Here is a 57,671-nt window from a genome sequence, read left to right as displayed (position 1 = left end):
TCCCTCCGGCAACGGCGCGGCGCATATCTTCATCGCTAACACCTGTGCCGCCGTGCAGCACCAGCGGGGTTTTGGTCACTTCGCTGATATCCGCCAGGCGTTGATGCTGAATTTTCGCTTTACCGGTATATAGGCCGTGTACCGTCCCGACGGACACCGCCAGCATATCGACGCCGGTTTCATCCACAAAGCGTTTGGCATCTTCCGTGGTGGTAAAGCAGATATCTTCCATGGCGACCGCTTTGCCATCTTCTGAGCCGCCAATCGCGCCTAATTCTGCTTCTACAGAGATATTACGTGGGCGGGCGATATCAATCACCTTGCGGGTATTAGCAATATTATCTGCCATATCCAGATGAGAACCGTCATACATTACCGAGCTAAATCCAGCGTCGATGGCCGTTTTAATCGATTCAATATCTGAGCAGTGATCCAGATGCAAACAAGTCGGTATTTGCTCGCTTTCGGATAAAGAACGAATGGAATCCACTAATAAACGATAACCTAAATATTCCGCAGTCCCGGTAGAAATTTGAATCATTAATGGGCTATTGGTTGCTTTGGCAGCTTTAAAATAAGCAGGCAGCATTTCAAGGCAATGCAAATTAAAGGAACCTACCGCTTTAAATTTACGCTCTTTGGCTACCTGTAATAAATCCGGGAAGTTATACAGACTCATGTGCTTTTTCCTCTTGAGGTTTGGTTGATTTGCCATTTACGAACCAGGCGATAAGAGCGACGAACAGGATGAATAAGCCGACAAAAGTCCAGTTATTCTGGAATACATGTCCCAAAATCAGGCCGCTACTGATCACATCAGAATCACTGAAAGTCACACCGGTAAAGCCGTAGCTTTCAAGCATTGGCACCAGGATGGCAGGAAGGAAGGTAATAAACAGGCCGTGGACTACACCGCCGATGATTGCACCGCGTCTGCCACCCATCGCGTTACCGAAAATTCCTGCGGTGCCGCCAGCAAAGAAGTTGGTCAACAAGCCTGGCAGAATCATCGCCAGGCCAAACATTGGGAAGACAATCATGCCGATGATGGAGCCGACAGTTGTGGCAAGGAAACCAACGATTACGGCATTGGGGGCGTAAGGGAACAGCACCGGGCAGTCCAGGGCTGGTTTGGCATCCGGTACGATGCGCATCGCGATACCACGGAACGCAGGCACCAGTTCGTTAAGCAGTAGACGCACACCGCTATAGAGCACGAATACCCCAGCAACAAACTGAATCGCCTGCATAAAAGCAAACATCAGGTAATTCACGCCGTTGGAGTATTGGCCGATGTATTCCGGACCAGCCGCCAGAGCAGGAATCAAATACATCGGGATCATGACGACGGCCATCGACAAATAAGTGTCTTGCAGGAATTTAAAGTTATCCGGCAAAACCAGGTCTTCAGTGGATTTCGACCCTTTGCCAACGACCTTCGCCACCGCAGCCTGCACCAGGTAACCGATAGTACAGAAGTGGCCCAGAGCTACATCGTCAGTACCGGTAATACGGCGCACCACGGGTTGGGCGAGGGCTGGCATCAGCACCGCCATAACTCCACCGAAGATCCCGCCAGTAAGAATCAACGGTAGGCCAGTCAGCCCTGCTTTATAGCCGATAACTGCACCAATCGTTGCCATCCAAAGCAGTGCTTGCCCGGTGAGAAATATGTACTTAAACGGCGTGATACGGGCAATGATGATGTTGACGATAAATATCACCATTAGCGTAAGAGCCACTTCGGAACCCAGCTCACGGTTTGCAAGCCCCGCAATAGCTGCCACATCTGTGATGTAGCCTTTCATGCCAAATCCATGGGTGAAGATATCGTTCAGGAAAGTCAGCGTATCAACAATAATGTTGATACCTGCCATCATGATTAAAAAACCAAGCAGCGTTTTAAATGTACCCTCCGCGACCTTACCCTTTGATTTTTTTTGTAGTAAAAGACCGAGCATGGCAATAAAGGCAATCAATATTGATGCCTGCCCTAGCAGGTCTTTAACAATAAAGTTAATGATGCTATTCATGGTCGAATACCTTCACATTGCGATCTTTTAAAAAGGCGACAATCTTTTGTTCGATTTCGTCTTTATCCGTAAGGCGGTGCAGCACAATGACGCGTTTAATTTCTTCTTCACTTGCATCGGCTGTTAAAATATCGGCGAACGTTTTTTGCGTTAAAATAATGTCAGATTTAAAGGCTCCCGCTTCTGAAACAGTTGTGTGATCAATTTCTGCCGGAATCTGAAGTTTTTTAAGTACCGCAGTTGCAGCCATTTCTATGGCGAAACTGGAACCTAAACCGCAGCCACATACACAAAGAATTTTAAGCATTGAAAGTCTCCTCAAATAATATTGAGCTGCTTCGCTAATTTATAATGATGCCCTTCGGTGTCGACGAGGCGTTTTTGCATACTGATTAAATCTATAGGGATCGGTTTGTTACTCGAATTAATAATAATGGCTTTATTTCTCATACCGGACTGGATACAACGAACGACTTCGCCTGCCATAATAGTGCCCTGATAGATTTCCTCGCAGGTAGGGTCACCGTTACGTAGGCTATAACCAATAATTGACTTACGAATGCGTACACCAATTTTCGGTTCAAGCTGTTTAATCATGGTGTCAATTGCCCCCTGAAAGCCGGGGGAGTATTCTTTGGTATAACCTTCAGAGCACAGAATCACGACGCTGTTTTGTGTCTCAAGTCGTGCCCTAATCTTATGTGCCAGTTCGCTCAGCGACTGTTGGCACTCAGGGATTAGTGCAAAATCAGCGTTGCTTTTAATCGCCGATTGCAGTGTCAATTCACCGCAGTAACCACCCAGCAGTTCAACCATAAAAACACGCCCTGGCAAAGCGCGGCCTGTATTACGCAACTTGGCGACTTCTTTAATGACTTGCTCACATGCTGTTGAAAAACCGATGGTGTAATCACTGCCGTAAACATCATTATCGATGGTCATGCCGACACCAAAACAATTCACACCATATTCACTGAGGTTATTCAGAAATTGTAATGATCCATCGCCACCAGCCATAATAAGTACATCGATATGCAGGTTTTTTAACTGTTTTGCGATAGTTTCATATTCACAGCCCATTAATTTACGGTTAGTTCGACCTGAAGACATAATCGGAATGGATGCTACGGAAAAATCCACTAAATCCCGGATGGAAATATCCTGGTGTTTATTCTGCAATAGACCTGGAATACCACCGTTAAACAAAACGATTTCTGCTTGAGCCAGTCGGGAAACCTGAAAAACGAAGTTATTTATCCCCGTGACATCACCGCCGCTAATTACCATGCCGATTCTCATGACATTTGCCTCGTTTATTTTCCTTGCAGCTATTTTTCCCTTTAAACAAGCCTTGGATTTGCAGGTGACATCACAAAATTGCTATTAATTTATTAGGGAGAGTGGTTGACAGATGTTTTTTTGAGGTGATTTTTGTGATTTAAATCACAAGTTTTTGGTGTGGAAGTGATGAGCAAGAGATAAGAAAAGTCTCTATATTTCAATGGATTAATCTTACTGATTGGAAAATGGAATTCTCCCATATTATTGGTGTTGTAAATGAATAATATTAGCTTTCAAAAATGTGACTACTCACGCATTTTTCTGCGGGGGAAAGGGGGGCGGAATTAATTAAGAGGCGTGAAAGAAAGATGAGGAACTACTTACCACACAGTTAGGCGGGTAAATATGAATCTCTTATCCGCCTTTTGTATATAAGAGAGGATAACTACCGAGCAAACGCCAACTTATCTTCTGCGGTAATTTCTCGTATCACACGGCAAGGAACCCCTGCGGCAACCACGTTTGGCGGAATTGATTTTGTCACAACGCTACCTGCGCCAATGACGCTATTACGGCCAATCACCACGCCTGGGTTGATGATGACACCGGTTCCCAACCAAACGTTGTCTTCAATAGTGACTGGCAGAGAAAATTGCTGCCCTGTGATGCGGATTTCTGGGTCTATCGGATGCCCGGCGGTGGATATCGTCACATTTGGCGCGACCATTACGTTATCGCCGATTGTCACAGTGGCATCGTCCACCAGGATGAAATTGAAATTAGCATAGAAGTTTTTGCCGATATGAGTATGACTGCCATAAGCCACGCGCAGGGGCGGCTCAATCCAACCATTCTCACCTATATTACCGAATAGCTTCTTGAGCAGCTCCGCACGACGAGCTTCTTCAGCCGGTCGCGTCAGGTTGAAGTCGTACACCAGTTCTTTCCCAGCGCGACGCTCCTCTGGCAGCCCTTCGCCGTGGTCCGTGTATAGTTCACCAACTTCCATTCTTCTTCGTACTGACATGTCCGTCATTCTCCATTTACCTGAACTGCAGCAATTTATAGCACCAATAAGCACAGTGCAGCATGAAAGCAGAGAGGGGGAGGATTTGAAAATTGAGTTTTCCAGGAGTGTGACGCGCAGGCGATTGTTGGAATTTGAGACCGAGAGGATTTTAAGTTGTGGAGAGAGAGAAGAACAAAAAATAGCAGCAGACCGCAGCCATTCCATAAATAATGACCAGCATCAGGATGATTTCAAACCGAAAGCGTTTTAGCAGCAGCTCAGGTTTGATAAAAAAACACCCGGCAAGCCGGGTGTTTTTAATAATGAGGGTTTTCATTGCAACTTATGCAGCTGGTTTAACCGCTGGTTTTGCTGCTGGCGCTACTGGTGCAGCTGCTTTTTTGTGGTGCTTTTTGGCAGCCTGAGCTTTCTGTGGCGCTACTGGAGTTGCGGTTGTAGCGGCTTTTTTGTGGTGCTTTTTAGCAGCCTGAGCTTTCTGTGGTGCTGCTGGGGTTGCGGTTGTAGTCGCTTTTTTATGGTGCTTTTTAGCAGCTTGCGCTTTTTGAGCTACAGGCGCTGCTTTATGGTGTTTCTTGTGGTGCACAGTAGTGGTGTGTTTTGCTGGAGCAGGTGCCGCAGTGGTGTCAGCAGCGAAAGCAACAGAGGACATACCCATTACAGCAACAGCAATCAGAGTTAATACTTTTTTCATTTTGATAGTCTCGTAGTTGTTTATGTGTGGGTTGTTGGCCCGTTGAAATCACTTTAGGCCAACAAACAAATACGTTCAGTGAGTGATTGGTGTCGGTACGTAACGGAATGTACAACTTGCGCGATGCATCGCAGTGGTAGCGTATAAAAGGTCGTTTGAACGGATTTGCTAAAACCATGTTGTGGTAGATAGCAGCAAAATCTGGTTTAGCGTTTACTCATATTACTTAACAATTTAGTCATCATTGATAATGTTAATATGCCTTGCAACTCTCATTTTCAGGCAGGGTTTTATATTTTATATTTAAAACCGTGAAGTTGAATGGTAAATCACATATATAAATTGTAATTATTAATATCGTTATGAAATTTTAACGGGAAAGTTATTTTTATATATCAATCCGGAATTTGGTTTTGCTTCCGGTTTTCAACATGATCTGTGACTGATTTCACCACCTTGTAACAAACGTATAAATATAATCCTCCCACATTGCAGGAGGGCATATGTTTAAAGAAGAAAGACGTAGCGATATTCTTAATTTATTAATTAAGGAAGGTAGCGTCAACGTTAGTAAACTTTCTCTTTATTATCAGGTTAGTCAAGAAACCATCCGTTCCGATCTGGACTATTTACAACATGCAGGAATGCTTCAGCGCTGTTATGGCGGTGGGATTTTAAATCGGCAAGCATTAAGTAAACTCATTGCCGAAAACAAAATCATTATACCGGATATTACTGAACTTCCAGTTGATAAAGAGACCAGAGTAAAAAAGGAAGATTCTATAATGTCAGGTAAAGTATGTATTTTGGGTTCTTTTAATATTGATGTCTCCGCAACGGTGCCCTGGCTCCCACAAAGTGGTGAATCCGTGCTTGCCAGCCAGTTTGGTTTTTATCCCGGAGGAAAAGGGGCAAACCAGGCACAGGCAGCCAGCAATGCAGGCGCGGATGTGCACTTTATTTTTAAAGTTGGCAAAGACCAGTTTAGTGCCTTTGCTCTTAATCACATTAAAAAATCGGGTATAAAATCTTATAGTGCTTATCAGACGGACGATGCACCAACAGGTAGTGCATTGATTTATGTATCCGCAGAAGATGGTGATAACTGTATTGCTATTTATTCTGGCGCCAATATGAAAATTACGGTGGAAGAAATCCAGGAACAGCGTAATTTTATTGCCGCAGCCGATGTTGTTTTAATGCAGCTTGAGAATAATTTATCAGCAATTAAAGAGTTTATTAAAATTGCGCAGCAAGAAGAAAAATCCATCATTCTGAATCCTGCACCCTATACCAAACAGGTTAATGAAATCATTGGTTCGATTGATATATTAACGCCTAATGAAACGGAAGCCTCCTTTTTGTCTGGAATTAATATCAGTAATATTTCAGATGCAAAGCAAGCAGGAAATATCATCCTGAAATCAGGTGTTAAAAAAGTCATTATTACTTTAGGAGCGCAAGGCTCACTACTTTGTGAAAAAGAGAGAACACTCTTTGTTCCAGCCTGGCATGCGGTGGTTAAAGATGCTGCCGGAGCAGGTGACGCGTTTAATGGTGCTTTGGCAACCGCACTGGCACGAAAATATGATCTTGTGTCCGCGATACAGTACGCCTCTGCTTTCGCTTCTCTTGCCGTGGAGCAAGAAGGTGCATCAAGTATGCCAACGCATCAGAATGTTATCCATCGCATGACGACACAAACTAACGATGTTGCAATCATAAAATAATGAGGTGAAGTGATGAGAATTTTATTTATTGGTGAGTCCTGGCACATCCACATGATCCACTCTAAAGGTTACGATAGTTTCACTTCAAGTAAATATGAAGAAGGTGCTAACCATCTGTTATCTTGCCTGCGTAGTTCCGGAGTTGAAATTGACTACATGCCAGCGCATGTGGTGCAAATTAATTTCCCAAAAACTGTTCAAGAATTATCTGTTTACGATGCAATCGTCATCAGTGATATCGGCAGTAATACTTTTCTGTTGCAGAATAAGACATTCTACAATATGGAAATCATCCCAAATGCTCTTGAGCTTATCAAAGAATATGTCGCGCAGGGTGGTGGTTTATTAATGATTGGTGGCTATCTTTCTTTCACAGGGATAGAAGCAAAAGCGAATTATAAAAATACTGTTCTGGCAGAAGTGCTCCCGGTCGAAATGCTGGATTGCGACGATCGTGTGGAATTACCACAAGGATGCCAACCAGTGACGACGGATAACAAACACAATATCACAGCACAACTTACGCAATGGCCGCCGTTGCTGGGTTATAACAAACTGATCTCGAAACCAGAAAGCACCGCGTTGGTTGAAATTAATGGCGACCCATTACTGGTACTCGGTAATTATAAAAATGGCCGGGTAGCCTGTTTTGCAAGTGACTGTGCCCCTCACTGGGGAAGTCCACAATTTATGCAGTGGGAACATTACACCTCATTTTGGTGCAATATATTAAATAGTATTAAAAAATAATAAATATAGTCTGCAGGCAACAGTTTTTTTGTTGCCTGCATTAATGACGATTACCCTATGGTTCATATAATGAAAAAACAAGATTGTATTTATGGTGAGTTTTTTTATGAAAATATGCTCACCAGTTATCGGGTATATGGTGATCCAGAATCACCGCTGACACCCTTAATAATTATACATGGCGGCCCATCCGGTGGCTTCGATTATCTATTAAATTACCATCAACTTTCTAAAGATGGGCGTATGGTGATTTTTTATGACCAACTAGGTTGTGGGCGATCAACGCACTTCCCTTATGCCGGGAAAGATTTCTGGACCATTCCTCGGTATATAAAACAGTTGCAACAAGTAATTTCCCATCTGGGCATTGAAAATAAATATTCTATTCTCGGGCATTCGTGGGGCGGAATGTTGGCTGCGGAGTGGGCATGTCAATGCCCATCGGGGCTTGTGGGAACAGTATTTGCCAGTGCACCAGCGAAAATTCAGACCTGGAGGGATGAGTCAGAAAGATTGTTCCGCACTATATTCAGTGTGAGTGATGAATTCTTTGTCAAAGAAATTATGCTGGCAAGGGCCTATCAAAACCCTCCGGAGCAACTTCAGCAATACTATGCCAGCCATGTTTATATGCTGGAGGATGAAAAAGAGCATATTCAACGTTCGAATGCACAATTTAACGCGGACCCTACGGCTTATCATGCCATGTGGGGGGCAAATGAAATTGCTGCCACCGGTTCACTTAGCGAATGGGATATTACTGATAGGTTAAAGAATATTAGTTTCCCCTGCCTGGTGCTGCATGGTGAATTTGATCAGGCCACATTATTAGTCGTCCAACCTTTTATCGATGAAATATCAAATAGCCATATTGTTACTGTTCCAGGAAGTAGTCATAACCCACATGAAGAAAACACCACTCCTTGCCTCGTAGCAGTCGACAATTTCCTCCGAGGCCTTGATTCATAAATATTGAGGTTATCAACATGTCCAAAATTAAGAAGTTATCACTATCTGATTTAGTGCTTTATGGATTGGTATTTATGGTTCCCATTGCACCGGTATCGCTTTATGGTGTGGTGTATAATTTATCCCATGGCATGGTTGCCCTGGTTTATATTATCGGTGCCATTGCGATGTTTTTCACCGCCTACAGTTATTCGACTCTTTCTAAAGAGATATCATCTTCAGGATCGGCTTATGCCTATGCGGGAGTTTGTATTAATCCGGTAGTTGGTTTTATTACTGGATGGGTGCTATTACTGGATTATTTACTCTTCCCCACATTAGTTGCGGTCTTAGGTGGCGTTGCCGTTCATGCTATTGTCCCCGAGATTCCCATTCTTGTCTGGCCTTTGATTTATGTTGCTATCGGGACTGGTGTTAACTACCTGGGTATCCAGCAAACTGCAAAATTTGACAAATTATTGGTCGTTATTCAACTGGCCATCCTTGCAGTATTTGTTTTTTTAGTTTTACGCTTAATTCTTAATAACTCGGATATGATCACTGTATCATTCACGCCATTTTTTAATTCTGCATATTTTACTCCGGGGTTAATTGCTACAGCAATTTCTGTTGCCGCATTAAATTTCCTTGGTTTTGATGCGATAAGTACGTTAAGCGAGGAAAGCGAAGGGGGTGGAAAAGCAGTAAGTAAAGCCACTATTCTGGCACTGATCCTGGCAACCGTATTGTTCATTATTGTCGTAACCTTTGCTGCTTTTGCTACGGTTAATACGGGAATGTTTGCTGAAGGAAATGACACCAATGAGGCATTTTTTAATATTGCGGGTAATGTTGGTGGGATAGGTTTAAAAATTGCCTTCTCTATCATTGTGGCCTTTATTTGCGCTGTCGGTAATATTATTACCGCACAGACTGCGGTCTCTCGTGTTCTGTTCTCCATGAGTCGCGATAGAATGCTACCGTCTTTCTTATCACATATCCATGTGGCAAGAAAAACGCCTGATTATGCTATTTTATTTACCGGTGCAGTAACGTTATTACTTAGTTATATATTCTCAGGAAATATCGAATCTATTTCTACTCTTGTTAACTTCGGTGCGTTATTTGCATTTTTTGTCGTAAACCTGTGTGTCTTTATTCTTTTTAACTTTAAGAGAAAAGAACACCGTCGACTTTTCCCGCATGTTGTTTCGCCAATACTTGGGATGATAGTGATTGGCTACGTTTGTCTGAATATGAACATCCATGCGTTAACGCTCGGTGCAATCTGGACAGCGGTCGGTATTGCTATTTTGTTGTATCGAAAATCGCAGAAACAGGATATCAGCATCAATCTTGATGGTCAGAAACTCATCGAGTGATGCTTTCCGAGGCTACGGATATGTCACCAGAATAGTGACATATCCGGCGCTCACGCCAGCAACCGCTGCGGATGGGTATAAACCGTTGCGCGGCCTGGTTTACTAAAGCCCACCAGCGTCAGGTTACAGCGCTGTGCGACTTCTACCGCAAGCGTTGTCGCCGCAGAAACGGCGAACAGAATTTCTACCCCGCACTGGGCCGACTTTTGCACCATCTCATAGCTGGCGCGACTTGAGACTAAAACCGCACCGTTGTGCCAACTCTCACGCCCACGTGCGCCGAGCAGTTTATCCAGCGCCACATGGCGGCCAATATCTTCTTTACCTTCCAGAATCTGGCCATTTTCGTTAAGCCACAATGCTGCGTGCGTACACCCTGTGAGTTGCCCCACCGGCTGGTAGTCGCGCATTTGTTTTAAAGCGGCATCAAGATTATTCAAATCGAAGGTTTGTGTGAACGGCAGAGGGGTAATCGGGCGGCCAATATCGTTGAGTTGTTCAACACCGCAGACCCCACAACCGGTACGTCCGGCAAGTGAGCGGCGGCGTTCTTTCAGCCCCATAAAGCGGCGGCTTGAGAGCTCTATTTGCACTTCCAGGCCATTACAGACTGGTGAAACATCAATTCCGTAAATGTCTGATGGGGATTCAATTATCCCTTCCGATAAAGAAAAACCTAATGCAAAAAGCTCCAGATCTTTGGGGGATGCCATCATTACTACATGTGAAATACCATTGTAGACCAGCGCTACCGGGACCTCTTCAGCCAGCCAGTCGCCTTTAGCCTCGAGTAAGTCTTGGCGTTGCCATAGCTCTATCGTCCGCGCGCCAGTGATGGTGCTCACATTTTTGTTCTGATTTGGTTCGGAATTGTTCACTTTGTCTTAACCTGATTGGAACAGCCTTAATCCTAATGTGGTATTCTGGAAACGCTACCCCTATTGGATTAGGGGGTATTTCCAGTTTGGGTTTGATTGTGAACCTTCGTCGGTCAAACCGCAAAAATTACACTTATAAAACTTGTGAAAAATGTCGAAACAAGGAGCACCCATGCAGGTCAGCAGAAGACAGTTCTTTAAGATCTGTGCTGGCGGTATGGCAGGGACTACGGCAGCGGCACTGGGCTTTGCCCCGGGCGTAGCACTTGCGGAAACACGGCAATATAAATTGCTGCGCACCCGTGAAACGCGTAATACCTGTACATACTGTTCCGTTGGTTGTGGGCTATTGATGTACAGCCTCGGCGACGGCGCGAAAAATGCCAAAGCATCTATCTTCCATATTGAAGGCGACCCGGATCACCCGGTTAACCGTGGTGCACTTTGCCCGAAAGGTGCAGGACTTGTGGATTTCATCCACAGCGAAAGTCGTCTCAAATTCCCGTCTTACCGCGCACCAGGCTCGGACAAATGGGAGCAGATCAGTTGGGAAACGGCATTTGACCGTATCGCCAAACTGATGAAAGCAGACCGCGATGCCAACTTTATTGCTCAGAACGACCAGGGAATCACGGTCAACCGTTGGCTCTCCACCGGCATGTTATGCGCCTCTGCATCCAGTAATGAAACCGGTTATTTAACCCAGAAATTTTCCCGCGCCCTCGGCATGTTAGCCGTGGATAACCAGGCGCGTGTCTGACACGGACCAACGGTAGCAAGTCTTGCTCCAACATTTGGTCGCGGTGCGATGACCAACCACTGGGTTGATATCAAGAACGCCGATCTCGTTATTGTGATGGGTGGAAACGCGGCAGAAGCGCATCCAGTTGGGTTCCGCTGGGCGATGGAAGCCAAAATCCACAACGGCGCGAAGCTGATTGTCATCGATCCACGCTTTACGCGTACCGCTTCGGTGGCGGATTTCTACACCCCAATTCGTTCCGGTTCTGACATTGCTTTCTTGTCAGGCGTGCTGCTGTACCTGATCAACAACAATAAATTCAACCGCGAATACGTTGAGGCTTATACCAACGCCAATCTGATTGTGCGCGAGGATTACAGCTTCGACGACGGCCTGTTCTCCGGCTACGACGCGGCAAACCGTAAATATGACAAAACCACCTGGAACTATGAGCTGGACGAAAAAGGCTTCGCGAAACGCGACCTGACGCTCAGCCATCCGCGTTGCGTATGGAACCTGCTCAAAGAGCACGTTTCCCGCTACACACCAGAAGTGGTTTCCAATATTTGCGGCACCCCGAAAGATGATTTCCTGAAAGTTTGTGAATACATCGCCGAAACCAGTGCAAAAAACAAAACCGCGTCGTTCCTGTACGCGCTGGGCTGGACGCAACACTCGGTGGGCGCGCAGAACATTCGCACTATGGCGATGATTCAGTTGCTGCTGGGCAACATGGGGATGGCGGGCGGTGGCGTGAACGCCCTGCGCGGGCACTCCAACATTCAGGGTCTGACCGACCTCGGCCTGTTGTCACAAAGCCTTCCGGGCTACATGACGCTGCCGAACGAAAAACAGCCGGATCTCCAGACTTACCTTGCCGCCAACACGCCGAAACCGCTGCTGGAAGGCCAGGTCAACTACTGGGGCAACTACCCGAAATTCTTCGTTTCGATGATGAAAGCCTTCTACGGCGACAAAGCTACCGCGGAAAACAGCTGGGGTTATGACTGGTTGCCGAAATGGGACAAGGGCTACGACGTCCTGCAATATTTCGAGATGATGAACCAGGGCAAGGTGAACGGTTATTTGTGCCAGGGCTTTAACCCAGTCGCGTCGTTCCCGAACAAAAACAAAGTCATTGCGTCACTCTCAAAATTGAAATTCCTTGTGACCATTGACCCGCTGAATACGGAAACCTCTAACTTCTGGCAAAATCACGGCGAGATAAACGATGTCGACCCGTCGAAAATCCAGACTGAAGTGTTCCGCTTGCCATCCACCTGTTTTGCCGAAGAAAACGGTTCAATCGTTAACTCCGGACGCTGGTTGCAGTGGCACTGGAAAGGTGCGGACGCCCCAGGGGAAGCGCTGAACGACGGCGAAATTCTTGCGGGTATCTTTAGCCGCATGCGCCACATGTACCAGAGCGAAGGCGGTGCGTTGCCTGAGCAGGTGCTGAATATGACCTGGAATTACCTGACGCCAGATAACCCGGCACCGGAAGAAGTGGCGATGGAAAGCAACGGTAAAGCGTTGCAGGACGTTGTCGACCCGGCAACCGGCGCGGTTCTGGTGAAAAAAGGCCAGCAGCTCAGTTCGTTTGCCCAACTGCGCGATGACGGCACCACCTCAAGTGGCTGCTGGATCTTCGCCGGTTCCTGGACGCCAGACGGCAACCAGATGGCACGCCGCGATAACGCCGATCCGTCAGGTTTAGGCAACACGTTAGGCTGGGCCTGGGCGTGGCCGCTCAACCGCCGCATTCTGTATAACCGTGCATCTGCCGATCCAGCGGGTAAACCGTGGGATGAAAAACGCCGCCTGATCTCCTGGGATGGCGCGAAGTGGAGCGGGGCGGATATTGCCGACTACAGCACTGCTGCACCTGGCACTGATGTTGGGCCGTTCATCATGCAGCCGGAAGGTTTAGGGCGCTTGTTTGCTATCGACAAGATGGCGGAAGGGCCGTTCCCGGAACACTACGAGCCGTTTGAAACGCCGCTTGGCACCAACCCGCTGCACCCGAACGTGGTTTCTAACCCGGCGGCGCGCGTGTTTAAAGGTGACCTGGAAGCGATGGGCAAGCACGACAAATTCCCGTATGTCGGCACCACGTATCGTCTGACCGAGCATTTCCACTACTGGACCAAACACGCGGTACTGAACGCCATCGCGCAGCCAGAGCAGTTTATCGAGATTGGCGAGAAGCTCGCTAATTCACTCGGTATTGCCCACGGTGACACGGTGAAAGTCTCCTCCAACCGTGGCTTTATCAAAGCCAAAGCGGTGGTGACCAAACGTATTCGCCAGCTTGATGTGAACGGCCAGAAAGTGGATACCATCGGCATTCCGATTCACTGGGGTTATGAAGGCGTGGCGAAGAAAGGCTTTATCGCTAACACCCTGACGCCGTTTGTCGGTGATGCTAACACGCAAACGCCTGAATTTAAGGCGTTCCTGGTCAATGTGGAAAAGGTGTAACGGAGACGAATTATGGCTTATCAATCTCAGGACATTATCCGTCGTTCCGCCACCAATGGCCTCACGCCCGCGCCTCAGGCGCGGGATCATCAGCAAGAGGTCGCGAAACTTATCGATGTGACCACCTGCATCGGCTGCAAAGCCTGCCAGGTGGCCTGTTCGGAGTGGAACGACCTGCGTGATGAAATCGGCAGCAACGTCGGCGTTTACGATAACCCAGCAGATTTGACCGCCAAATCGTGGACGGTCATGCGTTTCTCGGAAGTGGAACAGAACGACAAACTGGAATGGTTAATCCGCAAAGATGGCTGTATGCACTGCGCGGATCCTGGCTGCCTGAAGGCGTGTCCGTCGGAAGGTGCAATCATTCAGTACGCCAACGGCATTGTCGATTTCCAGTCTGAACAGTGTATCGGCTGCGGTTATTGTATCGCCGGCTGTCCGTTCGACGTGCCGCGCCTGAACCCGGAGGACAACCGTGTCTACAAATGCACCCTGTGCGTAGACCGTGTGACCGTCGGCCAGGAACCTGCTTGCGTGAAAACCTGCCCAACCGGTGCGATTCATTTCGGCTCGAAAGAGGATATGAAAAACCTGGCGGGTGAGCGTGTGGCTGAGCTGAAAACGCGTGGTTACGACAACGCCGGGTTGTACGATCCTGAAGGCGTTGGCGGCACGCACGTTATGTATGTGCTGCATCACGCGGACAAGCCAACGCTGTATCACGGCCTGCCGGAAAATCCGTCCATCAGCCCAACGGTGAAATTCTGGAAAGGTGTCTGGAAGCCGCTGGCCGCTATCGGCTTTGCTGCGACCTTCGCCGCCAGCGTGTTCCACTATGTGGGGGTCGGCCCGAACCGTGCCGAAGAAGATGACGATAACCTGCATCATGACGATGACGAGGTGCGCAAACCATGAAAAAACAAGTGACCATTCAGCGTTATAGCGCGCCTGAACGTATCAACCACTGGGTAACCGCCTTCTGCTTTATGCTGGCGGCAATCAGCGGGCTGGGCTTTTTCTTCCCATCCTTCAACTGGTTGATGCACATTCTGGGCACGCCGCAGCTGGCGCGTATCCTCCACCCATTCGTGGGGGTGGTGATGTTTGCCTCGTTTATCATCATGTTTTTCCGCTACTGGCATCACAACCTAATCAATCGGGATGATATCTTTTGGGCGAAGAATATTCGTAAGATCATCGTCAACGAGGAAGTGGGTGACACCGGGCGTTATAACTTCGGCCAGAAATGCGTGTTCTGGGCGGCGATTATCTTCCTGGTGTTGCTGCTGGTGAGCGGCGTAATTATCTGGCGTCCGTATTTTGCCCCTGCTTTCTCAATCCCGGTGATTCGCGTAGCCCTGATGGTGCATTCATTTGCCGCAGTGGCACTGATTGTGGTTATTATGGTCCACATCTACGCTGCCCTTTGGGTGAAAGGCACGATTACCGCGATGGTGGAAGGCTGGGTCACCACGACCTGGGCGAAGAAACACCACCCGAAATGGTATCGTGAAGTTCGCCAGAAACAGGAAAAACGACAGGAATGAGTATTCGCATAATCCCGCAAGATCAGCTGGAGAAGAGCGATAAACGCACGGCGGAGATGATCCCGCCGTTGTTGTTCCCCCGGCTGAAAAATCTCTACAACCGCCGCGCAGAACGCCTGCGCGAGTTAGCGACCGACAATCCGTTGGGTGACTTCCTGCGGTTTGCCGCACTTATCGCCCACGCGCAAGAAGTGGTGCTCTACGACCACCCACTGCAAATGGATTTAACCGAGCTGATTCAGAAGTCTTCTGAAACGGGCAAGCCGCCGTTAGATATTCACGTGCTGCCGCGTGATCCACATTGGCAGCGCCTGTTGAATTCACTGATTGCCGAGCTGAAACCAGAAATGGACGGTCAGGCGTTAGCGGTTATCGAAAACCTGGAAAAAGCGTCATCGCAAGAGCTGGAAGAGATGGCAACCGCGCTGTTTAACGCGGATTTTGCGCTGGTTTCCAGCGACAAAGCGCCATTCATTTGGGCTGCGTTGTCGCTCTACTGGGCGCAAATGGCGAGCCTGATTCCAGGGCGTGCGAAAGCAGAATACGGCGAACAACGCCAGTTCTGCCCGGTTTGCGGTTCCATGCCCGTTTCCAGCATCGTGCAGATTGGCGGCACCAGCGGCCTGCGTTATCTGCACTGCAACTTGTGCGAAACCGAATGGCATGTGGTGCGCGTGAAATGCAGCAACTGCGAGCAAACCCGTGACCTGAGCTACTGGTCGCTGGAAAGTGAGCAGTCAGCGATTAAAGCGGAAAGCTGTGGCGACTGCGGCACCTACCTGAAGATTTTGTATCAGGAAAAAGATGCCAAAGTGGAAGCCGTGGCCGACGATTTAGCCACGCTGGTGCTCGATGCGCGCATGGAGCAAGAAGGCTTTGCCCGTAGCTCAATCAATCCTTTCCTGTTCCCAGGGGAAGGCGAGTAATCAGTTCCCAGGGCGGAGAGCGTTGGCTTTTCCGCCCTGTTTATCACCCAGGATCACAGAATGTCCCTTGAACCCGCAATCGCCGGGCTGGTTGATGAGTTCATCGCCTCCGGCCGTCCTTCTTCACGCCAACAAACTTTTGCCGAACGCCGCACCGGGTATATCGCCAGCACTATTTTAGCGGGTAAAACCGAAACACGAGTCGATGTGAAAGACATCAGTCTTGATGGATGCACGTTACGCATATTTTCCCCACTCAATGCGACCGGATCACTCCCCGCCGTGATCTACTACCACGGCGGTTGCTTTGTTAGCGGTGGGTTTGAAACCCATGACAACCAGTTACGCCAGCTTTGCTATTACAGTGGTTGCCGGGTGATTGCCGTTCAGTATCGCGTGGCACCAGAGCACACTTATCCGGCTGCGCATGACGATGCTGAGCGTGCAGCGGATGCTATCTGGAAAGCAGCTAATCAACTGGAAGTGAACCGTGAACGAATAACGCTCGCGGGCGACAGTGCTGGTGGGCATATTGCTCTGGTGACGGCTCTGCGCCTGAAAAGTGCGGGAAACTGGCTGCCTGCGCGGCTCATGCTGATTTACCCGATGCTGGACGCGACGGCGGAATCTGTCAGCTATCAGGAAAATGGCTACGACTACATCATTACTCGCGATACGCTGCTTTCAGGTTACGAGGCCTATATGCCCGATCTGGACTCAATGGATGATGAAGCCAGCCCGTTATTTCGTGAAGATTTTGCAGGTCTGCCACCGGTACATATCATCACCGCCGAATACGACCCACTTCGCAATGAAGGCGAGGTCCTGCATGAGTGCCTGATGGACCAGGGCGTTGAATCCACCTGCCAACGCTATCTCGGCGTGATCCACGGCTTCTTCCAGCTTGGGGGTATCAGCCAGGCAGCCCGCGATGCCATGCGTGATGTTGCGTGGCGAGTAGGTCAGGCACGCTAAGACGAGATACCAGTCAGCACGGGCTGGCTGGTATTTGCACCGTAAATCAGTCTTTCTTAATCATCTGCACGATTTGATCGTCGTTGATCTGGTGCTCATTGCCTTGCTGATCGGTGTAACTAATCAGGCCAGTATCTTTATCCACTTCCGGTTTCCCCTGCGTCACAATCATATCGCCTGCTTTGGTCGACATAACGTAATCGCTCGAACACGCCGTAACCGAAAGTGCCACACCGCTTAACAGTAGAACTGCCATCAATTTTTTCATGCTGAAATATCCCTTTTAAATAAGAAGGGGATTCTACCTGTTGCGCTCAAGACAGATTGTTAAGGTGTATGACGAAGGGTTTATTGGCGCTATGGCGCGGCCAGGCTACAAAACAAAAAAACGCCTGGCTTTACCAGACGATTTTTAGATTTTTCAATGTCTTAATGCTAATTAAGAGCTCAAATGAGCTTGTTTTCTGCGTGCGACATCAATAAACAAAAGGCTGGCGGCAAAAGACAAACAAGACGCAATAATTAAAACAAGAAGATAGGAAGTTACGTAGCTATATTCTTTGTCCAGATGGCTTAGCTGTTCAGATATCAGGTCGATGTTTTCTACTGTGTAATTTCTGCATGCATAAAGCCCGTACCAGAAGGCGCTGAAGGCGACCATGCAGGTGTAACAGAACCAGGTGAGTTTTTTATCTATGTATTCCAGATAAAATTTTGGGTCCGAGTAGGCGACTTTCAGAAGCCCGAAAAAACAGCCAAAGTAGATGCCAATCAACCACTTCAACACATCCCAATTCATAAAAACCTCTTCAATTGCTGCCTGCTTTGTACCCTAAATAATTCGAGTTGCAGGCAGGCGGCGACGCAGTGAATCCCCAGGAGCTTACTCTAGTAAGTAACTGGGTGAACGAGGAAAGCCAACGCACATGCAATTTGAAGTATGACGGGTATATAAGGCATTAAAAAAGGCTACGCATCACGTAACCCCTTGTTTTATTTCGTTTACGCCAGTTAAGTCTAACGGACTGATTCTTTTGCTTATGTGGCAGAAATAATATCGGCGAAGTATGCCATATGCTGGAGTGACAAAGAAGAGCGTGGAGGTGACGAGTGGATGAAGGCGTTGCTTTAAAAAATGGCGGATGTCGCAAGCTAATCCGCCCTACAAAACCTGATTAATTCCTGGCACCGCTAATCACGCATCATGTTGCTTAATGATTAATTTTGCGCCCTGATTGAGTAACTGATTAATACTCTCGCCGCATGCCAGCGCGATACGTTCAAGAGCTGCATGGTCTTCAGGCGTTAGACGAGCAGAAATCTTCCCGCTGTATGATTTATAAGGCTCAATGTTTTTTGCACGACATGTATGAAGAAAGAATTTAAGAGATTCGGCTCCCTCTGTTTTCAATTCCTGCACACTGTAGGCGTAAAAATCTGCACCGCCGTTTAATCCAACGAACTCGCCGCGAAACATTTCAATGTCTGGGTCGAAGCTAACAATAGCGGCGTGGCCATCAATTTTAATAATGTTATTCATGGTTTGATTCCCATACTTTCTAACCAGGTGCGGGTCGCATTTACGGCACCTTTATCCATAGTCGATTGCGGATGTGGCCGGTGATACACACGAACCTCTTCCCGTAATGTGAATGCTTCTCGCGATCCAGCGGCACTTACATCTACCTCCGCCCCCAGCGAAATCATTAACGCTTTAAAGTCCCGCCATTCCAGAGAACCTGCCACGGGACGACGATAGATCACCTCCAACGTCCTTTGATGTTGTCGTTTCATACAAGAGTAGTATGACTTCCTTGTCATTCGATGGTATCAAAAAATAATACCATCGAGAAGTGTGTATTAAGGACGTGAAGGGGGCACAAATCGCCGCGCGGTTATAGCCCTCCTTCACTCGTAAAATAAAGGTTAGTGAATTCCAGGCACTGCCTCGCCACTGATCATTGCCAACCCACCATCAGTGCGAACAAAACGCGGTGCTTTTAAATCCTCGACCAGAAGGTTAATCAACTCGAATAATAGCCCTGTGATGTGTTCTTTCTGCTCGGGAGACTGCTGGTGTTGCAGTAATAAGATGGTGAGTGCGGAACAATACTCGCGCAGAGTCCCGGAATCAGTAGAAAGCGGAGCGCGATAATTATCAGGTTCTGCCACATCCACCGTCAGGCGCTCAATTAAATGCGCTGGTAACGGCGCTTTTAGCGCGAACTTCAACATTTCCAGCCCGGCAAGCAACCGCCCGCAAAGCGCCATGCATTCGGTATTGTTGTCGTTTTCGATTAGCGCATCGATATAGTGCTGACAGGCGTCGAGTATCTGAAAGAGATCTTGAGTGGCACCGAGCGGGATTTTGAGCAGCGCGGCAATCGCCGTTTCATTAACTTGCGGTGGGCTGATGATTTCAGGATCGGTGGTTGTGGTACTATTGGTGTTAGCCATGGCGTTACTTCCTTTAACGTTTGTGGTGAGCCCTCGTCTAGTACTCGTAATACTATTCGGGGGCGTTTTTTTTCAGGTGACCCTGTGATAGGGTGTGTACCTTAATAACCACAATAGACTCAAGGGTACATACATGTCAACGGTCAAATATGATGCTAAGCAGTCCGCTTCCGGTAAAAATCCTGCTTTTCAGATCAGGATCTCACCAGAGCTGAAAGCTCAATTTGAAGTTGCAGCGAAAGAAGCGGGTATGAGTCTTGGGAATTGGTTAAAGACGCTTGGACGGAAAGAGTTAGAGCGTTTAGAAAGCAATAAATAAGGTTTTATATTTTTTGGTTTTGTGACTAATTTTAGAAAAACAAATAACAGAGAGGAAAATAAATTCCTAAAAGATATATAACCGTAATGAAACTCTGAATTATAAATTATTCTTTAAAACCCGCATGAGATAATCCCTTCCTTTAATAGCAGCATCATTATCAGGCTCTATTTGCAACCAGAAATTTACTCTGCCAAGTATCGAATACAGATAGTTTGGATCTTTTATTTTCTTCTGCGTAATGTGTGAGATATATCCAAATTTCTCAATAAAGTGCAATTCGTTTTTAAGTTTTCTTTTATAATCTCTTGGTAGAGATAACTCATCCCCTGCAACTGAAATTCCTGTAATTATTCTTTTATTAGATTTTATATAAAGTGCAGTTTTTTTCTCGTTAACAGATAAACCGTAATTATTTATGATTGAGGTAATAACGCCTACTAGATCAGATGGTATATAATCACCTGAGAAATGCATATCATCAGCATATCTAGAATAAGTTAGTCTGTATTTTCTACTTAGATTGTTAAGCCGATTATCTAATCCCTTTAGTAATAAATTTGATAGGTATGGGCTGGTTGATGCCCCTTGGGCTAATTTTTTATCATGACAACAAAGTGATGACATATAAAATGAGAGATTATCTGAATACCCTAATCCTTTGAAATAGTTTATGACCCAATTAATAGGAATTGAGGGGAAGAAATCTTTAACGTCCATTTTTAATAAGCATTTTTGCTTCAAATGTAATGAGGCATTTGTAATGATAGACTTTGAAGGAGTAAACCCATGACAAGATACATGTGGAGTATCATTAAGTAATATATTTTTGTAAATCCATTTTTGACACATCAAAAGAGATGGATACGGACAAGTTATTTTTCTTAAACCGCCTCTTTTTTTAGGAATAAAAAATTCCCGATAAAAATGATTTGGTGAGGATATAATTTTATCGAGAATGCTCTCATCAATACCTATGAGATGAGCGAGATGTTGTTTTTCAAATATTATAGGGGAATTCGTTTTTAATAACTTGGCTATATAAGGGATATAATAATTTATCTGATCGCTAGATACACCTCGATCAAGAAAAAACTCCATCCAAGAATTTATATCGTTATTTTTCATAGGTTATCAATATCGTTGAAATGGCTTACAGAAGATACCTTCAATACTTTAGCCTGTGGATTGGGACGGCAAAATTTTGCGAAAACGCAAAAATTTGCTGGTCCAATCCAGATAATAAAATCGAGCAGCGAAAAAATTCGCTGTGAGATTTTATTATCCACATCATGGAAATTACTGGTTACAGTAATTTCCATGAACTGGGTTAACCCAGACCTTATCATGAGAGCGACTCCACTCTAACATACTAGCTTCTGTAAGCCATTCCTTATCTTTTCATGTTTCATATTTAATTGTCAAGATCGCTCTTAAGTTTTTTATCTAACAATCTTAGACTTGGAACATATTTATAATTGGGTGCAAGCTTAGGTCCAAGCATTGATTGAGGAACATTTCTCCATTCTCTATTTTTATTTTCATATGAGCTATGATACATAAGAACATATTCTCGGCCACTATTTGTTATACTGATTATGATTCCATCAACATAAATGTAGCCCATAGCTTTAAGTTTATTTATTATTGTAGAGAAATCGGGAAATGAAATCCTGGTTCTTTTGAATACGGAATAACTATCAAGTTTGTTACTACTGGCCGAATAAACTATTCTCAATATAAGGAAGCTAATGTTGTCAATTTTTTTCATCATGCATCACCCATAGCTCTTACAAGTAAAGTTCTTCTGGATTTTTTATTAAGGTATTCTGACCACCAAAAAATAGGAAACACACTATTGGGAAGGTTAATATCTTTTCTATAATATAATGCCTCGGCTTCCCCATATCCCAGTGTTGGCAATTCACGCCCATTATAACTTCTTGATAAAAGACATTCTAACTCTAGCATTTGATCGATTTTTATCTGGGCAACATCCTTTTCATAGTAATCACTAATACCTTTTTTAATTACTACTTGTGAAGATATTTCAATCCCTTCACTCGTAATATTCGATATACCTTTCTCAGTTGCTGCAAGTGTTTTAACTCTGATAGTATAATCAGTAATATTTGCATCTTTAAACTGTTCTTTAATTGTTCTTACTCTTCCAATTACTGTTTTTCCAGAGCCAACAAATTCATCAACAATAATGATGTCTCTCAATGGTGCATTTCTTTTAAAAGTTTTTAAAGATTGCATTGCATCATTTATTGACTTGTGATTTATCCATTGCTGCTCCTGCAATAATGCTTTCAATGAGTATATTATGGCTTGGCCACTATCAGCATCATTTCCAATACTCATGGCTGTTATCAAAGTTGATTGCTCATATAAATTAGGTTCCGTTACAATTTCTAAAGCAATTTGCCTCATCAGATATAGATATCTATCATTATCTAAGAACTCGAATCGTTGTATTAGATCAATTAATAGCTCTCTAGTTTCATCTTTTTGACATTCTTCAAACAGTAAATGCTCTAGTATATCTTCTTTACCATCTAACCACGGTTGTTTGCTGGTGAGTGAGAACATTATTTTAAAGACATTTCTATTCATGGAATAAGTATTGCATGCAAGATTAAAAAATCATCAATGTTAATTATATAGCATTTTCTTTTAAATAAGGCAATGCAGAATTTGCGAAATCTTGATGCTAACTAGATTTTTATTTTCTTTGAAGAGCACTACTAGATTTTTGAGCTTTGTCTAAATAGCTCAAAGAGCAATCATGGCATGATGTTTAGGTATGAGTTTTAATTTCATTTAATACATTAATTATGATGTGGTTGAAAATGTTTTATAATGTATTTATATAAATGTGGATATATGATCGTTTTTAATTTAGGGTTTCACAAAATGGAATGTTAATATTTTTTAAATAAATTTTGATGGTGAAAGATAATTTACTTAGTTAATATGTTTCCAATTCACTATTAATAAAGTAATAAGTGAATTTATAGAAGCTAAAATTTTCCACGGATGATGAGTTAGTAGGGCAAAATTGGCGGAAGATCACAGGAGTTGAACCTGCCCGGCACCGCTGGCGGCACCAACTGGATTTGAAGTCCAGCCGCCTCACCGGAGACGACGATCTTCCTGGCCTCGATTGCTACATGGAGGCGGTGCGCAGTATACCTGGTTTTTCGCTTGTACCAAACAATGCTTTCCCCTTTCCTCAATGAATCCTTCAATACTATTAGCACGATCAATTAAATCGTTCACTTACCACGCGTTTAGCATTTCCTATCCCATTTGAAAGAGCGACTGCGCTCACACTTATCAAGAATCGTAATCTGATAACGAGATTACAGAATTCACGCACTGTCCCCGATGCTTTAAAACCGTAGAAATCTAAATTCCATCGTTCAAAGGATTGCATTATGAAGATTAGTGACGGCAATTGGCTGATCCAGCCTGGTTTATCGCTTATCCACCCGGTGCAGGTTTTCGATGTGGAGCAACAGGGCAATGAGATGGTGGTGTATGCGGGCATGAAAGATGTCCGCGAACGTGGCAACCAGCTCGATACCCCACTGTTTACGTTGCGCTTTTTCTCCCCGCAGGAAGGTGTAGTGGGCGTGCGTATTGAGCACTTCCAGGGTGCGGTGAATAACGGCCCACACTATCCGCTTAATGTGCTGAAAGATGTAAAAGTTGAGATGCAAAACACCGCTGAATTTGCTGAGCTAAAAAGCGGTAACCTGGCGGTGCGCGTCACTAAAGGCGTTGAATGGGCGCTGGATTTCCTGCGTGACGGCGTACGCATCACGGGTAGTGCGGTGAAAAACAACGGTTACGTGCAGGATGGCAATACCGGAAATACGCATATGTTCGAGCGCCTGGATTTGGGCGTTGGGGAAACGGTTTACGGCCTGGGCGAGCGTTTTACGGCGTTGGTGAAAAACGGCCAGACGGTGGAGACCTGGAACCGTGATGGCGGCACCAGCACCGAGCAATCCTACAAAAACATCCCGTTCTACCTCACCAACCGTGGCTATGGCGTGCTGGTAAACCATCCGGAATGTGTCTCTTTTGAAGTGGGTTCCGAAAAAGTTTCCAAAGTGCAGTTCAGTGTGGAAGGGGAATATCTCGAATACTTCGTGATTGACGGCCCAACGCCGAAGGCAGTGCTCGACCGTTACACCCGCTTCACCGGCCGTCCGGCGCTGCCACCAGCGTGGTCGTTCGGCCTGTGGCTCACCACTTCATTTACCACCAACTACGACGAGGCGACGGTCAACAGCTTTATCGACGGCATGGCGGAACGTAATCTGCCGCTGCACGTTTTCCACTTCGACTGCTTCTGGATGAAAGCATTCCAGTGGTGCGATTTCGAGTGGGACACGGTGACCTTCCCGGATCCGGAAGGCATGTTGAAGCGTCTGAAAGCGCGCGGCCTGAAAATTTGTGTCTGGATAAATCCATACATCGGCCAGAAATCGCCGCTATTCCGCGAAGGGATGGAAAAAGGCTATTTGCTGAAACGCTCGAACGGTGCTGTTTGGCAGTGGGATAAATGGCAGCCGGGCCAGGCGATTGTCGATTTTACTAATCCGGCGGCGTGCGATTGGTATGCAGGACACCTGAAACGCCTGGTGCGTATGGGCGTGGACTGCTTCAAAACTGACTTCGGCGAGCGCATCCCGACGGATGTTGTCTGGCACGACGGTTCCGATCCGCAGAAAATGCACAACCATTACGCTTTCATTTATAACGAACTGGTGTGGAATGTGCTCAAGCAGGAACTGGGTGACGAGGAAGCCGTGCTGTTTGCCCGTTCGGCGTCTGTTGGTGCGCAACAGTTCCCGGTTCACTGGGGCGGTGATTGCTATGCCAACTATGAATCTATGGCAGAAAGCCTGCGCGGCGGCTTGTCGCTTGGCATGTCAGGTTTTGGGTTCTGGAGCCATGATATCGGCGGTTTCGAAAACACGGCCCCGGCACATGTGTATAAACGCTGGTGCGCGTTCGGGCTGCTTTCCAGCCACAGCCGCCTGCACGGCAGCAAATCTTACCGTGTGCCATGGGCGTACGACGACGAAGCCTGCGACGTGGTGCGCCACTTCACGCAATGGAAATCACGCATGATGCCGTATCTGTATCGCCAGGCGGCGTATGCAGCGGAAACCGGCACGCCGATGATGCGCGCCATGATGCTGGAGTTCCCGGACGATCCGGGCTGCGATTATCTCGACCGCCAGTACATGCTGGGTGAGTCCGTGATGGTTGCACCAGTGTTTAGTGAAGCGGGAGACGTGCAGTTCTATCTGCCGGAAGGTCGCTGGACGCATCTGTTCAACAACGTCGAGGCGCAAGGCAGTCGTTGGCATAAAGAGAAGCACGACTTCCAGAGCTTGCCGGTATATGTGCGTGACAACACGCTGCTGGCGCTGGGTAATAACGACCAGAAACCGGATTATGCCTGGCATGAAGGCACCGCCTTCCAGCTGTTTAATCTTGATGATGGGCGCGAAACAGTTTGCGAAATCCCGGCGGCAGATGGTTCGGTTATCTTCATGCTGAAAGTTAAGCGCGAAGGCAACACGCTGACGGTGCAGGGCGACGGCCAGGCAAAAAACTGGACGCTGTGTCTGCGCAACATCGGCGATGTGAGAGGCGTGAAGCAAGGTAAGAGTGCTGCGGGCGAACAGGGCGTGGTGATTATGCCGGATTCGTGCGATGCGGGACTGATTATCGAGCTGTAATTTTTTTGGCGGGCATTATTGCCCGCCTTCATCACGCGAATTGTGATAGCTGTCCCAGCTGCCGTTCCCCTTCTTCATCCACCGGTAAATACACTAGCAGGCGCGCGCCATCACGAGGGGTGGAAAACCAGTTCGTCTGTTGCATCTGGATGGTGCCAATTTGCGGATGGGTAAACTGCTTGAGGTGGTTTTCGATGCCGCGAACTTCGTACCGCTGCTGCCATAATGCTTTAAATTCCCCTGAAACCGAGAAAAAGCTCTCCAGTAAGGCCTCCCAGCGCGGGTCCCCTCGGTGTTCTGTCATCCCTGCGCGGAAATAGCCAACGAACAGGGGCAAAATCAATTCTCTGTCCCCAAGGCGACGGCTCCAGTTTTCGTCAGTCAGGTACTGATAAATACAGTTGCGCTCATCTATCGGCACGGCATCAAGATCCACACCCATCAACAGACAAAAATTGTGGTTGTAACCGAGAATATCGAAGTTGGGCTTCTGCATGCAGGCAGGGTTTGGCATTAGTGCGTCGAGCAGGCGGCGTGAAGCGGGGCTGAGGTTCTCACATAATGCTGATGCCGGGATTTCTGCAGGTGACAAACCGGCAAGAATAAATAAATGACGTGTCTCAACGGGAGAGCATTGCAACGCATTGGCAATAGCCGTCATCACGCTGACGGAGGGATTCACATCCCGTCCTTGCTCAAGCCAGGTGTACCAGGTCACACCAACGTCGGCCAGCAGCGCGACTTCTTCACGGCGCAGCCCTGGCGTACGGCGCCGTCCACTGCGGGGTAAACCGAGGCGCTGAGGGTCAAGACTTTCACGCCGGGTGCGTAAAAAGGCCGCCAGCATTTTTCGATTGTCTTCCAGTGTGGAAGTAAACTGGTCAAGTTTTGTGATGGTTGTCACGGAAAACTCCAGAAGGGTAGTGCCAATACCAGTATAAGCAAGAACTGGTACCCGTTTAAACATTGGGGGATGCTACGCCGGTATCCTGAACCGTGCAATGGAGCACATGATGAGAATTCCCCCTTTTTCCCTTGGACGAGCAGGTTTGATTTTGCTTCTGACAAGCCAGATGCTGCCGCTTATTGATACGTCGATTACCAACGTGGCCCTGGACTCGATTACCCAGTCATTGGGTACCAGCCATACAGAGTTGGAACTTATTGTGGCGCTCTATGGGGTGGCCTTTGCCGTTTGTCTGGCTGTGGGCAGTAAGCTTGGAGATAACCTGGGCCGCAGGCGCGTTCTAATGTGGGGCGTGGCGTTGTTTGGTATTGCCTCTTTGCTGTGTGGCATCGCTGGCTCTGTTGGAACGCTGCTTGCTGCACGCACTTTGCAGGGCATGGGGGCTGCACTCATTGTGCCGCAGATCCTCGCAACTCTACACGTCACGTTAAAAGGCACCGCTCATACCAGAGCCATTAGCCTCTATGGTGGTATCGGAGGTATTGCTTTTATTATTGGGCAAATGGGCGGGGGATGGCTGGTATCAGCAGATATCGCCGGGCTTGGTTGGCGTAACGCCTTTTTTATTAATGTCCCGATTTGCATATTTGTGTTGATGGTAGGAAAGCGTTATTTGCCGGAAACCCGTAGCGAAAGCGTTTCGCGTATCGATTGGCAGGGGACTTTTTGTCTGGCTTTAATACTCTGCTGCCTACTCTTTCCTATGGCACTTGGCCCAGAACTGCATTGGCCATGGCAGATGCAAGCTGCATTGATAGCGATTATTCCCCTTGGTTGGTGGATGCGCTCTGGAGCATTAAGCCAGCAACAACGCGGCCTGCAGCCTTTGCTTCCACCACGTTTGCTTAAACTGACCAGTATTCGTTTTGGTTTTTTGATAGCCGTGTTGTTCTATACCTGCTGGTCGGGCTTTATGTTTTGTATGGCTTTAACGCTACAGGCTGGACTGGGAATGGCTCCGTGGCAGTCGGGTAATAGCTTTATTGCCCTTGGCGTAGCCTATTTTGTTTCAGCCTGTTATGCCCCAAAACTGATTGCACGTCATTCAATGAGCACGATTTTGCTGGCTGGCATAGCCGTGCAGGTAGCTGGGCTATTGGCGCTTATTGCTACGTTACAACACTTTGGCCACAGTGCTGGCGCGTTAGCTGTTGCCCCTGCAACAGTGTTGATTGGCTACGGGCAGGCGCTGATCGTTAACAGTTTTTATCGCCTCGGGATGCGTGACATCGCCCCAAATGATGCCGGTGCGGGCAGTGCAATTTTAAGTACGCTGCAACAATCAACGCTTGGACTTGGCCCGGCAATCCTCGGCGCGTTGTTCCTGCATTTTCGTGTGCTGAGCAATGATGATTATGTGAAGGCGATGATGGGATTCTTGCTGGTGGAAGTGTTGGTTATGCTGGTATTGGCGGGTGTGACGCTGATGAGCCGTCGCCAGCTTCATCCTCCTGTCCTGTGCAAGCCTGTGATTTCGCAGAAGTGATTCTCAGAACGTTATGATAATAAAAAACCGCCTTTTATGAAGGCGGCTTTCTTGTTTGTGCTGAGACTAAATGGAAGCTCGCGCAGTGACCAGGCGTTATCCCTTCATCCAAATTCGAAGCCCATCAAGGAACATTTGAGTTGCCAGCATTACCAATACCAGGCCCATCAGGCGCTCCAGCGCGTTAACACCTTTTTCCCCGAGTAAACGTAAGAACAGCGATGATTGCAGCAAAATCACCACGGTGCCGCCCCAGGCCAGCATCAACGCTGCAACCAGATGCCCCATCTGGTTTGGGTACTGGTGTGATAACAGCATTAATGTTGCCAGTAACGTCGGCCCGGCAACCAGAGGAATCGCCAGCGGCACGATAAATGGTTCTTCGCCAGCAGGCAGGCCAGAGGCATTGCCTTCATGGCTTGGGAAGATCATTCGGATGGCAATCAGGAACAGGATAATCCCGCCAGAAATCGACACGCTTTCCGCACGCAGGTTAAGAAATGCAAGGATTTTTTCCCCAGCGAACAAGAAAATAAGCATTATTATCAATGCAATAAGCAGCTCACGGATCATGATGGCCCGGCGGCGCTTAGGCTCAGTATGCTTGAGCACTGACATAAAAATCGGCAGGTTCCCTAACGGGTCCATAATCAGGATTAACAATACTGCCGCAGAAATGATTTCGGTCATGAATGGTTGTCTCTAATAAGTTGTATTTCTAATAGCTTGCAGATCATTGATTAATTTCACTTGCGACTTTGGTAGCATTTTGTAATGTGGGACATATTCCCTTGAATGCACACAACGCAAATACCTCTGCAGGATTAGTCGCTATGAAAAATGTTGGTTTTATCGGTTGGCGCGGTATGGTCGGTTCCGTTCTCATGCAACGCATGGTTGAAGAACGCGACTTTGACGCCATTCGCCCAGTTTTCTTCTCCACTTCTCAGTTAGGCCTTCCGGCCCCATCTTTTGCAGGCCAGAACAATGGCACGCTGCAAGATGCCTATGACCTGGAAGCGCTGAAGGCACTGGACATTATCATTACCTGCCAGGGCGGCGATTATACCAACGAAATCTATCCAAAGCTTCGTGAAAGCGGCTGGCAAGGTTACTGGATTGATGCTGCGTCTTCACTGCGTATGAAAGATGACGCGATTATCATCCTCGACCCGGTTAACCAGCACGTTATTCAGGAAGGTCTGAATAACGGCGTGAAAACCTTTGTTGGCGGTAACTGTACCGTTAGCCTGATGCTGATGTCCCTTGGCGGCCTGTTTGCAAACGACCTGGTTGACTGGGTTTCTGTTGCGACTTACCAGGCGGCTTCCGGCGGCGGCGCACGTCACATGCGTGAACTGCTGACCCAGATGGGCCAGTTGCACAGCCACGTTGCCAGCGAACTTGCTGATCCTGCATCGGCCATTTTAAACATCGAACGTAAAGTGACTGATCTTGCGCGTAGCGGCAGTCTGCCAACCGATAACTTCGGTGTGCCATTGGCTGGCAGCCTGATCCCATGGATCGACAAGCAACTTGATAATGGCCAGACCCGCGAAGAGTGGAAAGGCCAGGCTGAGACCAACAAAATCCTTAATACCGGCACTATCATTCCGGTTGATGGCTTGTGTGTCCGTGTTGGCGCACTGCGCTGCCACAGCCAGGCATTCACTCTCAAACTGAAAAAAGATGTTTCTTTGCCAACCATTGAAGCGATGCTGGCCGGGCATAACGATTGGGTGAAAGTCGTACCAAACGACCGCGATATCACCATGCGTGAGCTGACGCCTGCGGCGGTAACAGGCACGCTCACGACTCCAGTTGGACGTTTGCGTAAACTGAATATGGGTCCTGAGTACTTGTCGGCCTTCACTGTTGGCGACCAGTTGCTATGGGGCGCTGCCGAACCGTTACGTAGAATGTTGCGCTTGCTCGCATAAGTACACTTAATTACACAAGGGGCATTGCAGCCCCTTTTTTTATCACGTCATATACCCTTCATACTTCACGTTATGGATGTGTTGGTTGCACTCCGTCACCCCCGTCACTTACTTAAGTAAGTGACGGAGCTTACCGCCTTCCCATAACGTGAATTATTTGGGTATACATGAAGCGTATGACTTTTGTTTATTAATTTTCGGGAGCAAAACAGAGCGTTGGCTATGCTTTATTCAGGGCGATAAACCGCCGTGAACATTAGTTGGGCGGAACGGCTTACAGGAAAACAATGTTATTGCCGTCCGTTAGGGTCAATGAATGACAAAAAACAGGACGAATTCCATGTCTGTTCATCCAGAGAAAGACGTGATAAATGCGCTAATTGCGGGTCATTTTGCTGATCCTTTTTCGCTGCTGGGAATGCATAAAACTGAAGCCGGGCTGGAAGTTCGCGCCCTGTTACCGAATGCTACAGAAGTATGGGTTATCGACCCGAAAACAGGTGGTAAGGTCGGTAAGTTAGAGTGTATTGATTCACGTGGTTTCTTTTGCGGGGTCATCCCCCGTCGTAAAAATATCTTCCGTTACCAACTGGCTGTCGTCTGGCATGGCCATGAAAATCTTATTGATGATCCCTATCGCTTTGGCCCGCTAATTCAGGAGATGGATAGCTGGCTGTTGTCCGAAGGCACGCATTTACGCCCCTATGAAACGCTCGGCGCACATGCCGACACAATGGATGGCGTTACCGGTACTCGTTTCTCCGTTTGGGCACCTAATGCCCGTCGCGTCTCAGTTGTTGGCCAGTTTAACTACTGGGATGGCCGTCGCCACCCGATGCGTTTGCGCCGTGAAAGCGGTATCTGGGAACTCTTTATTCCAGGCGCGCATCCTGGGCAGCTCTATAAGTTCGAACTGATTGATACCGAAGGGCATCTGCGCCTGAAGGCTGACCCCTATGCGTTTGAGTCGCAAATGCGCCCGGAAACCGCGTCGCTGATTTGCGGATTGCCTGATAAAACCACTCTTAGCCCGGCGCGCCAGCGTGCGAATGGCTTTGACCAGCCCATTTCAATTTATGAAGTCCATCTTGGTTCATGGCGTCGCCATGCCGACAATAATTTCTGGCTCAGTTACCGCGAATTGGCAGATCAACTGGTGCCATACGTAAAAGAGATGGGCTTTACTCACCTCGAACTGTTGCCGATTAACGAGCACCCATTCGATGGCAGTTGGGGGTATCAGCCACAAGGTTTATACGCACCAACACGCCGTTTCGGTACGCGTGAAGACTTCCGATATTTTATTAATGCCGCGCATGCTGCGGGCTTAAATGTGCTGCTCGATTGGGTTCCTGGTCATTTCCCGACTGACGATGCAGGCCTTGCGAAATTTGACGGTACATCCTTGTATGAACACGGCGACCCGCGCGAAGGTTATCACCAGGATTGGAACACGCTGATTTACAACTATGGGCGTCGTGAAGTCAGTAACTATCTGGTAGGCAACGCACTGTACTGGATCGAACGCTTCGGTATTGATGGTTTACGTGTTGATGCGGTGGCATCGATGATTTACCGCGATTACAGCCGCAAGCCTGGTGAATGGATACCTAACGATAAAGGCGGGCGTGAAAACCTCGAAGCTATCGAATTTCTGCGTAATACCAACCGTATTATTGGGGAGCAAACGCCGGGTGCGGTAACCATGGCTGAAGAGTCGACCGACTTTACCGGCGTGTCGCGGCCACCTTCCATGGGCGGTTTAGGTTTCTGGTTTAAATGGAACCTTGGCTGGATGCACGACACGCTCGACTACATGAAACTCGACCCCATTCACCGCCAGTACCATCACGACAAGATGACTTTTGGCATGCTGTACAACAGCACCGAAAACTTCGTATTGCCGCTGTCGCATGATGAAGTGGTACACGGCAAAAAATCCATTCTCGACCGCATGCCTGGCGATGCCTGGCAGAAGTTTGCCAACCTGCGCGCCTACTACGGCTGGATGTGGGCTTTCCCTGGTAAAAAGTTGCTGTTTATGGGCAATGAATTCGCCCAAGGGCGAGAGTGGAACCACGACAGTAGTCTCGACTGGCACTTGCTGGAAGGCGGCGACAACTGGCATCACGGCGTGAAGCGGCTGGTGCGCGATTTAAACCGCACATATCGCCACCATGCTGCGATGCACGAACTGGACTTTGACAGCTATGGTTTTGAATGGCTGGTGGTTGAAGACAACATTAATTCGGTATTTATCTTTGTGCGCCGTGACTCAAAAGGCAATGAAATCATTGTTGCCAGTAACTTCACCCCGGTGCCGCGCTACAACTATCGCTTTGGTATTAATCAGCCAGGTCGCTGGCGCGAGGAGCTGAACACAGACTCAATGCACTATCACGGCAGTAATGCCGGGAACAGCGGTGCCGTGCATAGCGATGCTATTCCAAGCCACGGTCGCGAGCACTCCCTGAGTCTGACATTGCCTCCGCTTTCGACTATCTGGTTGGTTCGGGAGGCTGAATGACGCAACTCACTGCCGGGAGCCCGGCTCCGTATGGTTCGTTTTTTGATGGAAAAGGCGTCAATTTCACACTGTTTTCGGTTCATGCAGAAAAGGTCGAACTGTGCGTTTTTGACGAACATGGCCACGAGCGGCGTTATGACTTGCCGGTGCGCACAGGCGACATCTGGCATGGTTATTTGCCAGATGCAAAGCCTGGCCTGAAATATGGCTATCGAGTCCACGGCCCATGGGATCCGCAAAATGGGCACCGTTTTAACCCAGCAAAACTGTTGCTAGACCCTTGTGCACGAGTGGTTGTTGGCGGCGTTGATAACCACCCCCATCTTCACGGTGGTTATGATGAGCCAAACCTGGAAGACAGCGCCCCACACATGGCGAAATGCGTGGTGGTGCGCGATAAGTTCGACTGGGAAGGCGATGAACACCCGCGCACCCCTTGGGGCGACACGGTTATTTACGAAGCGCATGTTCGTGGGCTGACGTTATTGCATCCGGAAATACCCGAAGAGCTGCGCGGCACTTATGCCGCACTCGGCCATCCGGTGATGATTAACTATTTCAAACGCCTCGGGATTACGGCGCTTGAATTGATGCCGGTCGCGCATTTTGTCACGGAGCCGCGCGTTGCTCATTTAGGGTTAAGCAACTATTGGGGCTATAACCCGCGTTCGTTTTACGCCGCCGAAGGTTTTTACGCGGTAAATCATGATCCGCTTGCCGCCGCCAACGAGCTGCGTGGTGCGGTGAAAGCACTGCACGAAGCGGGAATTGAGGTGATTCTTGACATCGTTCTTAACCACAGCGCCGAGCTGGATCGTGACGGTCCAACCCTCTCGCTGAGCGGAATCGATAACCGTAGCTATTATTGGTTAATGGACAATGGTGATTACCAGAACTGGACTGGTTGCGGTAACACCTTGAATTTGAGCACGCCAGGCGTAGTGGCGCAGGTAGTGGATTGCCTGCGTTATTGGGTCGACAGCTGCCATATTGATGGTTTCCGTTTCGATCTGGCATCGATCATGGGGCGAACCCCGGAATTCCGTCAGGATGCACCATTGTTTGAGGCGATCAAAAACGATCCGATTTTGTCGCAGATAAAGCTGATTGCGGAACCTTGGGATATTGGTGCAGGGGGTTATCAGGTTGGTAACTATCCGCCTTTATTTGCGGAATGGAACGATCATTTTCGTGACGGTATGCGGCGTTTCTGGCTGCGACAAGATTTATCGTTGGGGGGATTCGCTTGCCGTTTTGCCGGTTCAAGTGATGTCTATCGACATGGAGATCGCCTCCCTTCGATCAGCATCAATTTAATCACGGCTCACGACGGCTTCACCCTGCGTGATTGTGTCAGCTTCAATCAAAAACACAATGAAGCTAACGGTGAAGACAACCGTGATGGCACCAACAATAACTACAGCAATAACTATGGCTTCGAAGGGCTGGAAGCCTCGCTGAATATTAAAGAAAGACGGCGCGACAGCGTTCACGCCTTGCTTACATTGTTACTGCTGTCTCAGGGTACGCCGATGCTTTTGGCCGGTGATGAACATGGGCACAGTCAGCATGGTAATAACAATGCTTATTGCCAGGATAACCAACTGACATGGCTTGACTGGGAACACTGCAACGATGGCTTAACCACTTTTACCGCGACATTGATTCATCTACGCAAGACGATTCCGGCATTAACCCGAAATGTCTGGTGGGAGGAAGGCGATGGCAATGTGCGCTGGTGGAATAAAGAGGCTCAACCTCTGAATGCTGACGAGTGGGAGAACGGGGTTCATCGGTTACAAATCCAACTCTCAGATCGTTGGCTTATTACGATTAACGCTACCGAAGAAGTGGCAGACATCGTTCTACCCGAAGGGGAATGGCGTGCTATTCCTCCGTTTGCCGGCGAAGACAACCCGGTGGTAATGGCTGTATGGCATGGTCCCGCGCACGGAGTATGCGTTTTCCAGAAATCATAAAAAAGGAGTCAGTCATGGTTAGGCTTGATAAGAACGATCCTCTGATGTTGGCAAGACAACTGCCAAATAAATCTGTAGCCCTGATTCTGGCTGGTGGGCGCGGTACCCGATTGAAAGATTTAACCTCAACGCGCGCCAAGCCTGCTGTCCACTTTGGTGGCAAGTTCCGCATTATTGATTTTGCGCTGTCCAATTGCATTAACTCGGGTATTCGCCGTATTGGTGTGATTACGCAATATCAGTCACATACGTTGGTTCAACATATCCAACGTGGCTGGTCATTTTTTAGCGAAGAGATGAACGAGTTTGTTGATTTGCTCCCGGCGCAGCAACGTGTACACGGTGAAAACTGGTATCGCGGTACCGCTGATGCCGTTACGCAAAACCTCGATATTATTCGCCGCTACAAAGCCGAGTACGTGGTTATCCTCGCGGGTGATCATATCTACAAGCAAGATTACTCACGCATGCTGATAGACCATGTGGAGAAAGGTGCGCGCTGTACCGTGGCATGTATGCCTGTTCCACTCCATGAAGCTTCTGCATTTGGCGTAATGGCGGTTGATAGCGAAGAGAAAATTATCGAATTCGTTGAGAAACCGGCAAACCCGCCGTCCATGCCGGGTGACGACAGCAAAGCACTCGCCAGTATGGGTATCTACGTTTTCGACGCCGATTATCTGTACGAACTGTTAGAAGCCGATGATAAAGACGAAAACTCAAGCCATGACTTCGGGAAAGATATCATCCCGTATGTCATGAAATCCGGTGAAGCGTTTGCCCACCCATTCCCACTCTCCTGTGTGCAGTCTGATCCAGACGCCGAGCCATACTGGCGTGATGTGGGGACACTGGAAGCTTACTGGAAAGCTAACCTTGATCTTGCTTCTGTAACGCCGGAGCTTGATATGTACGACCGGGATTGGCCAATCCGCACTCATATGGAACCGTTGCCTCCGGCGAAGTTTGTGCAAGACCGCTCTGGTAGTCACGGTATGACGCTCAACTCGCTGGTGTCTGGCGGCTGCATTATTTCCGGATCGGTGGTGGTTCAGTCGGTGCTGTTCCCGCGTGTACGCGTTAACTCGTTTTGCAATATCGATTCGTCAGTGTTGTTGCCAGATGTCATCGTCGGGCGCTCTTGCCGGTTGCGCCGTTGCATTATCGATCGCGCCTGCGTCATTCCTGAAGGGATGGTCGTCGGGGAGAACGCCGAAGAAGACGCACGTCGTTTCTATCGTTCTGAAGAAGGTATTGTGCTTGTCACTCGTGAAATGCTGGCCAAGCTACCTGGTTAAATGTTTAAGGATTGACCGCCGTGCAGCAAGGGCTGCGCGCAGTAATTTTATCGTTTGGCGCGCGATTTCGCGCTATGACTTTCCATACGGGAGCGATAATGCAGGTCTTACATGTATGTTCTGAAATTTTTCCACTGCTGAAAACGGGTGGTCTTGCGGATGTGCTTGGCGCGTTACCGGCAGCACAAATTGCAGGCGGCGTTGAGACGCGAGTCTTGCTGCCTGCTTTCCCTGACATTCGTCGTGGCATTGTTGATGCGCAGGTTGTGGCACATCGCGACACCTTCGCGGGTCATATGACTTTGTTATATGGCCACTTCAACGGAGTGGGAATTTACCTGATTGACGCCCCACATTTATACGATCGTCCCGGTAGCCCATATCACGATACAAATCAGTTTGCTTACACCGACAACGTGCACCGTTTTGCGTTGTTGGGTTGGGTAGGCGCTGAGATGGCATGTGGTCTGGACCCCTTCTGGCACCCGGATATTGTGCATGCGCATGACTGGCATGCGGGCCTGGTGCCCGCCTATCTGGAAGCTCGTGGTCGCCCGGCAAAATCGGTATTTACTGTCCATAACCTGGCGTATCAGGGGCTGTTTTACGCACATCATATGAATGAAATTGATCTGCCCTGGTCGTTCTATGACATGAACGGTCTGGAGTTCAATGGTCAAATTTCGTACTTGAAAGCTGGCCTTTACTATGCTGATCATATTACGGCGGTCAGCCCGACATATGCCCGCGAGATTACCGAACCGCAATTTGCCTACGGTATGGAAGGGCTGTTGCGGCAGCGTCACCGTGAAGGGCGGCTGTCCGGCATCCTCAATGGTGTGGATGAGAAAATTTGGGACCCTGCTCATGACTTGCTTCTCGCTGCTCGCTATACCCGCGACACGCTGGAGGAAAAGGCTGAGAATAAACGCCAGTTGCAGGTGGCGATGGGGCTTAAGGTTAACGATAAAGCGCCGCTGTTTGCAGTAGTGAGTCGTTTAACCAGCCAGAAAGGCCTGGATTTGGTGCTTGAAGCGTTGCCAGGGTTACTTGAGCAAGGTGGGCAACTGGCATTATTGGGGGCGGGTGACTCGGTGATGCAGGAAGGGTTCCTTGCGGCAGCAGCAGAGCATCCAGGGCAGGTGGGTGTCCAAATTGGTTATCACGAAGCTTTCTCGCACCGCATCATAGGCGGGGCAGATGTCATTTTGGTGCCGAGTCGTTTTGAACCTTGCGGCTTAACGCAATTGTATGGCCTTAAGTACGGCACATTGCCATTGGTGCGGCGCACAGGCGGACTAGCAGATACCGTGTCTGACAGTTCGCTGGAAAACCTGGCTGATGGTATCGCCAGTGGATTTGTGTTTGAAGACAGTAATGCCTGGTCGCTGTTAAGAGCGATTAGACGTGCCTTCGTGTTGTGGTCTCGCCCTTCGCTATGGCGATTTGTTCAACGTCAGGCAATGGGCATGGATTTTAGCTGGCAGGTAGCGGCGCATTCCTACCGCGATCTGTACCAACGTTTGCTGTAGCCATCCACCAGGAATCACTGATATGAACGCACCCTTTTCCTATGCTTCACCGACGCTCAGTATTGAGGCTCTAAAGCACTCAATCGCCTATAAACTGATGTTTACGGTTGGGAAAGACCCTGCCATTGCGAACAAACATGAGTGGCTAAACGCCACGTTATTTGCGGTTCGTGACAGGTTGGTAGAGCGCTGGCTGCGTTCTAACCGTGCTCAGCTATCCCAGGAAGTACGCCAGGTTTACTATCTGTCGATGGAATTTCTTATTGGCCGGACACTCTCCAACGCGCTGCTTTCATTAGGTATTTATGAAGACGTCAAAAATGCGCTGGAAGAGATGGGGCTGGATCTTGAAGAGTTGATTGACGAAGAGAACGACCCCGGCCTCGGCAATGGCGGGCTCGGTCGTCTCGCCGCCTGTTTCCTCGATTCATTGGCAACGCTCGGTTTGCCTGGCCGTGGTTACGGCATTCGCTATGACTACGGCATGTTCAAACAAAATATCGTTGATGGCCGTCAGAAAGAATCGCCAGATTACTGGCTCGAGTACGGCAACCCGTGGGAGTTCAAGCGCCACAACACACGCTACAAAGTGCGCTTTGGTGGACGCGTGCAGCTTGAAGCCAAAAAATTCCGCTGGGTAGAAACCGAAGAAATTCTTGCGGTCGCGTATGACCAGATAATCCCTGGCTACGATACCGATGCAACAAACACGCTGCGCCTGTGGAATGCGCAGGCAAGTAGCGAAATTAACCTTGGTAAATTTAATCAGGGCGATTATTTCGCTGCGGTGGAAGATAAAAATCATTCGGAAAACGTGTCGCGCGTGCTCTACCCGGATGACTCAACCTATTCAGGCCGTGAACTGCGTTTGCGCCAGGAGTATTTCCTGGTCTCATCAACGGTACAGGATATTCTCAGCCGTCATTTCCAATTGCATAAAACCTATAACAACCTGGCGGATAAAATCGCCATCCACCTTAACGATACGCACCCGGTGTTGGCGATTCCTGAACTGATGCGTTTGTTAATCGACGAGCATAAGTTCAGTTGGGAAGATGCTTTTGAGGTTTGCTGTCAGGCATTCTCGTATACCAACCACACTCTGATGAGCGAGGCGTTGGAAACCTGGCCGGTAGATATGCTGGGCAAAATTCTGCCGCGCCATTTGCAGATAATCTTCGAGATTAACGATTACTTCCTGAAAACCCTTCAGGAGCAACATCCAAACGATACCGCTCTGCTGGGGCGCACTTCGATCATTGATGAATCCAATGGTCGTAAGGTTCGTATGGCTTGGCTTGCGGTGGTTGTCAGTCACAAAGTGAATGGCGTTTCTGAGCTGCACTCCAACCTGATGGTTCAGTCGTTATTTGCTGATTTTGCTGCCATCTTCCCGATGCGTTTTTGTAATAAAACGAACGGTGTGACGCCGCGTCGCTGGCTGGCTTTGGCTAACCCACCGCTTTCAGAAGTGCTGGATGAAAATATTGGCCGCACCTGGCGTACCGATCTCAGCCAGTTGAATGACCTGAAACAGCACATTGATTACCCAACCGTGCATCAGGATGTGCGTAAGGCGAAACTGGCAAATAAAAAGCGCCTGGCAAGCTACATTGGCCAGCAACTCAATGTGGTCGTTAACCCCAATGCGCTGTTTGATGTACAGATCAAACGTATCCACGAATACAAACGGCAGTTGATGAATGTGCTGCACGTGATTACCCGCTATAACCGCATTAAGGCCGATCCGACAGCCGATTGGGTTCCGCGGGTGAATATCTTCGCCGGTAAAGCAGCGTCTGCGTATTACATGGCAAAACACATTATTCACCTCATCAATGATGTGGCGACGGTGATCAACAACGATCCGGTAGTTAAAGATCGCCTGAAAGTCGTGTTTATCCCGAACTACAGCGTCAGTCTTGCGCAGATCATTATCCCTGCAGCCGATCTCTCTGAGCAGATCTCTCTTGCGGGAACTGAGGCTTCGGGCACCAGTAATATGAAGTTTGGCCTGAATGGGGCGCTGACCATTGGCACGCTGGACGGTGCAAATGTTGAAATGCTGGAACACGTTGGGGCGGATAATATCTTTATCTTTGGTAATACCGCGGAAGAGGTCGAAGCACTACGGCGCGAGGGCTACAAGCCGCGTGAATACTACGAAAAAGATGAAGAACTGCATCAGGTACTGACGCAAATCGGTACGGGTACGTTTAGCCCGGATGAGCCGACACGCTATCGTGACCTGCTGGATTCACTGATTAACTTTGGTGACCACTATCAGGTGCTGGCAGATTACCGCAGCTATGTGGATTGCCAGGATAGGGTGGATGAGCTTTATCGCCAGCCAGAAGAGTGGACCATTCGAGCTATGCACAATATTGCCAATATGGGGTATTTCTCATCTGACAGGACAATTCAGGAATACGCCGATGAGATTTGGCATATTAAGCCGGTGAGATTGTAATAGTTAGGGCGGATAAGTAGTGGCGAGTGACGCTGCGCTTATCCGCCCTACAACGCTGAACGTAGGGTGGATAAGCCGCAGGCGTCATCCACCATGTTATTGCCTCAGCACAACTCCAGTTGCACATTATTCTCAGCAATCACCTGCATCACACCTGCAGGTGGAATGGCATCGGTATATACCGCATCCACCAAAGCAATGCTGCCAAGATTAACCATCGCATTACGACCAAACTTAGAGTGGTCTACAACCAACATGACACAGCGTGAGTTTTCAATAATGGCGCGTTTGGTGCGAACTTCGTGGTAATCAAACTCCAGCAATGAACCGTCACCGTCGATGCCACTAATCCCCAGAATGCCGAAATCCAGGCGGAACTGAGAGATAAAATCGAGTGTCGCCTCGCCGATAATCCCACCGTCGCGGCTGCGTAACTCACCACCGGCCAGAATAATGCGGAAGTCTTCTTTAATCTTGAGGGTATTTGCGACGTTCAAATTATTGGTTACCACGCGCAAATTGCTGTGGTTTAACAACGCATGAGCGACGGCTTCCGGTGTGGTGCCGATATCAATAAACAGTGTGGCACCGTTAGGGATCTGGCTGGCAACTTTCTGCGCGATACGTTCTTTTTCCGCAGTTTGGGTTGCCTTGCGATCGTGCCACGGCGTATTCACGGAACTTGAAGGTAGAGCGGCGCCACCGTGATGGCGCATGATCAGGTTCTGGTCTGCCAGATCATTAAGATCGCGACGGATAGTTTGCGGGCTGACTGCAAACTGTTCGACGAGCTCTTCGGTGCTGACATAACCTTGTTTTTTCACCAGTTCGACAATCGCATCATGACGTTGTGTTTGCTTCACGCTGTTTTATTCTCCTGAAATGCTATGTTCGTTTTCGCGCATGCATTGTATCAACCAGCGCCATCGCAAGCCCAACAATCAGCCCGGTGATATGAGCGGCGTTGGCGATCGACATTCCTAAAACATCGAAAAATCCTATCACAATCCACAGCACAGCAAAGCCCATCAGGCCGCGCTGCATATAGATGCCGCTTTCTGGATCGCGTTCGCCACGTAGCCAGACATACCCCATTAGTGCATAAACCACGCCCGACAAACCACCAAACATTGGGCCGCCGAATTTGGCTTGCACAAAGCCGCTAAGCAGGGCTGAAATCAGAGTCAGCGTAATGAGTTTGCCGCTACCGAGACGCTTTTCTACCGGGCCGCCAAGATACCACCACCACAGTAAGTTGAATGCGATGTGCATTATCGAGAAGTGCATCAACGCGTGGCTGAAATAGCGCCACAATTCATAGTGCAAACTCTCTTTATATGGCCAGGCTAACCAGGTCATGACCGCACGATCGCCTACGATTTGCATCAGCAGGTAGACCAGTACACAGGCGGCCATAATGACCATCGTGAATGGGCCCGCTTTTTGTGCAATTGTGGCCAAAAAAGGGTAGCGCTGATAACGCAAACCACCACCTGTATGACCGGTATTCCAGCTTGCTGCCAGATAGCGTGAGTCACCAGGGTTTGCGAGGAATTGTTCAAGCTCGGCACGAACGCGTGATTCCTGGCTGTCGTTTGCCAGCCAGATATCTGTTTGTTCATGGCTTTGAATCGTGAGGATAATCCCCTGCGTCGCCATATAGTCGACAAAGGCCTGCGCGACTCGCGGGTTGGCAAACGAGGTAATCATGATCATAAGGTTTCAACTAAATCCATACAAAAAAAATTAGTATACCTGTAATGCCGCGATTCCCTGACGACTTAAGACGCGCCGTGTGCGACTTCTGACGGGAAATGGCGGTGCCATGCGTCAAAACCACCATCGATGCTATATACCTGATCGTAACCTTGTTGCAGCAGATACTGCGCCGCACCTTTGCTGCTGTTGCCGTGGTAACACATCACCATCACCGGGGTTTCAAAATCAGTTTGCTGCATAAAAGCCACCAGACGGTCATTGGTCAGATGGAATGCACCCGGCGTGTGACCCATCGCAAAGCTTTGTGGATCGCGGATATCGACTAACACTGCCAGTTTTTGCTGCAACTTCTGGTGTGCTTCTTCCACACCAATACACTCAAAAGTTTCCATGGATTTGCTCGTTACTTTATTGAATCGGCTTGCGCCATATTAAGGGAATCTCCCCCTCTGACCGCTGATATTAACGTCATTATGTTATCCATATCACGCAGTAATGTTTTTTTTTTCGTTACAAAGCGCGCGTACTCTTGCTAGTATGAGCGATAACGAACATATTTGAACTTTAACGAAAGCGTGTGAGGGCAACATGGAAACTAAAGATCTGATTGTGATTGGCGGAGGAATTAACGGGGCAGGTATCGCCGCTGACGCCGCAGGCCGTGGTTTATCCGTGTTGATGCTTGAAGCGCAGGATCTGGCCAGTGCAACATCTTCTAATAGCTCTAAATTAATTCACGGTGGCCTGCGCTACCTGGAACATTACGAGTTTCGTCTGGTGAGCGAAGCCTTAGCCGAGCGCGAAGTATTGCTCAATATGGCACCACATATCGCCTTCCCAATGCGCTTTCGTTTGCCACATCGCCCGCATTTACGTCCGGCGTGGATGATTCGAATTGGCCTGTTTATGTACGACCATCTGGGTAAACGCACCAGTTTGCCTGCATCTACCGGTTTGCGTTTTGGCGCAGATTCCGTTCTCAAATCAAATATTGTGCGCGGTTTCGAATATTCTGACTGTTGGGTAGACGATGCCCGTCTGGTTCTGGCGAATGCGCAGATGGTGACGCGTGAAGGTGGTGAAGTGAAAACCCGCACCCGTGTAACTCGCGCTCGCCGTGAAAATGGCCACTGGATTGTTGAGGCCCAGGATATTGATACCGGCGAAACCTTTAGCTGGCGCGCTCGCGGGCTTGTGAATGCGACCGGCCCATGGGTGAAAAACTTCTTTGACGACGGCCTCCAGTTGCCTTCGCCATACGGTATCCGCCTGATCAAAGGCAGCCATATCGTGGTACCACGCGTACACAACCAGAAGCAGGCTTACATTCTGCAAAACGAAGATAAGCGTATTGTGTTCGTGATCCCATGGATGGATGAATTCTCCATTATTGGCACCACCGATGTGGAATATAAGGGCGACCCGAAAGATGTTCACATCGACGACAATGAAATTAATTACCTGCTGAATGCTTATAACGCTCACTTCAAAAAGACACTTAGTCGCGAGGATATTGTCTGGACGTATTCTGGCGTGCGCCCGCTTTGCGATGATGAGTCAGATTCACCGCAAGCAATTACGCGTGACTACACACTCGATATCCATGACGAGCATGGCAAAGCTCCGCTGTTGTCGGTGTTTGGCGGCAAGCTAACAACCTATCGCAAACTCGCGGAACATGCTCTGGATAAGCTGAAAGGCTATTACCCGAAAATGGGTCCGGCATGGACGAAAGGCAGTACATTGCCGGGTGGCGATATCAATGGCGACCGTGATGATTACGCCGCGCAGTTACGTCGCCGTTACCCATTCCTGACAGAAAGCCTGGCTCGCCGTTTTTCACGCACCTACGGCAGCAACAGTGATTTAATTCTGGGCAGAACCACCAGCATCAGTGATTTAGGTGAAGATTTCGGGCATGAGTTTTATGAGGCCGAATTGCGCTACCTGGTTGAGCATGAGTGGGTGCGTGGCGTTGATGATGCCATCTGGCGTCGTACCAAATTAGGTATGTGGTTGACCGAAGAACAGCAGGCGCGGGTGGCACTGTGGCTGGTAAAGCGGGATGCTAAGGCGAAGTTATCGCTGGCGTCTTAAAAACAGTGGTGGATGAAGCTTTCGTTTATCCACCCTACAACCACCTTTCCCATAGGGCGGATAAGCATTAGCTTCATCCGCCCGTTTTATTTCAGAAAGCTAAACTCCGTAACCCATCATCTTCAGCAATTTCTGCGCATGCTGCACCGCATCCTGGCGATGCGCGACACCCAGCTTCTGATACAAATTACGAATGTGCGTTTTAATCGTCGTCGCCGCGACATCCAGCTCTCCGGCAATTTGTTCATTGCTGTAGCCTGAATAAATCAGCCCTAAAACCTGCCATTCGCGCTGAGTCAGTGGACTGGTACGAATAAGCTCCGGTACTTCAGGGTGCGTCAGCAAACGGTTAACAAAGTTCTCATCAAAATGGGCAAACTTATGGCGATGGTGCTGGTTAATTTCACGCAAAATGCGCTGCGCGCGGTGTTGATCCAGCTCAGGTAGTGTGTTGAGTTGAATTAACTGGCGCAACTGCTGCGCCATCGCTTCACCTTCAATAACAAAGTGGCTGATAAACCCTGTACGGTTAGCTAAAGCGAGTGCTTCCAGCAACACGCGCTGCGCATCGCTTTTACGTCCCGCCTGCCAGTAAAGCTGGTTTAACAAAAGCAAGTTGCGGTTTAGATCGCTCATCAAACGCAGGCTGCGCGCATTTTCGTTTAACTCTTCGAGCACCATTTCGGCGGGTTCAAAGTCACTCAGCAAAATTTGCGCGCGAGCGATGTTACGCCACTGGCTTTGCAGGAAATGGTTATTGGCAAATTCTGGCTTCGGCGTCAGGCGTAGCCAGTTGGCGGCAGATTTTTTGTCCCCCGTCATTTGCCAGTAGATCACCCGTACTTTGTCGGCGTTGGAAACCCAGTCGCTATGGAACGAACCATTGCCCAGCAAGTTTTCAAGTCGATTCAGGTGATTACGCGCATTGTCCAGGTCGCCTCGCGCCAACGAACATTGCACTAACAACGCCATGCACTGTAATTGCTGTTGTGGCTGATAGCCTGAAAGTACTTCCAGACCCATACGCGTGGTTGCTTCAGCTTCATCCAGGCGCGACCACGCCCAAAGTAATTGCGCGCGAATACGCAGTAAAAACTCATGCAGCGGGAGCTGTTCCAGATGCTGCTCTTCAATCAATGCGAAGGCTTTCTCTTGCGATTCCCAGGCAGACTGAAGAAAACCTTGTGCCAGCAAGATTTCGCTCTGCTGGCATAGGCCCCATAACGCGTAATGCCACATATCGTGGCGGCGCGCCATCTGCTCAGTTTGCTGCATAACAGACAGCGATTTGGTGAGCTCACCTTTGCAGTGCAGCACTTCACCGTGAACTGAAGTTGCGACAATACGGCTGTAGAAACTGGCCAGTGGCAGCATGTCGAGAGCAATCATGGCCAGACGCTCTGCTTCGTCAGGGTTGCCGTCATTAATTGCGACCTGGGCACGCAGGGCGTTAAATTCACCATGTATGACATCGTCCATCACGACATCCATTTCCTGTTCAGCACGCGCGAGAAGAGTGTTGACTTCGCTGTAGCGGTGCTGGCTTTGCATTAGCCACGCCTGAAGCAAAACCAGTTTTGGATTTTCCAGCAGACTTTCCCACGGCAGCGCTTTTAACGACTCTTCCAGTAACGTGAGTTCGCTGTGGTTGAACAGCGCCCAGGCATGATGCAGCAAGATATCGCGTAGCAAACTGGCGTCACCTGCAGCAAGGGCGTGGTGAATAGCTTCGCTTGGGAAGCCCTGCGCCATCCAGCTTTCTGCTGCGGCGCGATGAATATCAGGAAGTTCTGTGGCCAGTTCCCATTGGCAGCGCTGGCGCAAGAAATTGCCAAACAGTGGGTGAAAACGGAACCACTCGCCGCTGTCATCCATGCGCTGAATGAATAGCCCTTGCCGTTCTGTCTCTTCAAGGCGCATCTGGCCGTTTTCTTCGCCGGTGACGCGCACAATTAAGGCGTCGTTCATCGAACGTAGAATCGAACTGCGCAGCAGGAAGTTACGGGTTTGTGCATCGACATTATCCAGTACTTCATCGGCCAGATAGTCGGATAAGTGGCTGGCATTTATGCCCGAAAGACGACGCGCGGAGTGATGCGCCGAGGAGTTACTGTTCTGACGTGCGGAAAGCGCGATTAATTGCAGCGCAGTAGCCCACCCCGCGACATCATCACACAGGCTGTTGCTGTCGGTATGTTCGAGCGGCGAATTCAGCCGATGGTCAAAGAACTGTTTCGCTTCTGGATGTGTGAATGCAAGTTGCTGGCTACCAATTTCCAGCAGTTGGTCGCGTACGCGTAAATTGGCGATACCCAGCTGTGGCAAATTGCGCGACAACACGACCAGCGTCATATTTTCTGGCTGGTGGCGAATGAAAAAGCGCATAGCTTCATGAATGACAGGGTTGGTTATTAGGTGGTAATCATCAATCACTAAAAATAGTGGGCGATGCCATTCCACCATTTCAATAAAGAGCTGTGCGAATAAAGCTGTCAGGCTGGAGTATTGGCGTTTTTGCACCATCACTTCGCTGGTCACACAATGACCCGATGTGGCTTGTTGAATCGCCGCTATCAAATAGCTGGCGAACCGTTCTTGTTGGTTATCACCCTCATCCAGAGAGTACCAACCTAACTCATTTTTCCCTGCCGCCCACTGAGAAATCAGTGTGGTTTTCCCATAACCCGCCGGGCTGGTTATTAGCGCCAGCCGATAGTTATTAGCTGTTGATAATTTCATCAACAGCCGGTCGCGTACCACCGTATTTTCCAGACGTACTGGACGACTTAATTTGGAGGGGATCAGCATGGTCAATCACTTCACTGTGTATGAGATATGCACGAATGCGATTTTTTTCACGCTTCGTAATTAATACTAACTACAAGGTCGACCAGATTAAGGCTTATTGCAAGATTGTTAAGGGTTTCAGGCGTTGTAAGTTGCACTTTGTCACAATTCTATTGATTAGATGAATCTAATCGAGGCGTAGAGGAGGTCGAAGTAAAAACTCAGTGCTTGTGGGCATTCTGCCAGCAAGCACCTAACTTTAAGTGGCGGCGATCACATTTCTAGCTACTCCCCGGTACTCATCCCTCCGTAATCCCCCTCAGGATGAGGAATTCGCCCAGGCCACCCGGCACACTAACGGGTAATGAAATTAGAACATCACAGGACCCGAGCCCCTATGTCACAGACGACCTTCAATAAAGCACAATTTCAGGCTGCACTGACACGTCAGTGGCAGCGTTACGGACTACATTCCGCCGCTGAAATGACTCAGCAACAATGGTGGCATGCCGTCAGCGGCGCGTTGGCAGAATTGTTGGCAGCACAGCCTGTCGCGAAAACAGAGAAGAACCAGCGCCACGTAAACTACATTTCGATGGAGTTTTTGATTGGTCGTCTGACGGGTAACAATTTACTGAACCTCGGTTGGTATCAGGAAGTGGCAGACGAGCTGAAAGCGTTCGATATCAACCTGACCGATTTGCTGGAAGAAGAGACCGACCCGGCGCTAGGCAATGGTGGCCTGGGACGTCTTGCTGCGTGTTTCCTGGATTCTATGGCAACGGTTGGTCAGTCTGCGATTGGTTACGGTCTGAATTACCAATACGGTTTGTTCCGCCAATCCTTCCAGGATGGCCACCAGATGGAAGCGCCTGACGACTGGAAGCGGGGTAGCTACCCATGGTTCCAGCATAATGTGGCACTTGATGTGCAAGTGGGTGTCGGCGGTAAAGTGATTAAAGACGGCAAAACCGTGCGTTGGGAACCGGCTTTTATTTTCCACGGCGAAGCATGGGATTTGCCGGTCATCGGCTACCGTAACGGCGTGGCGCAACCGCTGCGTTTATGGCAGGCGAAACATGCCCATCCGTTTGATTTAACGAAATTCAATGACGGCGATTTCCTGAAAGCAGAACAGCAGGGCATCGACGCGGAAAAACTGACCAAGGTTCTCTACCCGAACGACAACCATCTGAACGGCAAAAAACTGCGCCTGATGCAGCAGTATTTCCAGTGCGCATGTTCAGTGGGCGATATTTTACGTCGTCACCATCTGGCGGGCCGCAAGCTTGCGGAACTGGCTGATTACGAAGTGATTCAGCTTAATGACACCCACCCAACTATCGCCATTCCTGAGCTGCTGCGTGTGCTGATCGACGAGCATCAATTGAGCTGGGACGAAGCCTGGGCCATCACCAGCAAAACCTTCGCCTACACCAACCACACGCTGATGCCTGAAGCGCTGGAGTGCTGGGACGAGAAACTGGTGAAAGCGTTGTTGCCACGCCATATGCAGATTATCAATGAGATCAACGCACGCTTTAAGAAGCTGGTTACTAAAACCTGGCCGGGTGATGAAGCCGTTTGGGCGAAACTGGCCGTGGTACATGACAAACAAGTTCGTATGGCGAACATGTGCGTGGTCAGTGGCTTTGCGGTAAATGGCGTGGCGGCGTTGCACTCCGATCTGGTAGTGAAAGATCTGTTCCCGGAATATCACCAGCTGTGGCCGAACAAATTCCATAACGTCACCAACGGCATTACGCCGCGCCGCTGGATCAAACAATGCAACCCGGCATTGGCTGCTCTTCTTGATAAGAAATTGAAGAAAGAGTGGGCGAACGATCTGGATGTGCTTGAAGGACTAGAAAAATACGCCGATGACGCAAAATTCCGCAAAGAATACCGCGACATCAAATATCAGAACAAAGTGAAGCTGGCGGCGTTTGTGAAAGCACGCACCGGCATTGTGATAAGCCCGGATGCGCTGTTCGACGTGCAAATCAAACGCCTGCACGAATACAAACGCCAGCACCTGAACCTGCTGCACATTTTGGCGCAGTACAAAGAGATTCGTGAAAACCCGACTGCTTCCCGCGTACCACGTGTATATCTGTTCGGCGCGAAAGCAGCACCAGGTTACTACCTCGCTAAGAATATTATCTTCGCCATCAACAAAGTGGCGCATGCGATCAACAACGATCCGATCGTCGGTGATCAGCTGAAAGTCGTATTCCTGCCGGATTACTGTGTATCTGCGGCAGAAGTAATGATTCCGGCGGCGGATATTTCAGAGCAAATTTCTACTGCAGGTAAAGAAGCTTCCGGTACTGGCAACATGAAACTCGCGCTCAACGGTGCACTGACCGTCGGCACGCTCGATGGTGCGAACGTAGAAATTGCCGAGAAAGTGGGCGAGGAAAACATCTTTATCTTTGGTCATACCGTGGAACAAGTGAAAGCGCTGAAAGCTAAAGGCTACGACCCGGTGAAATGGCGTAAGAAAGACAAAGCGCTGGATGCGGTACTCAAAGAACTTGAGAAGGGCATTTATGCCGATGGCGATAAACACGCGTTCGACCAGATGCTGCATAGCATCGGCAAACAAGGCGGTGACCCGTATTTAGTGATGGCAGATTTCACCGCCTATGCCGAAGCTCAGAAATTAGCGGATGCGTTGTATCTCGACCAGGAGGCATGGACTCGTGCTGCGATTCTGAACACGGCGCGTTGCGGCATGTTCAGCTCCGATCGCTCTATCCGTGATTATCAGCAACGCATCTGGCAGGCAAAACGCTAAGGGAACGCATGGACAGCAAACGTCTTGATAACGCCGCTCTTGAGGCGGGAATTAGCCCAAACTACATTAACGCCCACGGCAAACCGCAGGCTATCCCTGCGGATACCAAGCAGCGTTTGCTGGAAGCCATGAGCCGTACTACCACCTTAAAAAAGGTGGCGGTGACGCCAGTCGCAAATGTGCTGGTGTTTACCTCCGGCACTCGCATGACGACAGTGCTGGAAGGCAACGGTGATTACACATGGCAGTTGACCACCGAAGACGGTAAGCAGCACAAAGGGCATACACTGGCGGGCAAAAAGCTGACTCTGCCTACAGCGTTGGCGGAAGGCTATCACGACCTGACGGTTAGCCAGAACGAGCACCACTGGCAGTGCCGCGTGATTGTTGCGCCAAAGCGCTGTTATGAACCAGCGGCGCTTATGCGGGATGAAAAACTGTGGGGCGCATGTGTACAGCTCTATACTTTGCGTTCCGCACATAACTGGGGAATTGGTGATTTCGGCGATTTACAGCGCATGCTGGTGGATGTGGCAAAACGGGGCGGGGCGTTTATCGGCCTGAACCCAATCCACGCGCTGTATCCTGCCAATCCTGAAAGCGCCAGCCCATACAGCCCGTCGTCTCGTCGTTGGTTGAACGTTATATACATCGACGTGAACGCGGTTGATGATTTCTTGCTCAGTGATGAAGCGCAAGACTGGTGGAAAATGCCGGTCACGCAGCAAATGCTGAAAGAAGTTCGTGATGCACAGTGGGTAGATTACTCCACCGTTACCGTGCTGAAGATGGCTGCTTTGCGTATGGCGTGGAAGCAGTTTTCGCGGCGTAGCGCGCGAGACGAACAGGTTGTCGCATTCCAGAAATTTGTCCAGGAAGGCGGCGATAGCCTCTACTACCAGGCTGCTTTCGATGCGCTGCACGCTTATCAGGTCAAAGAGGATGAAATGCGTTGGGGATGGCCGGTATGGCCAGAAGGTTTCCGCGACGCGCACAATCCTGAAGTTAAAGCATTCTGCACTGAACACAGTGACGAAGTGAATTTCTATCTGTGGCTGCAATACCTTGCCTACGCTCAGTTTGATGCGTGCTGGCAAACCAGCCAGGGCTTTAAAATGCCAATTGGCTTGTATCGCGATCTGGCGGTAGGTGTTGCCGAAGGCGGCTCAGAAACCTGGTGTGACCGCGAGCTTTACTGCCTGAAAGCCTCGGTTGGAGCACCGCCGGATATTCTTGGCCCGCTAGGCCAGAACTGGGGGCTGCCGCCAATGGATCCGCATGTGATTACTGCGCGCGCCTATCAGCCGTTTATCGAACTGTTGCGCTCCAATATGACCAGCTGCGGCGCATTGCGTATAGACCACGTGATGTCGATGCTGCGTTTGTGGTGGATTCCCTATGGCGAAACCGCAGATAAAGGTGCGTATGTGCATTACCCGGTCGACGATCTCCTGTCGATACTGGCGCTGGAAAGTAAGCGCCATAACTGCATGGTGATCGGTGAAGATCTCGGGACTGTGCCGGTTGAGATCGTCGGCAAGCTGCGTGATAGCGGAGTTTACTCGTACAAAGTGCTCTATTTCGAGCACGACAGCGAAAAACAGTTCCGCGCACCGCTTGCGTGGCCGAAGCAGTCGATGGCGGTAGCTACCACCCACGATTTACCGACGCTGCGCGGTTACTGGGAAAGCGGTGATTTGACGCTGGGTAAAACGCTCGGGCTTTACCCTGATGAAGAGATGCTGACTGAGTTGTATCAGGACCGTGAACGCGCGAAACAAGGTTTGCTCGATAGCCTGCACGAATATGGTTGTTTGCCGAAACGCGCAGGGCACAAAGCCTCGCTAATGGCGATGACCTCAACGCTTAATCGCGGAATGCAGCGTTACATCGCCGACAGCAACAGTGCGTTATTGGGTCTGCAACCGGAAGATTGGTTAGGTATGGCGGAGCCGGTGAATATTCCAGGGACCAGCTACCAATACAAAAACTGGCGACGCAAGTTGTCGACATCGCTTGAGGCAATGTTCGCAGACGAAACCGTAAATAAGTTGCTGAAGGATTTAGATAAGCGGCGGAAGAAGAGATAGGAGTTTTTGATATGTCGGGTGGCGCTAGTGCTTACCCGACCTACAACATCGTTTTGCGTAGGGTGGATAAGCGCAAGCGCTATCCACCGCTATTTCGCATCAGTAGTAAGAGTGCTCGCCACGCTGGTGTTCGGTCAAATCACGAACGCCTTTCAGTTCAGGGAACTCTGCCAGCAGTTGCTTCTCGATGCCTTCTTTCAGGGTCACATCGACCATTGAACAGCCGTTACAGCCGCCGCCGAATTGCAGAATCGCAAAACCTTCGTCGGTAATTTCCATCAGCGTCACACGACCGCCGTGGCCTGCCAGCTGTGGGTTAACCGTGGCTTGCAGCATATATTCAACGCGCTCCATCAGCGGTGCATCGTCAGACACTTTACGCATTTTGGCGTTTGGTGCTTTCAGTGTCAGCTGCGAGCCAAGCTGGTCGGTGACGAAATCAATTTCAGCATCTTCGAGGTAAGGCGCGCTTAACTCATCCACATATGCAGTCAGCTGCTCAAATTTCAGGGCAGTATCTGAAGCTTCAACCGCATCCGGCGGACAGTAAGAAACCCCGCACTCCGCATTTGGAGTACCAGGATTGATGACGAATACGCGAATTTGCGTCCCTTCTTCCTGACCTGCCAACAGTTTGGCAAAGTGGGATTGTGCTGTATCGGAAATACGGATCATAACGATTGCTCAATAGTTGACTATTTTAGTCGGTTATAATACGCCCATCATCGAGGGTCTACAAGGTTCGACAAAGGCACCACACCTGGATAGTCGCCGCGCCCTGCTTTTTCAGCATCTGCGCAATTTCCGCCACCGTACTGCCCGTCGTGACGACATCATCCACAATAATTATATGGCGGCCTGCTACCGGAAAATCAACCCTGAAAGCACCTTTAAGATTGTTGCGTCGCATTCGGGCATTAAGCTGATGCTGTGTTTGCGCGGCTCGAATTCGTTTGATGCCCTGTGGGAGATAGTCGCATTGCAGCCAGTGTGAGAGCTGCCTTGCCAGCAGGTCGCTTTGATTAAAACCACGCAGCCAGGCACGGCGCGAATGCAATGGAACACTCACGATATAATCGGGTTTAGGCCACTGAAAATGGCGTTTTGTATCCAGAATACGTAGCAGCAGTAAGCGCGCTAAAGCTGGGGCAAGAGCAACAGTTGCGTTGAATTTGAAGCGTTGAACCAGCCAACTCATTGGTGGACAGTAATCGGTAACGAATATTAACGCATTCCACGCAGGTGGCTTTTGCAGGCATCGGCCGCAGGGGGAGTGGGTGTTTGCGCAGGGTAAACCACAGCATGGGCAACAGGGTGGTGGAATGGGTAATGCTTTGGCACACCGTGAACAGAACCCCCAATGTGCGCAAGCGAGTGGCATCTGGCATATCCAACATAGCCCAGGGACTGTTAGCATATTCGCTTCCTTGCAGATAAAAATGAGAACAGTAACTGATGAGCAAGCTTTGGTGGCAGACAAAAGGTGAAGGGAAAGATGATCTTGTGCTGCTGCACGGATGGGGACTGAATGCGGAAGTATGGCATTGCATTTGCGAGGAACTAAGCTCGCATTTTCGCCTTCATCTTGTCGACCTGCCCGGCTATGGCCGAAGCCAGGGGTTCGACGCGCTTACTCTTGAAGAAATGGCTGCTATCGTGTTGGCGCAAGCGCCAGAGCAGGCGATTTGGCTGGGCTGGAGCTTAGGTGGGCTGGTGGCAAGCCAGGTTGCACTAAACCATCCACAGCGCGTGAAAGGTTTAGTGACTATCGCTTCTTCGCCTTGTTTCACTGCGCAGGAAAGTTGGCCGGGCATCAAGCCTGAAGTTCTGGCTGGCTTCCAGCATCAGTTAAGTGAAGACTTTCAACGAACTGTTGAGCGTTTTCTGGCATTACAAACGCTGGGAACAGAAACTGCACGCCAGGATGCTCGCCGTCTGAAAGCGGTTGTGCTTGAGCAGCCTATGCCGAGCGTTGAGGTGTTAAACGGTGGTCTGGAAATTTTGAAAACGGCGGATTTACGTGAAGCGCTGAGCCAGATTACGGTGCCTTTCCTGCGTTTATATGGATATTTGGATGGGTTGGTACCGCGCAAGATCTCGGGTTTACTGAACGAGCGCTGGCCGCAAAGTGAGGCAATTATTTTCCCTAAAGCGGCCCATGCACCGTTTATTTCGCACCCGCAGGATGTTTGCCGGGTGCTTGAAGAGTTTCATCAGCAGATTTAGTCGGATGATGCTGCGCTTATCCGACCTACGCGATTGGTTTTGTAAAGTGGATAAGCCATGGTGCCATCCACTATCTACATAACCTTTACGCCCGCAACACCCACATTTCCCGAACACATTTCTTACCTTCAGGGCAGCTTTTACAGCTGCCTGTCAGACAATCGCTCGGATCTTCTGTGATACGCATTGCCTTGCCCATAGCCTCGAGGCGGCTCAGCATGGCGTTAACCAGCGGCAATGGTGTCGCGAGCTGTTGGCTAATTTGCGTCGCATCCATACGCCCTTGCAGCGCCAGTGCATCACGAATCTCAATTAAGCTCGCCATACCTTCTCCTTAGTGACAATCGCCAGCGCTACTTTTACAGCAAGCGGCTGTGACTGTTTTACGTGTAGACATCAGGCTGACATCTACACGGCTACGTGCCCGGCGTAAACCACCAATCAGCATCACATTGAACAACACCACCGCGAGGATACAGACCAGGCTGAACTGTGGATGGGCACTAAATGTCACAGTCTGGTAATAGAGTGTGGAAAGTGAATAGGCGATGTTCAGACCCCACAGAACTGAGAACATCATCCAGCCGCGGCTTGATTCACGCGCCACTGCACCCATCACCGAAATACATGGGATATAGAGCAGAACGAAAATCAGGTAGCTATAGGCCGCAGCCGCACTGCCGAATTTGCTACTCATCACGCCCATTGCGCCGCTTGCCATTTCACCATCGCCTTTGCTGGCTTCGATTGGGTTGAGCAGCACGCTCAGGCTGAAAGTGTCTTTCAGGCTTTGCCAGGTTTCACCCGCAGCACTGCCTAACTCATCAAGCAAGTTGAAGCTTGCGGCATCAAACGGTTCTTCATGCATGTCTTCAGCGGTGTAAAGCGTGTTGAGTGTACCAACCACCACTTCTTTTGCCATTGCGCCAGTAAACAGGCCAACGGTCGCTTGCCAGTTATCTTCATGGACGCCAATCGGTTTTAGCAATGGAGTCAGCACACGGCTAACTGATGCCAAAGCCGAATCATTGATGTTGTCCACTTCTTTGCCGCTAAACGAGAAACTGTTCAGTGCACCAATGAAAATACTGACGATGACGATAACTTTACCGGCACGCAGCACGAAACCTTTCAGACGTTGCCAGGTTTGCAGCAGCAGGCTTTTCAGGTGCGGAACGTGATACACCGGCAGCTCCATCACAAACGGTGTTGCTTCGCCGCGCATGATGGTGTGCTTGAGCATCAGGCCGGTCAGAATCGCCATCACGATGCCAAGAATATAGAGCGAGAAGACAACCAGCGCGCCTTGCTGCCCAAAGAATGCCGCGGCAAATACTGCAAAAATAGCCAGACGCGCACCGCATGACATAAACGGTGCCATCATGATGGTCATCAGGCGTTCACGCGGAGCATCCAGCGTACGTGCGCCCATCACCGATGGCACGTTACACCCGAATCCGACGATAAGCGGTACGAATGATTTGCCCGGTAAGCCTAGGGATTGCATCAGGCGGTCCATCACGAATGCGGCACGCGCCATGTAACCGGAGTCTTCAAGGAACGAAAGGAACAGATACATCATGCCGATTTGTGGCACCAGTGGCAGCACGGTGTTGATACCACCGCCGATACCTTGCGCTAAGAAAATCGTCAGCCAGCCTGGGAAGTGAAGTGTGGCGCCAATCCACTGAATACCGTGGATAAAGATAGCCGCAGAACCGCCGTCAAAAATGGGCTGCAATGCGCCGCCGATGTTAATCGCCAGCAAGAACATCAGGTACATCACCAGCAGGAACACAGGCAAACCGAGGAAGCGGTTAAGAATGATTTTATCCATCATTGCCGTTAAACGGTGTGGTTCGGCGGTCAGACTGTTGCTGATAGAATCGCAGATGGCGGCGATAGTTTGATAACGTGCATCGGCAATGAGCAGCGCCGGGTCTTCGTTCTCTGCTGCCAGTTGTGCACGCACCGCGTCCAGTTTGTCAGCGGCGTGACCGGCGTATTCACGGCTGTAGATATCGCCCTCAAGCATTTGCAGTGCTAACCAACGGCGCTGCTGTGCGGGCATATCGGCAGGCATTTCAGTGGCCAGCTTGTCGGCTTCTTCAAGCAGTTTTGGCGGGTAAAGTACTAAATCGCTATGTGCATTTGGCAGACGGCGGTCGATTGCCAGTTTCAGGCCTTCTATGCCACGGCCACGAGTGGAAACCAGGGGTACAACCGGGCAGCCCAAACGTGCGGCGAGTGCGTCGATATCAATGCGAATATCTTGCTTCTCGGCGATGTCGAGCATGTTGAGCGCAACGACACAAGGAATGCCCAGTTCAAGAAGTTGTAACGTCAGATAGAGATTACGTTCGAGGTTAGACGCATCGACAACGTTAATGAGCAGGTCGGCGTCACCGCTGAGAATGTAGTGGCAGGCAATTTGTTCATCGAGGGAGGTTTGCGATGAAATGGTGGTCAGCGAGTAAGTGCCGGGCAAGTCAACCAGGGTGACCTGGTGCGCAAGCGTTGAAAACTGGCCTTCTTTACGTTCTACGGTAACGCCCGCCCAGTTACCAACCCGCTGGCGTGAACCAGTGAGTTGGTTGAATAAGGTGGTTTTCCCTGAGTTAGGGTTACCTATTAAGCCGATAGTTAATTTTTTCATTTTTTTCGTGAACTTAAAGAAAATAGCAACGAGCGCGAACGCTCACCCCGCCAATCAGGCAATGGCTTCAACGTGCAGCAATTCGAGATCTTTTTTACGTAGTACCAAACTGACGCGACGTGTTTCGATATGAATCGGATCGCCTAACGGCGCAACACGTACAACGTTGAATGAAGAGCCTGGCAACATACCGAGTGATAATAATTTTTGGCGGTATGACGGGCTAATTTCACTGGCAAAACCGGTAATCTTCCACGCACTACTTGGTAAGAAACGCATAGGACCTACTTAGAGCTGGGCTCGGGTATTTAAAAATATCGTTGGGCATTGAGGAGAAATAACGAACAAATCAATGATAATGAGAATGGTTTCTGTCTTCAATAATTATTTTTATGGTGAACGGCGCGTTTAAATTTATTTTTTCAGAGGGATTTTATTTATTAGATATGTTGGTTGTATAAGCTATTTTTATATAAAAACCATTAATAACAGTATGTTGTGTTTGTTTTAAAATGATAATTTTATTATTTTATCTCTTTTAATGTTGTCATGATATTTCAGGTGTTACATGTTTGATAAATATTAGTGGTGTTTTTATATTTTTGCGAAAATTGATCTATCGCAAACTCACTCTATTTTCTGACGAATTACTGCGGATGCTAAAGAAATGTTATTCATTCGCTGCGGGGAATGAAACAAGCAAATTGTGCTGAATTTAACTCTGAGGAAATGCATGCGGGTTTATTCCGCCCCCTCCTGATGAAAGGAGAGGGGGAAATCAGCATTAAGGATTAACGTTTCTTACCCAATGCCGCTGCCAGTGCATCACTCATCGCACTGTTACCGGCGCTGTTGCTGGTGTTTTCACGGCCGCGAGGTTTTTGTTGCTGTGCCGGGCGGCGTTCGGTTTGCTCGCGTGGTGCACTGCCACGGCGGTTGGACTCGCCCGGTTGCTCATCCAGACGCATGGTCAGCGCAATACGTTTGCGCGCCAGATCCACTTCAATCACTTTCACTTTGACGATATCCCCGGCTTTCACCACTTTGTGCGGGTCGTCGATGAACTTGTCAGAAAGTGAGGATATGTGGACTAAACCGTCCTGATGTACGCCGATATCCACAAACGCGCCGAAGTTGGTGACGTTCGTGACAGCAC

Annotated in this window: 49 protein-coding genes and 1 tRNA gene (2 of these 50 only partly in view); 22 read left to right on the top strand and 28 right to left on the bottom strand. The window is 49.1% G+C overall.

Annotated features, from left to right (window positions below; translation table 11 throughout):
* The 6 genes from IX31_RS16390 to asr all read right to left on the bottom strand — a co-directional run.
* Positions 1 to 679, bottom strand: the 5' portion of a protein-coding gene (locus tag IX31_RS16390) for a class II fructose-bisphosphate aldolase (RefSeq protein ID WP_034460371.1). Its footprint begins 164 nt before the window's first position; only the first 679 of its 843 coding nucleotides appear in the window; it begins with the start codon at positions 677 to 679; its stop codon lies beyond the left edge, outside the window.
* Entirely contained in the window at positions 666 to 2,033 is a 1,368-nt protein-coding gene (locus IX31_RS16385; RefSeq protein ID WP_034460369.1) for a PTS sugar transporter subunit IIC, read from the bottom strand. Before IX31_RS16385 ends, IX31_RS16390 begins: the two co-directional genes overlap by 14 nt.
* Entirely contained in the window at positions 2,026 to 2,340 is a 315-nt protein-coding gene (locus tag IX31_RS16380) for a PTS sugar transporter subunit IIB (RefSeq protein ID WP_034460367.1), read from the bottom strand. The genes IX31_RS16385 and IX31_RS16380 overlap by 8 nt, the downstream gene beginning before the upstream one ends.
* An 11-nt stretch (positions 2,341 to 2,351) precedes the next feature.
* Positions 2,352 to 3,332, bottom strand: coding sequence for a 6-phosphofructokinase (locus tag IX31_RS16375; protein WP_034460365.1), 981 nt, complete (start codon positions 3,330 to 3,332; stop codon positions 2,352 to 2,354).
* A 427-nt stretch (positions 3,333 to 3,759) separates the two neighbouring features.
* Entirely contained in the window at positions 3,760 to 4,341 is a 582-nt protein-coding gene (locus tag IX31_RS16370; RefSeq protein ID WP_034460363.1) for a maltose acetyltransferase domain-containing protein, read from the bottom strand.
* A gap of 325 nt (positions 4,342 to 4,666) precedes the next feature.
* On the bottom strand, positions 4,667 to 5,035 hold the full coding sequence (asr, locus tag IX31_RS16365) for an acid resistance repetitive basic protein Asr (RefSeq protein ID WP_034460361.1): 369 nt from the start codon (positions 5,033 to 5,035) through the stop codon (positions 4,667 to 4,669).
* A 503-nt stretch (positions 5,036 to 5,538) separates the two neighbouring features.
* On the opposite strand from asr, the gene IX31_RS16360 reads away from it, so the two are divergent.
* The 4 genes from IX31_RS16360 to IX31_RS16345 all read left to right on the top strand — a co-directional run bounded on the left by IX31_RS16360 (position 5,539) and on the right by IX31_RS16345 (position 9,845).
* Positions 5,539 to 6,765, top strand: coding sequence for a PfkB family carbohydrate kinase (locus tag IX31_RS16360; protein WP_034460360.1), 1,227 nt, complete (start codon positions 5,539 to 5,541; stop codon positions 6,763 to 6,765).
* Between the two features lie 12 nt (positions 6,766 to 6,777).
* Entirely contained in the window at positions 6,778 to 7,515 is a 738-nt protein-coding gene (locus tag IX31_RS16355) for a glutamine amidotransferase (protein WP_034460358.1), read from the top strand.
* Positions 7,516 to 7,584: 69 nt separating this feature from the next.
* Entirely contained in the window at positions 7,585 to 8,484 is a 900-nt protein-coding gene (locus IX31_RS16350; RefSeq protein WP_034460356.1) for a proline iminopeptidase-family hydrolase, read from the top strand.
* A gap of 17 nt (positions 8,485 to 8,501) precedes the next feature.
* Entirely contained in the window at positions 8,502 to 9,845 is a 1,344-nt protein-coding gene (locus IX31_RS16345) for an APC family permease (RefSeq protein ID WP_034460355.1), read from the top strand.
* Between the two features lie 50 nt (positions 9,846 to 9,895).
* On the opposite strand, the gene fdhD is transcribed toward IX31_RS16345, so the two are convergent.
* Entirely contained in the window at positions 9,896 to 10,723 is an 828-nt protein-coding gene (gene fdhD, locus IX31_RS16340) for a formate dehydrogenase accessory sulfurtransferase FdhD (protein WP_034460354.1), read from the bottom strand.
* A gap of 172 nt (positions 10,724 to 10,895) precedes the next feature.
* Between fdhD and fdnG the strand changes: the two genes are divergently transcribed.
* The 5 genes from fdnG to IX31_RS16310 are packed head-to-tail and all read left to right on the top strand — an operon-like array spanning position 10,896 to position 17,397.
* A complete protein-coding gene (fdnG, locus tag IX31_RS16330; protein WP_122974047.1) occupies positions 10,896 to 13,946 on the top strand; it encodes a formate dehydrogenase-N subunit alpha in 3,051 nt (1,016 codons plus the stop codon).
* Positions 13,947 to 13,958: 12 nt separating this feature from the next.
* Positions 13,959 to 14,864 carry a formate dehydrogenase subunit beta gene (gene fdxH, locus IX31_RS16325; protein ID WP_034460351.1) on the top strand — a complete coding sequence of 302 codons (906 nt, stop codon included), beginning with the start codon at positions 13,959 to 13,961 and terminating at the stop codon, positions 14,862 to 14,864.
* Positions 14,861 to 15,496 (top strand): formate dehydrogenase cytochrome b556 subunit, encoded by a 636-nt coding sequence (gene fdoI / locus IX31_RS16320; protein ID WP_034460350.1) that lies wholly within the window; start codon positions 14,861 to 14,863, stop codon positions 15,494 to 15,496. Before fdxH ends, fdoI begins: the two co-directional genes overlap by 4 nt.
* Entirely contained in the window at positions 15,493 to 16,422 is a 930-nt protein-coding gene (fdhE, locus tag IX31_RS16315; protein WP_034460349.1) for a formate dehydrogenase accessory protein FdhE, read from the top strand. The genes fdoI and fdhE overlap by 4 nt, the downstream gene beginning before the upstream one ends.
* Positions 16,423 to 16,482: 60 nt before the next feature.
* A complete protein-coding gene (locus tag IX31_RS16310; RefSeq protein WP_034460348.1) occupies positions 16,483 to 17,397 on the top strand; it encodes an alpha/beta hydrolase in 915 nt (304 codons plus the stop codon).
* Between the two features lie 46 nt (positions 17,398 to 17,443).
* On the opposite strand, the gene IX31_RS16305 is transcribed toward IX31_RS16310, so the two are convergent.
* The 5 genes from IX31_RS16305 to IX31_RS16285 all read right to left on the bottom strand — a co-directional run bounded on the left by IX31_RS16305 (position 17,444) and on the right by IX31_RS16285 (position 19,854).
* Entirely contained in the window at positions 17,444 to 17,665 is a 222-nt protein-coding gene (locus IX31_RS16305; protein WP_034460347.1) for a YgdI/YgdR family lipoprotein, read from the bottom strand.
* 171 nt (positions 17,666 to 17,836) lie between these two features.
* Entirely contained in the window at positions 17,837 to 18,196 is a 360-nt protein-coding gene (locus tag IX31_RS16300) for a hypothetical protein (protein WP_034460346.1), read from the bottom strand.
* Positions 18,197 to 18,592: 396 nt separating this feature from the next.
* Positions 18,593 to 18,937, bottom strand: coding sequence for a type II toxin-antitoxin system HicB family antitoxin (locus IX31_RS16295; protein WP_034460344.1), 345 nt, complete (start codon positions 18,935 to 18,937; stop codon positions 18,593 to 18,595).
* On the bottom strand, positions 18,934 to 19,161 hold the full coding sequence (locus IX31_RS16290; RefSeq protein ID WP_198528575.1) for a type II toxin-antitoxin system HicA family toxin: 228 nt from the start codon (positions 19,159 to 19,161) through the stop codon (positions 18,934 to 18,936). The genes IX31_RS16295 and IX31_RS16290 overlap by 4 nt, the downstream gene beginning before the upstream one ends.
* 162 nt (positions 19,162 to 19,323) lie before the next feature.
* Positions 19,324 to 19,854 carry a hypothetical protein gene (locus tag IX31_RS16285; RefSeq protein ID WP_034460340.1) on the bottom strand — a complete coding sequence of 177 codons (531 nt, stop codon included), beginning with the start codon at positions 19,852 to 19,854 and terminating at the stop codon, positions 19,324 to 19,326.
* 133 nt (positions 19,855 to 19,987) lie between these two features.
* On the opposite strand from IX31_RS16285, the gene IX31_RS16280 reads away from it, so the two are divergent.
* Positions 19,988 to 20,173: a toxin-antitoxin system HicB family antitoxin gene (locus tag IX31_RS16280; RefSeq protein WP_034460338.1), complete on the top strand. Its 186-nt coding sequence runs from the start codon at positions 19,988 to 19,990 to the stop codon at positions 20,171 to 20,173.
* Positions 20,174 to 20,272: 99 nt separating this feature from the next.
* Here the strand turns inward: IX31_RS16280 and IX31_RS16275 are convergent, their stop codons facing one another.
* The 4 genes from IX31_RS16275 to IX31_RS16255 form a co-directional block, all read right to left on the bottom strand.
* On the bottom strand, positions 20,273 to 21,301 hold the full coding sequence (locus tag IX31_RS16275) for a reverse transcriptase family protein (RefSeq protein ID WP_034460336.1): 1,029 nt from the start codon (positions 21,299 to 21,301) through the stop codon (positions 20,273 to 20,275).
* Between the two features lie 286 nt (positions 21,302 to 21,587).
* On the bottom strand, positions 21,588 to 21,947 hold the full coding sequence (locus IX31_RS16265) for a hypothetical protein (RefSeq protein WP_034460333.1): 360 nt from the start codon (positions 21,945 to 21,947) through the stop codon (positions 21,588 to 21,590).
* Positions 21,944 to 22,792: a phosphoribosyltransferase-like protein gene (locus IX31_RS16260; RefSeq protein ID WP_051880741.1), complete on the bottom strand. Its 849-nt coding sequence runs from the start codon at positions 22,790 to 22,792 to the stop codon at positions 21,944 to 21,946. Before IX31_RS16260 ends, IX31_RS16265 begins: the two co-directional genes overlap by 4 nt.
* Before the next feature lie 446 nt (positions 22,793 to 23,238).
* Positions 23,239 to 23,333: transfer RNA gene (locus IX31_RS16255), tRNA-Sec, on the bottom strand.
* 283 nt (positions 23,334 to 23,616) lie between these two features.
* On the opposite strand from IX31_RS16255, the gene yicI reads away from it, so the two are divergent.
* Positions 23,617 to 25,941 (top strand): alpha-xylosidase, encoded by a 2,325-nt coding sequence (gene yicI / locus IX31_RS16250; RefSeq protein ID WP_034460332.1) that lies wholly within the window; start codon positions 23,617 to 23,619, stop codon positions 25,939 to 25,941.
* A gap of 31 nt (positions 25,942 to 25,972) precedes the next feature.
* Here yicI and IX31_RS16245 read toward each other — a convergent pair whose 3' ends face one another.
* Positions 25,973 to 26,788 (bottom strand): helix-turn-helix transcriptional regulator, encoded by an 816-nt coding sequence (locus tag IX31_RS16245; RefSeq protein ID WP_241767204.1) that lies wholly within the window; start codon positions 26,786 to 26,788, stop codon positions 25,973 to 25,975.
* Positions 26,789 to 26,954: 166 nt separating this feature from the next.
* On the opposite strand from IX31_RS16245, the gene IX31_RS16240 reads away from it, so the two are divergent.
* Positions 26,955 to 28,394 (top strand): MFS transporter, encoded by a 1,440-nt coding sequence (locus IX31_RS16240; protein WP_034460331.1) that lies wholly within the window; start codon positions 26,955 to 26,957, stop codon positions 28,392 to 28,394.
* A gap of 96 nt (positions 28,395 to 28,490) precedes the next feature.
* Here IX31_RS16240 and IX31_RS16235 read toward each other — a convergent pair whose 3' ends face one another.
* Entirely contained in the window at positions 28,491 to 29,084 is a 594-nt protein-coding gene (locus tag IX31_RS16235) for a YhgN family NAAT transporter (protein ID WP_034460330.1), read from the bottom strand.
* Positions 29,085 to 29,227: 143 nt separating this feature from the next.
* Here IX31_RS16235 and asd point away from each other — a divergent pair, with 143 nt between their 5' ends.
* The 6 genes from asd to glgP all read left to right on the top strand — a co-directional run bounded on the left by asd (position 29,228) and on the right by glgP (position 40,140).
* Entirely contained in the window at positions 29,228 to 30,334 is a 1,107-nt protein-coding gene (gene asd, locus IX31_RS16230) for an aspartate-semialdehyde dehydrogenase (RefSeq protein WP_034460329.1), read from the top strand.
* A gap of 340 nt (positions 30,335 to 30,674) precedes the next feature.
* The gene (glgB, locus tag IX31_RS16225) at positions 30,675 to 32,861 is read left to right on the top strand and encodes a 1,4-alpha-glucan branching enzyme (protein ID WP_034460328.1); all 2,187 of its coding nucleotides are present in this window, start codon (positions 30,675 to 30,677) and stop codon (positions 32,859 to 32,861) included.
* Entirely contained in the window at positions 32,858 to 34,840 is a 1,983-nt protein-coding gene (glgX, locus tag IX31_RS16220; RefSeq protein WP_034460327.1) for a glycogen debranching protein GlgX, read from the top strand. The genes glgB and glgX overlap by 4 nt, the downstream gene beginning before the upstream one ends.
* Before the next feature lie 14 nt (positions 34,841 to 34,854).
* The gene (gene glgC / locus IX31_RS16215) at positions 34,855 to 36,138 is read left to right on the top strand and encodes a glucose-1-phosphate adenylyltransferase (RefSeq protein ID WP_034460326.1); all 1,284 of its coding nucleotides are present in this window, start codon (positions 34,855 to 34,857) and stop codon (positions 36,136 to 36,138) included.
* Between the two features lie 98 nt (positions 36,139 to 36,236).
* Positions 36,237 to 37,670, top strand: a complete 1,434-nt coding sequence (gene glgA, locus IX31_RS16210; RefSeq protein ID WP_034460728.1) for a glycogen synthase GlgA — start codon at positions 36,237 to 36,239, stop codon at positions 37,668 to 37,670.
* 22 nt (positions 37,671 to 37,692) lie between these two features.
* Positions 37,693 to 40,140 (top strand): glycogen phosphorylase, encoded by a 2,448-nt coding sequence (gene glgP / locus IX31_RS16205; protein WP_034460325.1) that lies wholly within the window; start codon positions 37,693 to 37,695, stop codon positions 40,138 to 40,140.
* A gap of 104 nt (positions 40,141 to 40,244) precedes the next feature.
* Here glgP and IX31_RS16200 read toward each other — a convergent pair whose 3' ends face one another.
* From IX31_RS16200 to glpE, 3 genes are all read right to left on the bottom strand, one after another.
* The gene (locus tag IX31_RS16200; protein ID WP_034460324.1) at positions 40,245 to 41,003 is read right to left on the bottom strand and encodes a DeoR/GlpR family transcriptional regulator; all 759 of its coding nucleotides are present in this window, start codon (positions 41,001 to 41,003) and stop codon (positions 40,245 to 40,247) included.
* Between the two features lie 22 nt (positions 41,004 to 41,025).
* Positions 41,026 to 41,856: a rhomboid family intramembrane serine protease GlpG gene (gene glpG, locus IX31_RS16195; RefSeq protein ID WP_034460323.1), complete on the bottom strand. Its 831-nt coding sequence runs from the start codon at positions 41,854 to 41,856 to the stop codon at positions 41,026 to 41,028.
* 65 nt (positions 41,857 to 41,921) lie between these two features.
* Complete coding sequence (glpE, locus tag IX31_RS16190; protein ID WP_034460322.1) at positions 41,922 to 42,251, bottom strand: thiosulfate sulfurtransferase GlpE; 330 nt, start codon at positions 42,249 to 42,251, stop codon at positions 41,922 to 41,924.
* A 196-nt stretch (positions 42,252 to 42,447) separates the two neighbouring features.
* On the opposite strand from glpE, the gene glpD reads away from it, so the two are divergent.
* On the top strand, positions 42,448 to 43,956 hold the full coding sequence (gene glpD / locus IX31_RS16185) for a glycerol-3-phosphate dehydrogenase (RefSeq protein ID WP_034460321.1): 1,509 nt from the start codon (positions 42,448 to 42,450) through the stop codon (positions 43,954 to 43,956).
* Between the two features lie 99 nt (positions 43,957 to 44,055).
* On the opposite strand, the gene malT is transcribed toward glpD, so the two are convergent.
* Entirely contained in the window at positions 44,056 to 46,764 is a 2,709-nt protein-coding gene (malT, locus tag IX31_RS16180; protein WP_034460320.1) for an HTH-type transcriptional regulator MalT, read from the bottom strand.
* Positions 46,765 to 47,140: 376 nt separating this feature from the next.
* Between malT and malP the strand changes: the two genes are divergently transcribed.
* Positions 47,141 to 49,543, top strand: coding sequence for a maltodextrin phosphorylase (malP, locus tag IX31_RS16175; RefSeq protein ID WP_034460319.1), 2,403 nt, complete (start codon positions 47,141 to 47,143; stop codon positions 49,541 to 49,543).
* 8 nt (positions 49,544 to 49,551) lie between these two features.
* Positions 49,552 to 51,633: a 4-alpha-glucanotransferase gene (gene malQ / locus IX31_RS16170; RefSeq protein ID WP_034460318.1), complete on the top strand. Its 2,082-nt coding sequence runs from the start codon at positions 49,552 to 49,554 to the stop codon at positions 51,631 to 51,633.
* A gap of 99 nt (positions 51,634 to 51,732) precedes the next feature.
* Here malQ and nfuA read toward each other — a convergent pair whose 3' ends face one another.
* A complete protein-coding gene (gene nfuA / locus IX31_RS16165; protein WP_034460317.1) occupies positions 51,733 to 52,308 on the bottom strand; it encodes a Fe-S biogenesis protein NfuA in 576 nt (191 codons plus the stop codon).
* A gap of 58 nt (positions 52,309 to 52,366) precedes the next feature.
* Complete coding sequence (gntX, locus tag IX31_RS16160; protein ID WP_034460316.1) at positions 52,367 to 53,050, bottom strand: DNA utilization protein GntX; 684 nt, start codon at positions 53,048 to 53,050, stop codon at positions 52,367 to 52,369.
* 38 nt (positions 53,051 to 53,088) lie between these two features.
* Between gntX and bioH the strand changes: the two genes are divergently transcribed.
* Positions 53,089 to 53,859 carry a pimeloyl-ACP methyl ester esterase BioH gene (bioH, locus tag IX31_RS16155; RefSeq protein ID WP_034460315.1) on the top strand — a complete coding sequence of 257 codons (771 nt, stop codon included), beginning with the start codon at positions 53,089 to 53,091 and terminating at the stop codon, positions 53,857 to 53,859.
* 85 nt (positions 53,860 to 53,944) lie between these two features.
* Here the strand turns inward: bioH and feoC are convergent, their stop codons facing one another.
* The 4 genes from feoC to IX31_RS16135 all read right to left on the bottom strand — a co-directional run.
* Positions 53,945 to 54,184, bottom strand: coding sequence for a [Fe-S]-dependent transcriptional repressor FeoC (gene feoC / locus IX31_RS16150; RefSeq protein WP_034460314.1), 240 nt, complete (start codon positions 54,182 to 54,184; stop codon positions 53,945 to 53,947).
* Positions 54,185 to 54,193: 9 nt separating this feature from the next.
* Complete coding sequence (gene feoB / locus IX31_RS16145; protein WP_034460313.1) at positions 54,194 to 56,515, bottom strand: Fe(2+) transporter permease subunit FeoB; 2,322 nt, start codon at positions 56,513 to 56,515, stop codon at positions 54,194 to 54,196.
* 54 nt (positions 56,516 to 56,569) lie between these two features.
* Positions 56,570 to 56,794: a ferrous iron transporter A gene (gene feoA / locus IX31_RS16140; protein WP_034460312.1), complete on the bottom strand. Its 225-nt coding sequence runs from the start codon at positions 56,792 to 56,794 to the stop codon at positions 56,570 to 56,572.
* Between the two features lie 512 nt (positions 56,795 to 57,306).
* Positions 57,307 to 57,671, bottom strand: partial view of a Tex family protein gene (locus IX31_RS16135; protein WP_034460311.1) — the 3' end only. 1,966 nt of this gene lie beyond the right edge of the window; only the last 365 of its 2,331 coding nucleotides appear in the window; its start codon lies off the right edge, out of view; its stop codon occupies positions 57,307 to 57,309.

Source organism: Buttiauxella noackiae (genome assembly GCF_000737905.1).
In the GTDB taxonomy this organism is placed as follows: domain Bacteria; phylum Pseudomonadota; class Gammaproteobacteria; order Enterobacterales; family Enterobacteriaceae; genus Buttiauxella; species Buttiauxella noackiae.
Note: the sequence above shows the minus strand (reverse complement) of the source record. Positions and strands in the feature narration are given on the sequence as shown.

What these genes read in the sequence shown, in the direction of transcription:
- malQ (WP_034460318.1), top strand. Translation starts at nt 49,552, where the DNA reads ATGGACAGCAAACGTCTTGATAACGCCGCTCTTGAGGCGGGAATTAGC.
- IX31_RS16355 (WP_034460358.1), top strand. Translation starts at nt 6,778, where the DNA reads ATGAGAATTTTATTTATTGGTGAGTCCTGGCACATCCACATGATCCAC.
- glpE (WP_034460322.1), bottom strand. Translation starts at nt 42,251, where the DNA reads ATGGAAACTTTTGAGTGTATTGGTGTGGAAGAAGCACACCAGAAGTTG.
- IX31_RS16385 (WP_034460369.1), bottom strand. Translation starts at nt 2,033, where the DNA reads ATGAATAGCATCATTAACTTTATTGTTAAAGACCTGCTAGGGCAGGCA.
- fdoI (WP_034460350.1), top strand. Translation starts at nt 14,861, where the DNA reads ATGAAAAAACAAGTGACCATTCAGCGTTATAGCGCGCCTGAACGTATC.
- IX31_RS16300 (WP_034460346.1), bottom strand. Translation starts at nt 18,196, where the DNA reads ATGAATTGGGATGTGTTGAAGTGGTTGATTGGCATCTACTTTGGCTGT.
- feoA (WP_034460312.1), bottom strand. Translation starts at nt 56,794, where the DNA reads ATGCGTTTCTTACCAAGTAGTGCGTGGAAGATTACCGGTTTTGCCAGT.
- asd (WP_034460329.1), top strand. Translation starts at nt 29,228, where the DNA reads ATGAAAAATGTTGGTTTTATCGGTTGGCGCGGTATGGTCGGTTCCGTT.
- feoB (WP_034460313.1), bottom strand. Translation starts at nt 56,515, where the DNA reads ATGAAAAAATTAACTATCGGCTTAATAGGTAACCCTAACTCAGGGAAA.
- glpG (WP_034460323.1), bottom strand. Translation starts at nt 41,856, where the DNA reads ATGATCATGATTACCTCGTTTGCCAACCCGCGAGTCGCGCAGGCCTTT.
- IX31_RS16240 (WP_034460331.1), top strand. Translation starts at nt 26,955, where the DNA reads ATGAGAATTCCCCCTTTTTCCCTTGGACGAGCAGGTTTGATTTTGCTT.
- malP (WP_034460319.1), top strand. Translation starts at nt 47,141, where the DNA reads ATGTCACAGACGACCTTCAATAAAGCACAATTTCAGGCTGCACTGACA.
- bioH (WP_034460315.1), top strand. Translation starts at nt 53,089, where the DNA reads ATGAGCAAGCTTTGGTGGCAGACAAAAGGTGAAGGGAAAGATGATCTT.
- IX31_RS16245 (WP_241767204.1), bottom strand. Translation starts at nt 26,788, where the DNA reads ATGCTGGCGGCCTTTTTACGCACCCGGCGTGAAAGTCTTGACCCTCAG.
- IX31_RS16380 (WP_034460367.1), bottom strand. Translation starts at nt 2,340, where the DNA reads ATGCTTAAAATTCTTTGTGTATGTGGCTGCGGTTTAGGTTCCAGTTTC.
- IX31_RS16345 (WP_034460355.1), top strand. Translation starts at nt 8,502, where the DNA reads ATGTCCAAAATTAAGAAGTTATCACTATCTGATTTAGTGCTTTATGGA.
- glgB (WP_034460328.1), top strand. Translation starts at nt 30,675, where the DNA reads ATGTCTGTTCATCCAGAGAAAGACGTGATAAATGCGCTAATTGCGGGT.
- IX31_RS16260 (WP_051880741.1), bottom strand. Translation starts at nt 22,792, where the DNA reads ATGAATAGAAATGTCTTTAAAATAATGTTCTCACTCACCAGCAAACAA.
- fdhE (WP_034460349.1), top strand. Translation starts at nt 15,493, where the DNA reads ATGAGTATTCGCATAATCCCGCAAGATCAGCTGGAGAAGAGCGATAAA.
- IX31_RS16285 (WP_034460340.1), bottom strand. Translation starts at nt 19,854, where the DNA reads ATGGCTAACACCAATAGTACCACAACCACCGATCCTGAAATCATCAGC.
- nfuA (WP_034460317.1), bottom strand. Translation starts at nt 52,308, where the DNA reads ATGATCCGTATTTCCGATACAGCACAATCCCACTTTGCCAAACTGTTG.
- fdxH (WP_034460351.1), top strand. Translation starts at nt 13,959, where the DNA reads ATGGCTTATCAATCTCAGGACATTATCCGTCGTTCCGCCACCAATGGC.
- IX31_RS16280 (WP_034460338.1), top strand. Translation starts at nt 19,988, where the DNA reads ATGTCAACGGTCAAATATGATGCTAAGCAGTCCGCTTCCGGTAAAAAT.
- gntX (WP_034460316.1), bottom strand. Translation starts at nt 53,050, where the DNA reads ATGCTAACAGTCCCTGGGCTATGTTGGATATGCCAGATGCCACTCGCT.
- glgC (WP_034460326.1), top strand. Translation starts at nt 34,855, where the DNA reads ATGGTTAGGCTTGATAAGAACGATCCTCTGATGTTGGCAAGACAACTG.
- glpD (WP_034460321.1), top strand. Translation starts at nt 42,448, where the DNA reads ATGGAAACTAAAGATCTGATTGTGATTGGCGGAGGAATTAACGGGGCA.
- IX31_RS16310 (WP_034460348.1), top strand. Translation starts at nt 16,483, where the DNA reads ATGTCCCTTGAACCCGCAATCGCCGGGCTGGTTGATGAGTTCATCGCC.
- IX31_RS16265 (WP_034460333.1), bottom strand. Translation starts at nt 21,947, where the DNA reads ATGATGAAAAAAATTGACAACATTAGCTTCCTTATATTGAGAATAGTT.
- feoC (WP_034460314.1), bottom strand. Translation starts at nt 54,184, where the DNA reads ATGGCGAGCTTAATTGAGATTCGTGATGCACTGGCGCTGCAAGGGCGT.
- IX31_RS16370 (WP_034460363.1), bottom strand. Translation starts at nt 4,341, where the DNA reads ATGTCAGTACGAAGAAGAATGGAAGTTGGTGAACTATACACGGACCAC.
- IX31_RS16305 (WP_034460347.1), bottom strand. Translation starts at nt 17,665, where the DNA reads ATGAAAAAATTGATGGCAGTTCTACTGTTAAGCGGTGTGGCACTTTCG.
- IX31_RS16235 (WP_034460330.1), bottom strand. Translation starts at nt 29,084, where the DNA reads ATGACCGAAATCATTTCTGCGGCAGTATTGTTAATCCTGATTATGGAC.
- malT (WP_034460320.1), bottom strand. Translation starts at nt 46,764, where the DNA reads ATGCTGATCCCCTCCAAATTAAGTCGTCCAGTACGTCTGGAAAATACG.
- yicI (WP_034460332.1), top strand. Translation starts at nt 23,617, where the DNA reads ATGAAGATTAGTGACGGCAATTGGCTGATCCAGCCTGGTTTATCGCTT.
- IX31_RS16295 (WP_034460344.1), bottom strand. Translation starts at nt 18,937, where the DNA reads ATGAATAACATTATTAAAATTGATGGCCACGCCGCTATTGTTAGCTTC.
- IX31_RS16350 (WP_034460356.1), top strand. Translation starts at nt 7,585, where the DNA reads ATGAAAAAACAAGATTGTATTTATGGTGAGTTTTTTTATGAAAATATG.
- IX31_RS16360 (WP_034460360.1), top strand. Translation starts at nt 5,539, where the DNA reads ATGTTTAAAGAAGAAAGACGTAGCGATATTCTTAATTTATTAATTAAG.
- glgA (WP_034460728.1), top strand. Translation starts at nt 36,237, where the DNA reads ATGCAGGTCTTACATGTATGTTCTGAAATTTTTCCACTGCTGAAAACG.
- glgX (WP_034460327.1), top strand. Translation starts at nt 32,858, where the DNA reads ATGACGCAACTCACTGCCGGGAGCCCGGCTCCGTATGGTTCGTTTTTT.
- glgP (WP_034460325.1), top strand. Translation starts at nt 37,693, where the DNA reads ATGAACGCACCCTTTTCCTATGCTTCACCGACGCTCAGTATTGAGGCT.
- IX31_RS16275 (WP_034460336.1), bottom strand. Translation starts at nt 21,301, where the DNA reads ATGAAAAATAACGATATAAATTCTTGGATGGAGTTTTTTCTTGATCGA.
- asr (WP_034460361.1), bottom strand. Translation starts at nt 5,035, where the DNA reads ATGAAAAAAGTATTAACTCTGATTGCTGTTGCTGTAATGGGTATGTCC.
- IX31_RS16375 (WP_034460365.1), bottom strand. Translation starts at nt 3,332, where the DNA reads ATGAGAATCGGCATGGTAATTAGCGGCGGTGATGTCACGGGGATAAAT.